Consider the following 50,718-nt stretch of genomic DNA (forward strand, 5'->3'; position numbering starts at 1 on the left):
CCGCCATCATGACCGGCAGGCAGATGAAGAATACGAACAGCGCATACACCAGCAGGAAGGCGCCTCCACCACTTTTGGTGGCGGCCACCGGGAAGGAAACTAGGTTGCCAATACCGACCGCGGAGCCGGCGGCGGCCAGGATAAAACCGAGACGGGAACCAAAATGTTCTCTAGCTGCGGACATAGATTTCTCGCTTGCCTGTTATTCTTGTCGTCTGAATGATTGCCGTGGCCCGCACGCGGCATCTGGGCCGTGCAGCCATCGGGTATCAACATGCCGGTTTCTGCGGCGCTGTAAAACGCCGATTGTTGCAGGATTTATCCGCCTTGAGTAGCGTCGCGGGCGAAAATTGCCCCGCGCCACACAGGATAGGCAAGAAATCCGCCTCTGTGGGGCAATCCCTGAGTGATGAGTAAAGTTTGATCGATGACAAAAATTGAACGCAGCGCCCTGGTCATGTACAGCGCCGAGCAGATGTTTGATCTGGTGAATGACGTGGGCAGCTATCCGCAATTTCTTCCTGGCTGCCGCGGGGCGGAAATCCTGCACCGGGACGAGGATACCCTGGAAGCCCGCCTGGACCTGTCCCGCGCGGGGATCAGTCAGAGCTTTGTCACCCGTAACCGTCTCCAGCGCCCGGAGCGCATGGAGCTGGTGCTGGTGGATGGGCCGTTTAGTGAGTTCAGGGGCTGCTGGACCTTCACCCCGCTGGCCGAGCACGCCTGCAAAGTGATGTTCACACTGGAATTTCGCGCCCAGAACCGGTTGTTGGGGGCGGCTGCGGGCAAACTGTTCAGCGGTATTGCCAATCAGATGGTGGATGCCATGTGCGAGCGGGCCAGGCAGGTTTACGGAGAGAATCCATGAGCAACAAGAAAACCATTGCGGTGGAGGTGGTGTACGCCCTGCCGCACGAACAGCGGCTGATGAGCCTGTTGGTGGAGCCAGGCACTACCGCCCTGCAGGCGCTGGAACTATCGGGGATTCCCCGCGAGTACCCGGAGGTCGACCCGGCCACTGCCAAACTGGGCATCTTTGGCCAGGCCCTGGGGACCAAGGGGCTGGCGGTGGCATCGGAGTATGTATTGCAGCCGGGAGATCGGGTGGAGGTTTACCGGCCTTTGATCGCCGACCCCAAAGAGGCGCGCAGGCAGCGTGCAGAGAAGGCGAAGCGTCAGGCGCAGGGCGGATAGCCCCGCGCGCCCTTCGTCAGAAAGTCAGCAAAGCGGGATTCAGGGCCAGCCGCTGGGCTGCCAGTCACCGCTGGTTTCAATCAGGCGGTCGCCGTTGAAATACACGGTGAAGCGCTTCTGGGTCTCTTCGCCCTTGGGGCTGCGGATGCGATTGATGTAATCCCAGCGGTTGGGGTTGAAGGTGTCTTCCAGCAGCGGGGTGCCCAGTACAAAGCGGACCTGGCGGCGGGTCATACCGGGTTTGAGCTGGTCCACCATCTCCTGGGTGATGATGTTGCCCTGCTGCACCTGGATGCGGTGCACGCCGGGAAACTTGAACAGTCTGCAGGCTGTGGCAAGGCTGCACAGCGCGGTAATCAGTAGAATTCGTACAACTGATGGCATTGAATGCTCCATCTGAATTTTTATTGGGATCCGTAGTTGGCCGCTTCCGGTGTCTTACGGGGAGGCTGCCATTTGTCTGGGCCGCCTCCGGGCCGTCTGAACTACACCATAGACGTTCCGGCAATCGACTGATAGTCGTCAATTTGCCGAGATAGTTCCCCCGGGGCCACACAAAAGTCGGCTATCTCGCCCCCGCGCGGTATTCGGGGTTGGCCCCTCCGCGGGTGAGCACCAGCGGGAGTGAGTGGTTGCTCACCATCTGCCGCGTGGCTATCAGGCCGATTGCCCGGTTGGGGTTCCTCTATCTTTGCTGGGCGTGGATAATACCCGAACTGTCCGCCTGCCGACAGGCGCGGCCAAATGAATACGAGCACACACATCCGGATAACAATTACTCATGTCGAACGAAAATCAGGAACTGCGCAAGGTAGGCCTCAAGGTCACCCTGCCGCGAGTCAAAATTCTGCAACTGCTGGAAAACGCCAGTGAACAGCATCTGAGTGCAGAGGATGTGTACAAGATGTTGCTGGAGGCCGGGGAAGATGTCGGCCTGGCCACCGTTTACCGGGTGCTGACCCAGTTCGAGAGCGCCGGCCTGGTGATCCGTCACAACTTCGATGGTGGCCACTCGGTATTCGAGCTGGACCGCGGCGACCACCACGACCATATGGTGTGCACCGATTCCGGCAAGGTGATCGAGTTCCACAACGAGAAGATCGAAGAGCTCCAGCACCAGATTGCCGAAGAACACGGTTACGAGCTGACCGGCCACAGCCTGGTGCTGTACGTGAAGAAGAAAGAAGGCTGATCGCCCGGGCGCGCGATCGCGATAATAAAGCAATAAAAAGGGGAGCCTTGAGCTCCCCTTTTTTGTGTCTGTACTTTGTACCGGTAATTTGTGTTTGTAACAGCCGCCCGCGGGGGGCTTATACCGGCGCGGTATAGTGCTCCGGGTACTTGCCGATCTTGTCCGCATAGAAGGCGCCCAGCCGCGCCAGTTCCCTGGCCAGGTTTTCCCCCATCTCCATCGCCGGGCCCAGGCCCACTTCCTTCTTGGGGAAATTGATAAACCCGCACACCACCGGCACCGCGGCGCCGCGGGCGATGTGGTAGAAGCCGGTCTTCCAGCGCTCGGCGCGCCCGCGGGTGCCTTCCGGCGGTACCGCGATGATCAGCGCATCCCGCGCCTTGTACTGGTTTACCGTGGCCTCGACCAGGTTGTTGGACTTGCTGCGGTCCACCGCAATACCGCCGAACCAGCGCATGGTGCCGCCCAGGGGAAACTTGAACAGCTTGTCCTTGCCCATCCACTGCGGCGTCACCTTGAGTTTGAGGGCGGCGAGGATAAAAAAGTAGCCGTCCCAGTTGGAGGTGTGGGGGGCGCCCAGCATGACGTACTTCTTCAGCTTCAGTGCGCGCTCGTCCGCGACCACTTTCCAGCCGTGAAGCTTCAGCAGCAATCCCGCCAGCAGGCGCAGGACCGGGGTAAGGATGGGGGTGTTGAATATGGTTGTTTGCATGACCTGACCGAAAAAACTGTCCGCACCGTGTAGTGTGGACCGACCGCCCCCCACGGGAGGCGACTCTGATGGAAAGCGCGCCAGTATAATGTGAATCTACAGCCGCTTTCGGTCAATTCCGGTCTCCGGGGTGGCTATCTGTGACCGCCCGGGCGCACCTGCCGCTTCAGGCGCGGCTGAGCATTTCCTCGGCGTGGGCCAGGGACTGTGCGGTGGCTTCGCCCCCCAGCATGCGCGCCACTTCCGCACTGCGCTCGGCATCTTTCAGCTCCCGCAGCGCCACGAAAGCGGAGGCGCCATCGCTGTGTTTTTCCACCAGGTACTGGCGGTGGGCGCGGGCGGCCACCTGTGCCAGGTGGGTGACGCAGATTACCTGGCCGCGTTCGCCGAGCTGGCGCAGCAGCTTGCCGACCACGTCGCCGGTGGCGCCACCGATGCCCACGTCCACCTCATCGAATACCAGGGTGGGGGTGCGGGAAGTCTGGGCGGTGACCACCTGAATCGCCAGGCTGACCCGGGACAGCTCGCCGCCGGAGGCAATCTTGCCCAGGGCGCGGGCGGGCTGGCCGGGGTTGGTGGATATCAGGATTTCGACCTCTTCCAGGCCGCTGGCAGCGGGCTTGTCCAGCGCAGTGAGCGCCAACTCAACCCGGGCGTGGGGCATCGCCAGATCCGCCAGCTGCGCGTTCACCGCGTCCGCCAGCTGGCTGGCGGCGGTTGCCCGCAGTGCGCTGAGTTTGGCGGCACTGTTACGGAACGCCTGCTCCAGCTGCGTGCACTCAGACTCCAGCTTGTCGAGGGTGTCGGGGGCGCCGATTTCTTCCAGCTCCTGCTGCCACTGCAGCTGCAGTTCCGGCAGTTGGTCCGGTTGCACCCGGTGTTTGCGGGCAATGGAATAGATGGCGGAGAGGCGCTCTTCCACTTCCGCCAGCCGTTCCGGGTCCATTTCAAAGCCGTCGATATGCCGCGACAGGGTGCTGGCGGCCTCGTCCACCTGGATGCGCGCGCTGTCGAGCATCTGCGCCACTTCCGCCAGCGCCGGGCTCTGTTCCGGCATCGCGCCCACCAGCTGCAGGGCGCGGTGCAGCTGTTCTGCAATATCACCCTCGCCGCCGTTCAGCAGTGCCGCCAGCTGGTAGCTGCCGCTGAGGATTTCACCGGCGTTGGCCAGCTGGCGCTGTTCACTCTCGAGCTCTTCCAGTTCATTGGGTTTCAGTCCCAGCTGCTCCAGCTCCTCCAGCTGGTACTCCAGCAGGTCGCGGCGGGCCTGGGTCTCCTCGGCGTTGTCGGCCTGCTTGCGGAAGCGGCGATACTGGTCCTGCCAGGTCTTGAAGTGAATGCGCACTTCGGCCGCGGCGCTCTCGGCGTGGGCATATTCGTCCAGCAGGCGGCGGTGGGTGTCTTTCTTCAGCAGCGACTGGTGCTCGTGCTGGCTGTGGATGTCGATCAGCTGTTCGCCCAGGGTGCGCAGTTGCAGCAGGGTGACCGGCTGGCCGTTGATATACGCCCGGGAGCGGCCGTCGGCACTGATGGTGCGGCGCAGGATTACCTCGCGGCCGGCATCCATCTCCTGCTCTTCCAGCCAGGTGCGGGCATCCTCGTGGCTGCTGATATCAAAGGTGGCGTGGATATCCGCGCGTTTGGCGCCCGCGCGCACCATCTCGGCATTGCCGCGGTCGCCGAGGGCGAGCCCCAGGGCGTCCAGGGTGATGGATTTGCCCGCGCCGGTTTCGCCGGTGAGGGTACTGGTACCGGGGCCGAACTCCAGCTCCAGCTGGTCGACCAGGGTGAATTGACTGATAGACAGGTGCAGCAACATGGAAATAGCTTCTGTGGCCATCTGAATAGTGGTTGTTTATACAGTATTTGGCGGCGGCCTTTCAATCATTGCGCGGGCTAAATGTGCCCCGATTCTGTTTCGTGGCCCGCCGCTCGCCACATTACCCTGTGCGGTTTATGTGTTGCCTGTATCTGGCCCGCGATCACTTGAACTGCCCCAGGTCGCCCCCATATAGCCCTGCATCGCCTGTTCCGGCACCGCACGGAGCCGGCGTGATTGTTCAATTTTGACCCTATTGGCCTTGGGCCGACGGACACAGACGGAGATAGCAGTGGCCAAAGAGCGCAGCGAAGAAGAACAGACCGAAACCGGCGAGCAGGCGCACGTAGAGAACCCCAGTGCGGAAGAGCAGCACGACGCGGAAGATGCGCTGGCAGAAGAACTGACCGGTGAAAGCGCGCAGGAAGCAGAGATTGCCTCCCTGCACCAGCAGCTGGCAGAGCACAAAGACATGGTGCTGCGCGCCCAGGCCGAGGTGCAGAATGCACGTCGCCGCGCCCAGCAGGATGTGGAAAAGGCACACAAGTTCGGTGTCGAGAAGCTGATCAAGGAGCTGCTGCCGGTGGTCGACAACCTGGAGCGGGCCATCTCCACCATCGACAGTGAACACGAGGCGCACAAGGCGGTGGTGGAAGGTATCGAGCTGACTCACAAGTCTTTCCTCGACACCCTGGCCAAGTCCGGAGTGGAAGTGATCAACCCGGCCGGCGAGCCCTTTGATCCCGAACTGCACCAGGCCATGACCCAGGTGCCCAACGGTGACGTGGAGCCGAATACCGTGCTCGACGTCTTCCAGAAGGGCTTCCGCCTCAACGGCCGTCTGGTGCGCCCGGCGATGGTGGTTGTCAGTAAGGCGCCGTAACGCAATCAGAGAATTCCTGCAGGTGGCGCCCCTTGAAATCGGAACGGCGGCACCAATATAAGCAGCAACCGAATACAAACGTGTGCAGCCGGGAGCGAACCCGGGGCACGGTAAAGTGAGGAATCAAACCAATGGGAAAAATCATCGGCATCGACCTGGGTACTACCAACAGCTGTGTGGCAGTGCTGGACGGCGACAAGGCCCGTGTTATTGAGAACGCCGAAGGCGACCGCACCACCCCTTCCATCGTCGCATTCACCGACGACAGCGAAGTGCTGGTAGGCCAGTCTGCCAAGCGCCAGGCGGTTACCAACCCCACCAACACCCTGTTCGCGGTGAAGCGCCTGATCGGCCGCAAGTTCAAGGACGATGTGGTGCAGAAGGACATCAAGATGGTGCCTTACTCCATCGTTGAAGCCGACAATGGCGATGCCTGGGTAGAGGTGAAGGGCGACAAGAAAGCGCCGCCGCAGATCTCTGCCGAAGTCCTGAAGAAAATGAAGAAAACCGCGGAAGACTTCCTCGGTGAGAAGGTAGACGCCGCGGTAATCACCGTACCGGCCTACTTCAACGACTCCCAGCGCCAGGCGACCAAAGACGCCGGCCGCATCGCCGGTCTCGACGTGAAGCGCATCATCAACGAGCCCACCGCGGCTGCACTGGCCTACGGCATGGACAAGGCCGGTGGCGACCGCACCATCGCGGTATACGACCTGGGCGGTGGTACCTTCGATATCTCCATCATCGAAATTGCCGACGTCGACGGCGAGAAGCAGTTTGAAGTGCTGTCCACCAACGGTGACACCTTCCTCGGTGGTGAAGACTTCGACCTGCGCCTGATCGACTACCTGGCGGAGCAGTTCAAGAAGGAACAGGGCATCGACCTGAAGGGCGACCCCCTGGCCATGCAGCGCCTGAAGGAAGCCGGTGAAAAAGCCAAGATCGAGCTGTCCTCCAGCCAGCAGACCGAAGTGAACCTGCCGTACATCACCGCAGACGCCACCGGTCCCAAGCACCTGGTGGTGAAGCTGACCCGCGCCAAGCTGGAAAGCCTGGTGGAAGACCTGGTCACCCGCTCCCTGGAGCCGGTAAAGATTGCCCTGCAGGATGCGGATATCGCTGCTTCCGGCATCGACGAAGTGATCCTGGTGGGCGGCCAGACCCGCATGCCGCTGGTACAGGCCAAGGTAACCGAGTTCTTCGGCAAAGAGCCGCGCAAGGACGTGAACCCGGACGAAGCGGTTGCCGTTGGCGCTGCCATCCAGGGTGCGGTACTGGGCGGTGACGTGAAAGACGTACTGCTGCTGGACGTAACCCCGCTGACCCTGGGTATCGAAACCATGGGCGGTGTGGCGACTCCGCTGATCGACAAGAACACCACCATCCCGACCAAGAAGTCCCAGACCTTCTCCACCGCGGATGACAACCAGACTGCCGTGACCATTCACGTGGTACAGGGTGAGCGCAAGCAGGCGGCACAGAACAAGTCCCTGGGTCGTTTCGACCTGGCCGACATCCCGCCGGCGCCGCGCGGCATGCCGCAGATCGAAGTGACCTTCGATATTGATGCCAACGGCATCCTGCACGTGCACGCCAAAGACAAGGCCACCGGCAAGGAACAGTCCATCGTGATCAAGGCCTCCTCCGGCCTGTCCGATGAAGAGATCGAAAAAATGGTGCAGGACGCCGAGGCCAACGCCGAAGCGGACAAGCAGTTCGAGGAGCTGGTCACCACCCGCAACACCCTCGACGGCCTGATCTCTGCCACCAAGAAGACCCTGGAAGAAGCCGGTGACAAGGCGACTGCGGAAGAAAAAGCCGCGATCGACGCCGCCCTGGCGGAAGCCGAGGAAGCGGTGAAGGGCAACGACAAGGCTGCCATGGAAGCCGCCACCACCAAGCTGACCGAAGCCTCCGGCCCGGTAGCGCAGAAGATGTACGCGGAGCAGGCCCAGGCCGGCGAAGCGGCCGCAGACCAGGCCGAGCAGGCCAGTTCTGGTGGTCAGAGTGGCGGTGACGACGCAGTGGACGCCGAGTTCGAAGAAGTCAAAGACGACAAGAAAGAAGACAAGTAAGTAATTACTGTCTGACCCAACCCTGCGGTTGCCGTTCGCCGGCCAGCCGCGGGGCTTCAGAAGGCGCGGGGGTTCGCACAGGGCTCTCGCGCCTTATGCAGTTTGAGAAGAACACACAGAGCTATGTCCAAACGCGATTACTACGAAGTCCTCGGTGTCAGCAAAGGCGCGGATGAAAAGGAACTGAAAAAGGCCTACCGCCGGGTAGCGATGAAATACCACCCGGACCGCAACCCTGACGACAAAGAGGCTGAGAATAAATTCAAGGAGGCCAACGAGGCCTACGAAGTCCTGTCCGACCCGCAGAAGAAGGCGGCGTACGACCAGTTCGGCCACGCCGGTGTGGACGGCCAGGCCGGCGGCGCGGGTGCCGGTGGCTTCGGCGGATTCTCTGACATCTTCGGTGATGTGTTCGGCGATATCTTTGGTGGCGGCGCCGGTGGCGGCCGCCGCGGTCCCCAGCGCGGTTCCGACCTGCGCTACGACCTGGACCTGGACCTGGAAGACGCGGTGCGCGGCACCACCGTCAAGATCAAGGTGCCGACCCTGGCCAACTGTGGCACCTGTCACGGCTCCGGCGCCAAGGCCGGTTCCAAGCCCCAGACCTGCGGCACCTGTGGCGGCGCCGGCCAGGTGCGCATGCAACAGGGCTTTTTCTCCGTGCAGCAGACCTGTCCCAACTGTCGCGGTCGCGGCACGGTGATCAGTGACCCCTGCACCAGCTGTCACGGTCGCGGCCGCGTGGAAGAGACCAAGACCCTGTCGGTGAAGGTGCCGCCCGGTGTCGATACCGGTGACCGCATCCGCCTCGCCGGCGAAGGTGAAGCCGGGCCGGATGGCGGACCCGCAGGTGACCTGTACGTGCAGGTAATGGTGCGCGAGCACGAGCTGTTCCAGCGCGACGGCAAGAACCTCTACTGCGAGGTGCCGATCAGTTTTGTGACCGCGGCGCTGGGTGGTGAAATGGAAGTGCCGACCCTGGACGGCAAGGTCAAGCTGAAGATTCCCGCGGAGAGCCAGACCGGCAAGCTGTTCCGCCTGCGCGGCAAGGGCGTGACCCCGGTGCGCGGTGGCGCCCCCGGCGACCTGCTGTGCCGGGTAGTGGTGGAAACACCGGTAAACCTGACCGGCAAACAGAAAGAGCTGCTGGAGGAATTCGCCGGCACCCTGAGCGAGAAGAAAAATTCTCCGCGGCAGACCGGTTGGTTTGAAGGGGTGAAGAACTTCTTCGGCGATATGAAGCTGTAACCTGCTGACCTGTTACTGCGCCAGTACCCAAAAGCCCGGCTCTTCAGCCGGGCTTTTGGGTTGTGGGAAAGCGAAACAGCGGGTTGAGCCCGTCAGATCTTGGGAATGCGCGCGCGGAACTCCTCGTGGTATTCCCTCTGGATTTTTTTCAGCTCCTCGAGCTGCTCGGCGTTCAGAATCGCCGCCATTTCCGCCCGTGTTTCCGCGCGTATGGCGATAAACTTGGCGTCAATCTGTTCCAGTTGCTGCTCGGTGAGCTTGGGGGTCTTCTGATCGGTAAAGCCGAACTCCTCCAGTACCTGCAATTTCCTGTCAAAATTCTTTTCCAGAATGGGCAGCGCCTTGGCCTCCTGCTCCGGCGTCAACTTGAGCCGTATGCTTGCCCAGTTGCTAACATCCGCATACTTCTCCCAGAAATCATCATTTGATGTGGCCCCGTGGCCGGTGGAGACGAAGGTGTAAAGTAGCAGGGCGCACAGGGCGGCGGAAAAAGAGGACCAGAATGGCTCGCGGGCTTCGTACTGCATGCTTGGCGCTCCAATCATTGCGATATTAAAAGCCTAGTTGAGGCCGGTGCCTGCGCAAGAAATCCCCGCCAGTCAGTTGCGCGCGGGCCGCGCTTCCACTAAATCCGTTATCAGTATTCCCGCCCGGGAAATACGGGGTAGAATCCGCGCCTTTGCGGGTCGCAGCGGCCCGCTACAGCAGTACCCCTATCGACTAGCCGTAACCAGGAGGGAAACAATGGCAATAAAAGTGGCAGTAACCGGATTTGGCGGGCGCATGGGGCGGGCCCTGGCGGAAGCACTCAAGCTGGCGCAACAGTCTGGCAAGGCGCAACTGTCCGCGGCCATCGTGCGCCCCGGCTCTTCCCTGGTGGGTGCGGATGCCGGCGAGGTGGCGGGCACCGGGCGCAACGGGCTGGCGATTGTCGACAGCCTGGAGCAGGCGGATTTCGATGTGCTGATCGATTTTACTGCCCCCCAGGTGAGCATCGATAACGCGGCGTACTGTGCCGCCAATGGCAAGGGCATTGTGATCGGCACCACCGGATTTGATCCCGAGCAGAAGGTGCAGATGCTGAGTGCGGCGGACAAGACCCCACTGTGCTTTGCCTCCAATTTCTCCACCGGGGTGAACCTGTGCTTCAACCTGCTGGAAACCGCCGCGCGGGTGTTGGGGGACGAGGTGGATATCGAGATTGTCGAGGCCCATCACCGCCACAAGGTAGACGCGCCTTCCGGCACCGCGCTCAGCATGGGCGAAGTGGTGGCGGAAACCCTGGGACGCGACCTGCAGAAGGTTGCGGTATACGGCCGCGAGGGCCAGACCGGTGCCCGCGAGCGGGAAACCATCGGCTTTGCTACCGTGCGTGGTGGCGACGTGGTGGGTGAGCACACCGTCAGTTTCTTTGCCGATGGCGAGCGGGTGGAAATCACCCACAAGGCCAGCAGCCGCCTGGCATTTGCCAATGGTGCGGTGCGCGCCGCGGCCTGGTTGAACGGTCGCGCCGCCGGACATTACGATATGCGCGATGTTCTTGCGCTTAAATAACAGAACCTAATCTGATCTGGAGCCTTAATTGGTGGAAAAACTCATTGTTGGTAGTGAAGAGTGGTGCGGCCTGCCCGGGCTGGGCGTGCCTGCAATCAAAGCGCGGGTAGACTCCGGCGCCAAGACATCTTCGCTGCACGCGTACAACATCCAGACCTTCAATCGCGGTGGCGAGGCGTGGGTCAGTTTCGAGGCGCACCCGTTGCAGAACCTGCGCCGCCCGCGGGTGCGCTGCGAGGCGCGCCTGCTGGATCGGCGCACGGTGCGCAGCTCCTCCGGCGACGCGGAAAAGCGTTTTGTCATCAAGACCAGTCTCAGTATCGGCGGCAGCGTTTGGGATATCGAACTGACCCTGACCAACCGCGACACCATGGGTTACCGCATGTTGCTGGGCCGCGAGGCCATGATGGGGCGCATGCTGGTGGATCCGTCCGAGAGCTTCTGCCTGGGGGAACTTCCCCCCAGCCAGCTGGAAGAGTTCTACCGGGACGAGCACCATATGTCCGGCACCGGCCTGCGTATCGGCGTGCTGGCGTCCAACCCGGATCTCTACAGCAACCAGCGGATCATGGAAGCGGGGGCCGAGCGCGGCCACCGCATGACCTTCCTGAATATCCGCCAGTGTTATATGAAGCTGGATTCCGCCGAGCCCGCGGTGCACTACCGCGATGGCCGCATCCTCAACAACCTGGATGCGATCATCCCGCGCATCCGCCCCAGCATGACCTTTTACGGCTGCGCCCTGACCCGGCACTTTGAGAGCATGGGGGTCTATGCGCTGAACGGCTCCGCGGCCATCAGCCAGTCTCGTGACAAGCTGTATTCGCTGCAGCTGTTGCAGGAAGGCGGGCTGAATATCCCCATTTCCGGGTTCGCCAACTCGCCCATGGATACCAACGAGCTGATCGACATGGTGGGCGGCGCACCGCTGATCGTGAAACTGCTGGAGGGTACCCAGGGCCGCGGTGTGGTGCTGGCGGAAACCCGCAAGGCGGCGGAGTCGGTGATCAATGCGATCAAGTCGCTGAAGGCCAACCTGCTGGTGCAGGAGTTTATCCGCGAGGCCCAAGGCAAGGACCTGCGCCTGTTTGTGATCGACGGCAAGGTGGTGGCGGCAATCCAGCGCGAGGCCGCGCCGGGAGAGTTCCGCGCCAATATCCACCAGGGCGGTACTGCCTCGGTGGTCAAGGTCACTCCGGAAGAGCGCAAGCTGGCGATCAAGGCCGCCAAGGTCCTGGGGCTGAAGGTCGCCGGCGTCGACATCATTCGCTCCAAGAAGGGCCCGCTGTTGCTGGAGGTCAACTCCTCGCCGGGGCTGGAGGGTATCGAAAGTGCCACCCGCAAGGATGTGGCGGGCTCGATGATCATGGCGATCGAAAAGGCCCTCAAATGGCGCCCGACGATTCCTCCCAAGGAACCGGCGGGCGACTGATGTTGTGACCCCGGTCGGGTGACCGGGGGCTCCTGGCGTGCGCCTGATTTTCTGGCGTGCGCCTGTCGGGCCGCCATTGGTGGCCGGGCGGCGGCGGTACTACCCTTTGAAGTGGCCCCGCGCTCTGTGCGGGATTACATCCCTATAACGATCGCCGCCATGCTGAAGTTGAATGTAGCGCCTTCCCCGACATCTGCTCCCGGTCGCCTGCCCGCTATCTGGATGGCGCTGCTGCTGTGTCTGGCGGCGCTGCCCGCGCCGGCTGAGGAGGCGACCCGCGGCGATGTGCGGCGCCAGGTGATGGTGGATTACATCGTGCACTTCGCCCACCACCTGCAGTGGCCCATCGAGGTGTTTAATGGCAGTGGCGCCCCTTTCCGTATCTGCGTGATGGGAGAGGATGAGCTGGTGGCTCCCCTGAATGAGCGGCTGCACCGCCACCGGATCCAGGGGCGCATGGTCGCGCTGGAGAAGGTCAACGGTGGCGAACTGATGCGCGCGCGCAGCTGCCAGATTGTGGTGATGGAGGGGATGGACCGCGCCAGCCTGGCCAAGGCGATCAGTGCGCTGGAGTTTTTCCCGGTGCTGACCGTGAGCGATACCGAGCGCTTCGTGCTGCTGGGAGGCATGGTGGAGTTTGCCGGTAGCGGTAGCAACATGGCGCTGCAGCTGAACAAGACCCGCCTCGACCGCGCGGAACTGAAAGAGGGCAGCAGCCTGTTCAGATTGAGCCGTCAGATCAATTGAGGCGCGGCGGATTTTTACCCGGTTGGCGTATATTTATACTGGCGGCCGCGGCCATTTTCCCGTAGAATCTGCGCCCGGCTTGGAAAGGTCCCACCGAAGTAAACCGCGCCGATCGAGCATGTTTCGATACCGGTCCGGCGCCGGAAGGTGGCTTTCCAACCCAGCTAGAGCCGGTGGCAAGCGCCGGCCACACACTGAGAGCCGCGCGTGAATAAATTCATAAAAAAGCGAGATGAAGCAAGCGTTTCATCTCGCTTTTTTATAGAAGTTGCCAAAGTGCCGGGAGATGTCCCGGTGCCGGAGGCGCTTCTACCTCCAGGCGCCGGTCCCTGTCGGCCCGGTGCCGCCCGCGCTCTCGCAACCCGCCCGGAAGCTGTTCTGACGACTGGAGATTGAATTGAACAACGCTGTTCCCACGCCGGAATCCCTGATGCCCAGCACTACCCCGGCTTTGCTGGTGCTCGCCGATGGCAGTGAATTTCACGGCCGCGCCATTGGTGCCGAAGGTTCAACCGTAGGCGAGGTGGTATTCAACACCTCCATGACCGGGTATCAGGAAATCCTGACCGACCCATCCTATGCCCGCCAGATCGTTACTCTCACCTATCCCCATATCGGCAACACCGGTACCAACAGCGAAGACGAAGAGTGCGCTGAGATCTGGTCCGCCGGCCTGGTGATCCGCGACCTGCCGCTGCTGGCCAGCAGCTTCCGCAACGAGCAGTCTCTGGAGGATTACCTCAAGGCGCGCAACATCGTCGGCATCGCCGATATCGACACCCGCCGCCTGACCCGCATCCTGCGGGACAAGGGTGCCCAGAGTGGTTGCATCGTCGCCGGCGAGAATATTGATAAGGACGCGGCACTGGCCAAGGCGCGGGAGTTTGCCGGGCTCAAGGGCATGGACCTGGCCAAGGTGGTGTCCACCAAACAGAAGTACGACTTCAACGAGGGCACCTGGGAACTGGGGCAGGGCCACAAGCCGGCGCCGGCGGCGCAGCCCTACAAGGTTGTGGCCTACGACTATGGCGTCAAGCGCAATATCCTGCGCATGCTGGTGGACCGCGGTTGCGATATCACCGTGGTGCCGGCGGAAACCCCGGCGTCTGAAGTGCTGGCGATGAAGCCGGACGGCGTTTTCCTGTCCAACGGCCCCGGTGACCCCGAGCCCTGTGATTACGCCATTGCCGCGATCAAGGAAATCCTCGATACCGGCCTGCCCACCTACGGCATCTGCCTGGGGCACCAGCTGCTGGGCCTGGCGGTAGGCGGCAAGACTGCCAAGATGAAATTCGGTCACCACGGTGGCAACCACCCGGTACAGGACCTGCGCAGTGGCAAGGTGATGATCACTGCCCAGAACCACGGCTTTGCGGTGGATGTCGACTCCCTGCCGGAGAATGTGGAAATTACCCACAAGTCGCTGTTCGACGGCACCCTGCAGGGGATTGCCCTGAAAGATAAGCCAGTGTTCAGCTTCCAGGGGCACCCCGAAGCGAGCCCCGGTCCCCACGATGTGGCGCCGCTGTTCGACCAGTTTATCGAGATGATGGCCGCGCGCCGCTAAAGCGCCACTCACCGGACTCTCAAGCGACACCCAACACGCACAAAGAATTTCAGCGCAACCGGTGGCCGGTTACAGCCGCCGGAGCAAGACGGAAGAAAGATGCCAAAACGCACAGACATTAAAAGTATTCTGATCATCGGTGCCGGCCCCATCGTTATCGGCCAGGCCTGTGAATTCGACTACTCCGGTGCCCAGGCCTGTAAGGCGCTGCGGGAAGAGGGGTACCGGGTGATCCTGGTGAACTCCAATCCCGCCACCATCATGACCGACCCGGCGATGGCCGATGCCACCTACATCGAGCCGGTGGAGTGGAAGACCGTTGCCAAGATCATCGAACAGGAGCGCCCGGATGCGATCCTGCCCACCATGGGCGGCCAGACCGCACTGAACTGTGCGCTGGCGCTGGACAAGCACGGGGTGCTGAAAGAATTCGGTTGTGAGCTGATCGGCGCCGACAAAGACGCGATCGAGAAAGCGGAAGACCGCGACCTGTTCGACAAGGCGATGAAAGCCATCGGCCTCGAGACTCCACGCGCCAAGATCGTCCACTCCATGGAAGAGGCGAAGAAGGTACCGGAGGAGTTCGGCTTCCCGGTGATCATCCGCCCGTCCTTCACCATGGGCGGCTCCGGTGGCGGTGTGGCCTACAACTGGCCGGAATTCGAGGAAATCTGCAAGCGCGGCCTCGATCTGTCTCCCACCAATGAACTGCTGATCGACGAATCCTTACTCGGCTGGAAAGAGTACGAGATGGAGGTGGTTCGCGACAAAAACGACAACTGCATCATCGTCTGTTCCATCGAGAACTTCGACCCGATGGGGGTGCACACTGGTGACTCAATCACCGTGGCCCCGGCGCAGACCCTGACCGACAAGGAATACCAGCTGATGCGCAACGCGTCCATCGCGGTATTGCGCGAGATCGGTGTGGAGACCGGCGGCTCCAACGTGCAGTTCGGCATGTGCCCGAAGACCGGCCGCATGGTTATCATCGAGATGAACCCGCGGGTGTCCCGCTCCTCTGCACTGGCCTCCAAGGCCACCGGCTTCCCGATTGCCAAGGTCGCGGCCAAGCTGGCGGTGGGCTACACCCTGGACGAGCTGCAGAACGACATTACCGGCGGTGCCACCCCGGCGTCCTTCGAGCCGTCCATCGACTACGTCGTGACCAAGATCCCGCGCTTCACCTTCGAGAAATTCGGTGAAGCGGACGCGCGCCTGACCACCCAGATGAAATCCGTGGGCGAAGTGATGGCGATCGGCCGCAACTTCCAGGAATCCCTGCAGAAAGCCCTGCGCGGCCTGGAGGTGGGTTCCTTCGGTTTCGAGCCGAAACTGGATCCGGCGGAAGCGGGTTCCATGGAACGCCTGCGCCGCGAACTTTCCGTGGCTGGCTCCGATCGCATCTGGTACGTGGGCGATGCCTTCCGCATGGGCATGAGCGTCGACGAGGTGTACGAGCTGTCCGGCATCGACCCCTGGTTCCTGGTACAGATCAAGGAACTCATAGACATTGAAGAGCCGCTGAAGTCCATGCCGACTTCCGCGCTGGACGCCAAGACCATGCGCTTCCTCAAGCGCAAGGGCTTCTCCGACAAGCGCCTCGCCGACCTGCTGGGCGTGAGCCAGAGAACCGTGCGCGAATTCCGCCACAAGATGGGGGTATTCCCGTCCTACAAGCGTGTGGATACCTGCGCTGCGGAATTCGCCACCAGCACCGCTTACATGTACTCCACCTACGACGAAGAGTGCGAGTCGAATCCGTCCGACAAGAAAAAGATCATGGTGCTCGGCGGCGGCCCCAACCGTATCGGCCAGGGCATCGAGTTCGACTACTGCTGTGTGCACGCGGCACTGGCCATGCGCGAAGACGGTTACGAGACCATCATGGTCAACTGTAACCCGGAGACGGTTTCCACCGACTACGACACTTCCGACCGCCTCTATTTCGAGCCGGTAACCCTGGAAGACGTGCTGGAAATCGTGCGCAAGGAAAAGCCCACCGGCGTGATTGTGCAGTTCGGCGGCCAGACCCCGCTGAACCTGGCGCGTTACCTCGCCGCGGAAGGTGTGCCGATTATCGGTACCACCCCTGAGCAGATCGACCGCGCGGAAGACCGCGAGCGCTTCCAGCAGATGATCATGCGCCTGGGCCTCAAGCAGCCGCAGAACGCCATCGTGCGCTCCGAGTACGAAGCCATCCAGCGCGCCAAGGAAGTGGGTTACCCGCTGGTGGTGCGCCCGTCGTACGTACTCGGCGGCCGCGCCATGGAGATCGTCTACAAGGAAGACGAACTCAAGACCTACATGAAGGAAGCGGTGGAAGTATCCGACGAGGCGCCGGTACTGCTGGACCGCTTCCTGCACTCCGCCATCGAGGTGGATATCGATGCGGTATCCGACGGCGAGGACGTGGTGATCGGCGCGATCATGCAGCACATCGAACAGTGCGGTGTGCACTCCGGTGACTCCGCCTGCTCGCTGCCGCCCTACAGCCTGCCGGCCGACGTGCAGGACAAGATGCGCGAAGAAGTGAAGGCGATGGCCCGCGAACTGGGCGTGGTCGGCCTGATGAACACCCAGCTGGCGTACCAGGACGGCGAGATCTACGTGATCGAGGTGAACCCGCGCGCCTCCCGTACCGTGCCTTTTGTGTCCAAGTGTATCGGTACCTCGCTGGCGAAGATCGCCGCGCGCTGCCAGGCGGGCATCAGCCTGCAGGAGCAGGGCTTTACCTCGGAAATCGTGCCGGATTACTTCTCCGTGAAGGAGTCGGTATTCCCGTTCAACAAGTTCCCGAAGGTGGACCCGATCCTCGGCCCGGAAATGAAATCCACCGGCGAGGTAATGGGTGTGGGCGAGACCTTCGCCGAAGCCTTCGACAAGGGCCTGCTGGGCGCCGGCGACAACCTGCCGGAATCCGGCAAGGTGTTCATCTCGGTGAAGGATGTGGACAAGTCCGGGGCGGTGGAAGTGGCCCGTGAGCTGCTGGGACTCGGATTCGAGCTGGTAGCCACCCGCGGTACCGCCAGGGTCTTGCAAGATGCCGGTATTACCGTTACAACGGTGAACAAGATGAGCGAAGGTCGTCCGCATATCGTGGATATGATCAAGAACGACGAAATTGCCCTGGTGGTCAACACCACCGAGGGGCGTCAGGCCATTCGCGACTCTTCGGATATCCGCCGCAGCGCGGAGAATCATCAGGTGTGCTACACGACCACCCTGGCGGCGGCCCGCGCCATGGCCATGGCCATGCAGATTGCCGAGCCGCTCAAGGTGCGCCGCCTGCAGGACCTGCACCAACGTGTGGTGCACCTGCGGGGCTGATTGCCACCTTTAACCCCGCGCTATCGGCGCGGGGATATTTAACGCTTATTCAGAAGCAATACCCGAAAAGCTTCGCCGCCAGGCGAAGCTTTTTCGTTGTGAAACAGACACCCGGAGGTTCCATTGAACCGAGTACCCATGACCGTTGAGGGCGCAGAAGCCCTGCGCACCGAACTGGAAGACCTGAAAAAAGTACAGCGTCCCGCCGTTGTACAGGCAATCGCCGAAGCCCGCGAGCACGGTGACCTGAAAGAGAACGCCGAATACCACGCAGCCCGCGAAAAGCAGGGTTTTATCGAGGGCCGGATTCAGGAAATTGAAGCCAAGCTGTCCATGGCCCAGGTGATCGATGTCAAAGCCATCGAGCCGATGGATAAGGTGATTTTCGGTACCACCGTCACCATCATCCACCTGGAAGACGATTCAGAAGTTACCTACAAGATCGTGGGCGACGATGAAGCGGACGTGAAGCAGAAGAAAATTTCCGTGAACTCACCGATTGCCCGCGCCCTGATTGGCAAGGAAGTCGGGGAGGTGGTTGTGGTGCAGACGCCATCCGGTTCCATCGAATACGAGATCGATGCGGTAGAGCACCTGTGAGTGGATACCGGTAAAAACAAAAAGGGCGGCCATCTGGCCGCCCTTTTTGTTTGTGCCGATCGGGTCAGTTACTGGTGGACTACCGCGCTGTGACCGTTACCGTTCTGGGTTATCAGGATAGATTGGCCCATGCCGGTCTGGCTCAAATAGGCGTGATTGTACGAGCCGATCTGGCTCACGCCGGCAAAATTCCCGGTACCGGACTGGACGATGTCGGCGCAGTTTTTCCCGCCATCGCTCTGCACGATATTCGCGATATGGTCATCACCGCTCTGCTTAATCCCCGCATCGTTACCGAAGCCGTCTTGCTCAATCACGGCTTCAGATCCCGAACTGTATACCTGGACCACCTTGGCGTCGTTGCCTAAGCCAGCCTGGGTGATCATTGCCAGGTTGTCAAAAGCGACAATCTGGTACACATCGGCGTCATTATGCACGCCGGACTGGTTAATGTCGGCAATGTTGCGCTCTCCAAAGAATTGCGAAACATGGGCATCATTGAAATAGTCGGATTGGTTTATCTGGGCATCACTTTCCTGCTCTCCGACCTGTAGCGATGTCGCGTCGTTTTTGTAGCCGCTTTGGATGATCATGCTCGTATTCAAGCGGCCACCGTACTGGAAGGAACCGGCATCATTGTGACCGCCGCTTTGCTGCTGCTCGATATGGCTAAATTCAGTCCCGGACTGCACGGCAATTGCATTGTTGTAGGTGCCGCTCTGACTTTGGAGGACATCGTTGTCGTGAGTGCCTGGTCCAGTCTGGTCCACGAAGGCGGAGTGGCCATCACCAGTTTGGAAGAGAGTGGCTTCGTTGTTATCGGCGAACACACTGCCGCTGACGGCAAACAGCAGCGCGGCGGCGATCGGGGTTAACGTCTTCATGAGTGTCTCCATTACTGCATTGAGGATCGGACGTTGATGAACTATCGGCTGATTCCAACCGATATGAGATGGCGCTTAAAGCAGTGCCAAAGGGCTTGCGCAAATAACCGGCGAATCATTGAGGCGCCAGCTTTCCGCAAATTCAGGTGGGAGTGTTACTCTGGGATTCGGGTACCGGGGGCGGGGCGTTCCACAGGACGCCGCGTCGGCATGGGGCAGGAAGGTTCGGATCATGCGATAACTTTCCCTGTTACTGCTTGGGGTAGTAAATATGCTCCGTTGTATTTTGAGTCTTGTCGTAAATTTGCGTAGCCGCTATAGGAGAGAAGTAGTAAACGTCTAGGAAGAAAGTTCTGAGCGGAAATAAAGAAGCCCCGTTGTTGCGGGGCTTCTTAAGTTGCGGGATTGCTGCGCGCTAAAGCCGGCAATCGTCAGCGCAAATACATAAGCACATCAATGATGGTTTGCATGTCACAACCGGTTCCCGGGGCAACACTGATTGGCGTTACACCATCACCCAGATAGTGCTTGTTGCACTCCCGGATCAGCCAGTCTCCCTCGTAGGAGAACAGCACCGATGCCGGTGCTGCCGGTCTGGGGCGGTAATTGCCACCAAAGGACATGAGTGGCGGCAGGAATTCCCGCCTCTCGAAAATCCGGGGCGGCTCCGAGGTGTGGTAGTCATCCAGTGTTTTCAGGTAGGCAACCAGATCGCCCTCCTGCTCTGGTGTCAGTCCGAGGTTGCCAATCAGGGTACCCCGGGTCAGGAAAGGCGCAACCCCTTCCGCGTTGGGGAATTCTGGCGCGGGCCAACAGTTGTTCTCCAGTGCAATTTCTTCGGTGATGATCAGCGGTGTCCCGAGGACGGCTGCACAGTCCAGCTTGTTGTGGTGCCGGGTGATTGTCTGGTCGATCTCCGCGGTGTTGTAGAAATGCACCACGCTCTCAACGCTCTTGAAAAAGCCATTGTGCATATACGAGCGGGTAAAAGTATCCGAAGCCCCTTTAAACAGGTTTCTCAGTGACGGGCTGCGGAAGCCACCTGGAGGAACGCCCGGCTTGTGGGTTTTGGCCAGGCCGGAGTCCACGCCGTCCGCAACGGGTATCTCCGCATTATACGGAACCCCGATATTGTGATACGCGTGGTCGGCATAGGTCTGCAATTGTTCGGCACCGTCGTCGCCAAAGTCGAAAATAAGCCCTGCAGGCGGTGGCCCGGCGAACGCTGGCTCAGTTGGCGAGTTGCTGTGGCAGAAGGCACAGGCAGCTGCGGGTACACTGGGGTCGGGATTGCTCGTTACCAGCGCGGACGCGAAATGCGGCACATTGTAAAACATGTCGTGACCGAAATTTTCCGAATCCGACAGCATCAATAATGGGAACTTGCCGGCCTGTGTTTTTTCCGGGTTGTAGAGGATTTCCTGGGTCAACTGTTGGCAGAATTCCTGGTCATAGAACTCCGCATGCCCCTCTTCGATACAGGCCAGTTCGGAGCGCAGGGCAAAATCCCGTTTCGAGGTGAATGAATTCAGGTCCCAGCTGTGCTGGTAGGCGCCCACTGCCAGCATCAGTCGTCTGAAGGCGATGTCATAGTGGGTAAAGCCGGGGTACTCGGACGGGCTCGCGTAGGAATAACTGCAGTTGATCTCCTTGCCAAAGGCTACTTTGTACAGGTTCCGGTATTCGGATGCAGCGACCCGCTTGCACACATCGATTTCGGCAATGTTCTGCTCCACAGCACTTGGCATCGGGTTCAGGGCCTGGTCGGACGTGGGGCCGAAGTACTGGCTGTAGGCTTTGATATACGGGCTTTCGATATCGTGGAAAACCTCTTCATCCAGGTGGGGCGCGGGTACGGTACCGTCTGTCAGATCCTGGACCTTTCCTTCCGATCTGCCGTCCCAAAAGTTACCGCCACAAAAACTGCCGGCGATCAGGGTGTTGGGCTTGCAGCCGGGCCCGAAAGGCGGCACAAAGCTCGCGTATATATTGGTGATGGCCTTGCGGTTGCCGACACCGCCATTCGCACCTGGAACAACCACGGTGGTTTTGTTGATGTCTGAGAATCCACTGGTGCCACCGGCAAAAGGTTCGTGGCAGGAAACACAGGCCTGGTTTCCCTTGGGGTTTGACAGCTCGGTATCATAAAACACGTGCTTGCCCAGTATCTTCAGCGCCAGATCCCGCACATGCTCCTCCTGCTGTGCAAAAGCGCCAGCGCTGACGAGTAGTGGCGCCAGTGATAGGGCTGAGATAAATAACAACTTCCGGCCGCTGAGTCCCGGACGTTCCATGATGTCCTCCTTGCTAAAACACGGCAGTACCCTGGGTACCGATATCCATCCCCCGGGAGAAATGAAGTGATCTCTCAGATTGGTAAAATATTGGAATCTAATTACTGGGAAACAGCAGCCTGGTTTCCGATGCCGGACTGAGTGACGATGGCCGTTTGCGATATTCCCGACTGTGTCACCACTGCGGAGTTCATCGCCCCGAACTGATTGACGATGGCGGAATGTCCTCCCGCGCCGTATTGCAGAATGTCGGCCCGGTTCAGGTCTCCATGCTGGTTGATGGCGGCGTAGTTTTGCCAGGAGTGTTGCGAAATATAGGCTTGGTTGGTATAGCCATCCTGGTAGATCCAGGTTTCGTTGTGGGAGTCGGCTTGCTCGATCAGGGCGGTATTTCCATCTCCATCCTGGCTGATGTCGGCCATCTGTCCAAAGCCGCTCTGCAGTATTCTGGCGTCATTGTAATTGCCGCCCTGGCGGATATAGGCTTCGGAATCTGTGCTGGCATATTGCCCTATGTGCGCGTTGAGTACCGATCCATACTGCTGGATGATCGCAATATTTCCGTACCCGCCGATCTGATAAACCGCGGCTTTATTGGACAAACCCTGCTGTCGAATACTCGCCTCGCTGTACTGGGCCTGCAACTGGAATGTATCCGCCCTGTTTGCACTGCCCGACTGGTAAATGCTGCCCTGATTGTATTGCCCGCCAGACTGCTTGGAGTAGCCGTCGTTCATCACTCCCTGTTGCACCTGGTAGATCTGGCTGTGGGATTCCGACGATTGCAACGCGAATGTGTGGTTGATATCCCCGTCCTGGGACTGGTAGATATGGCTGGCATAAGTACCGTAAGTTGTCTGGTCCGATGCGCCGACATTGCCGGTACCGGACTGGTAGATGGTGGAAGAGTTCTGTTCAGCAATAGCCTGGCTGCTTATCGCCATCAAGGATACTGCCAGGGCAATGATGGGTTTCACGGGACTGACCTCTGCTGCGAAATGCGGGGATGCCAGTAATCATGCGCGGGGCCACTGGCTTCCCAATAGAGAATGGGTGACACAAGGCGCCACCCATCTTCCAGCGTTTATTGCATTACATGTGCTGTGTTGAACAGTCCGCCTTGAACCTGCATGGAGGAATCCAAGACCCCTACCTGGTGCGAATCAGCGTTGTTGCCGATTCCAAGCTGGATTTTGCTTGCGCTCAGGCCAATACCGTACTGGGTTGTCGATGCGGTATTGCAGGCACCGATCTGCAGGGTTGTCTGAGTGTTGTACAGGCCGAACTGGGAAACGTGTGCATAGTTGTCGAATCCGAACTGGGTAACATTGGACATGCTTTTCTCGCCGCCCTGGGCCACATTCGCCCTGTTCATCACGCCAATCTGCAGGATTGTGGATTCCAGGTGGTCGCCGTATTGCTCGGTATTGGACTCGTTGCCATAGCCGTACTGGTCCGTATCCGCGATCGAGTTGTAGCTGTATATCTGTGTGGTGTGCTGGTAATTGCCTTTCCCGTACTGCGAGGAATAGGCGCGATTACTTTCGCCTCCATGCTGGTCAACATACGAGTAGTTATGCTCGCCGTCCTGATTGGTAAACGAATGGCTTTCCTCTTCGTATAACTGGATAGTGCTGGATACGTTGTAATACCCGATCTGTTTGGTGCGGCTGACGTTGTCAAAGCCACCGTGCTGTTCGTCATAAACGCCGTTCAACTTCCCTTCTTGAATCTGGTAAATCTTGCTCTTTGCCTCATTGCTCTGGGAGGCAAGGGCGTGGTTCAGCGCGCCGTATTGTTCCTGATCAATTTTGTTGGTCCAGGTATCGGGGCCAGTCTGGTAAGCGTGCGCTTCATTGCCAAAGCCATACTGGTCCTGATAGGTCACGTTTTCTCCGGCCAGCGCGCTGCCACTGATGGCGACAAGCACTGCTGTGGCGATGGGGGTAAACGTCTTCATAAGTTGCTCCTTTAACTTCCCGACGTTAAATGGTCAGCGTTCATCTGCTGATTCTGGATGGTACTGACGCCAGTACCGCAGCCGTTGACTGGCAGGCATAACGCTAAACTCCCTGCGTACCTGCACAACCAACTCTGTGTGCGCGAGCGCTCCGGCATTGATGTGGATAAAAATTGCTCCAAGTGATCAATATGCGATCGCTGCGGGGGTAATTTTTGTAGTGAATCGAGGGAAGCGCTATAGGAGGTAAGTCACTAATGCCTAGGAAAAAAGTACAATTTTTAACCAGGGGTTTTTTCGGCTATCGATCATTCAATATCCAAACCGAAAAGGTTCGACGGAAACATGCGTTGCCTTGAGTGATTTGTCGGAAATGACTTGCCGGGAATGAGAAGGATTACGGGGGAAGAGCTAATTCAAAAAGTCTGTGGAAATCTATGCGCTTTGTGGAATTCGTTTCGCAAATTTGGAGTGAAACCGGCGTCGGCCTATTGAATGATTCTCACCGCAACCACGGCGCTTACTGGGTCAGGGAAACGCTATTGCCGTGGCCATACTGGGTAACGATTGCGCTGGAGGATATGCCGATCTGGGAAATAGAGATAAGGTTGAAGCCGCCCACTTGATGGATCATGAGCTGGTGACCGCCACCGAGTCCATCTGCGCCGCCCTGGTGAATCGACGTGCGATTGAAATAGCCGTCTTGATTTAAATCAATTGCATTGTACGCGTCTTCCTGGACAATCTGGTTCCGGTTGCTGAAGCCGTCCTGAAGAATATTGTTTTCGTTTACATACCCGTTCTGAATATTTGTCGAGCGATTAAACGATCCCGATTGGACCGTGAGTGCCAGATTTCCGTGACCACTCTGCTGCGTATCTGCTTCGTTGTCGCTTCCCGTCTGCTGGATGAACGCTTTAGCGTAATTGCTGTTGTACTGGCTAACGGATGCCGAGTTCAGCACGCCTTTTTGCGACAGCTCCGCCAGGTTTCCCGCCCCCAGTTCCTGCACGGCCACCGCATTGTTGTAAAAACCACGCTGTCGGGTAGTCATCACCCCGGAGAGGGATGCCGCCTGAATACCGGTGGATTCATTGAATGCGCCAACCTGATAGATTGCAATCGCGTTGTTGGCGCCGTATTGCTGCTGTGAGCTGGCCGAATTCAGGTCCCCTTGCTGAACCTGGGTAACGCTGCTGTTGGATTCGCTTTGCTGGGTCGCCTGTGCCTGGTTGAACTCGCCATCCTGCGTCAACTGGATGGATTTGTCTGTGGAGTTTGCCTGCTCCTGGTCGAGTATGTACAGGATACCGGAAGGTGCTTGCGCAGCGCCGCGGGATACTTCCTGGGCACTGATGGCACCACTGGTGGTCACGGTGCTCACTGCCATCGACAGGGACACACAATACAGCGGGTTGTAGTTTCGGGTTTTCATTTTTTCTAATGCTCAATCGTACTGCTTGACCACGGTGGTCAGGGCCGCACCCTTTTGTGTCACTTCTGTGTGAAGACCGTTGCCGTTCTGGTAGATGCTGACCTCGTTGAATGCGCCCACCTGTTTGACCGTTGCCGAGTTTTGCATACCGAATTGAGAAATGTTTGCGTTATGCCCATAGCCGGTCTGTTCCAGCAGAATCAGGTTTTCGTAACCGATTTGCAGCAGCGCGGCGATATTGACCTCACCATGCTGTGAAGTGATTACGGTATTTTTACCGCCAGACTGCGTCACCAGCAGCAGGTTTTGTCGCCCCTCCTGGGAAAGGGCGAGGTAGTTGACTACGCCAAATTGCGCGGCCTGTACATGATTCAGGCTGCCTTGCTGGTAGATATTGGCGATGTTGGCCGCGGAGGCGCCGCCGTACCGTTCCAGCTCGCCGGCCATGGCAAGTTCGGATTCTGCGTCGAATTCCTGGGCGACGGCCCGCAGGCCGAATGCCGCCAGGCACGATGCCGTCAGTAGCGCCGACCACCTGGTTAGGGGAATAGCACGCATTGTTTGGCTCCGGGGCGGGGGTTACATGAAGGTTGTGGGTTCGTTCAGGTAATACTGAATAACCGGGTTATTGATTTCTTCCGGGTTCTGTAACGCCCAGGAGTTATTGATGATTCCTTCACTGATGAGGTGGATGACAGCGGATTCCATCGCCGACAGCGTGGCGAGCTGGGCCGGTTCATTGGTGGTGGTGCCGACCTCAACTTCCAGAAGCCGCTTGAATTTCACGTAGCGAAACACATCTGCGCTGATCGCCTTCGAGTACACGGTCTTGGAGGTCAGTACTGTGTGTAATACCCGGCCGGAGCGAATGTCGACTGCGCGCAAATTCACCGTGACCTGATCGACGCGGTACTGCTCGTCTGCACCGATGCCAAAGTAGCGCGCGCCGGCGCCACCGGTGCGGATGTTGCTGTCGTAGGCGACTATGCCACCTTCCAGCAGGATATTGGCCGCCACCAGGGACGGCAGCATGACATTGTTTTCCGGAGCGTCGGGCTTGGCCAGCGCCGCGCGAATGATTTTGCGCTCGGTCAGCAGGTTTTGCAGGCCTTCCCGCTCCAGTGGAATGAACCAGCCGGAGTCACTCAAAACATCCATCAACATGGATGCGGCACCCTGGGTAACCGCGGTGGAAAAGCTGCTGGCGGGGGATGGCTTGTACTGGCCGGTTTGGTCCCTGAAACTGTAGACCGCGGCGAGAATCTTGCCCTTGGGTTGAGGGAGGTTCTGCAGGTCCCGGTAGGTGTTGTTCCGCGGGGTCAGAATGGCGTCCTGTTTACCGGTTCCGAATAGGGCATCGCCTGTGCTTTTGACCATGGTGCAGCCGCTTAACGCGATCGATAGCGCCAGGGCGATGGTCGCAATACTGTGACGTTTAAATTGCATCACGTGTGCCTCCAGTATTATTCGAGATTATTCAGGGCTCTGGGGTTCGCCTGATAATTGTTATATGGCCGATATACGTAGAAATAGCTGGCTAGTTGGTGGGGTTTAGTCCGCTGACAATCACCTCCGCTGTATCCCCGGTTTCCCGGTCTGTAATCAATACACTGAGCACGCCATCGGTATCGACGATCTGCACGATGAAGTCGTCTGTGATCAGTTCACCGCTGTTGCCGTTGCCGACATCGGTCAGCAACTGGTTGAGTAGCCTGGTTTCCAGTGAGTCGGTAAAGCGGTCGAGCGCGCTGGGTTGTTCGTACAGGTCTGACAGGCTGTCCGGGTCCTTGTTGTCGTCCTGGGACTGGGCATTGGATAAGAGGTAGGTGCCGTTGAGCGGGTTACCACCAAAATTCGGGTTTACCGGCTCGTAAATCAGCTCGCTACCGAAGGCAGTGGTGCCGTACAGTGCACACAGCGATAACGCTGAGATCAGTGGCACGGAAGGCAGGGTTATTCGCTTCATTAAAATTCATCCTTTCCTAGATCAAAGTGATCGGTCAGTGCCTGGCGCACTTTTTCCTGAAGTACCATTTCATGGATCATGGTTGCGGCTTGTTCCGCCAGTGCCTTGATGTTGTTGGTGCTGGGACTGATAAAACGCCGAAATACCGTTTCGTTGTTGTAGGTTATCCAGATCAGGTTGCCCCAGCGCGCGGAGGGGCGCTCCCTGATGGTGAGGTTGTAGTCGCTGTCCGGATAGTTCAGGTTGCGGTATTCGCTCATATAGCGCGCGAAGTCGTGCCCGGTTCTGGTGATGGTCTGGTCCACGTTGAAGCCGCTGATTTCATCTTCGATGCGGCCGCTGTTGTAATCCTCCCGGGGGGCTTCCAGGGCCTCACCTTCGGCTTCCACTGTCTGCGCGCCGGCAGTACTGGCGGCACACAGGCCCAGCAGGACACATCGCAGGAGACAGAGCAGGCGCGTCATACCCCTATATCCTTTCCGCCTGCAGGTGGAGTTTGGCCCAGTTGCTGGCCTGCAGGCGGTTCTTTACCCCGATCTTGCGAAAGATGTTATACATATGGTTTTTGACGGTGTGCTCGCTCAGGTGCAAACGGGCAGCAATGACACTGTTAGCCTCGCCATTGGTCAGTTCTGCCAGTATTTCCTGCTCCCGCTTGGTGAGCATTGGCCGCCCGCCGGCAGCCGTACCGCCGGCGGCGCTGGCATTCTGGATGGCCAGCCCGAGCCTGGTAAGCAGCTCTTTCTGGTTGCTGCGATTATCGGAAAGAAACAGGAACTTTCGATCGTTCAGTGGCTGCCGGATATGGTGAGGCAGGTCCGGCGGGAAGTTGATCAGGAAAATCCTGGGGTGATCCATGGACTTCAGGTGGTTGAATACCGCGCTCTGGGTATTCTTGGGTGTCAGGGGGAAGCCATCCACCACAATGGCCTCATAGTTCTTCAGACAGTGCTGCTGTTTGCCTATTTCAGATTTTTCCCAATTGAAGGGGAGCGACTCGGATACGAGTGAATACAACAGCTCCCCATGCAGGCCGGAATCGCTCAGAAAGAGAATCGGCATAGATGACCCCATTTTTGTTACTGATGTCTCAAGTGAGGTTTTCGATTTGGTACAGCCTGGATTTTCTGGTGCACCAGGATTTTTATGATCTCGACAAAAATCACCTTGTGGTGAGGGAATAAGTTTTCTTTGTGGGCGTTGCGCCAGTCTGATTAAGTCGAAAATCTCATTCTTTGAGAAATTTGTATGGAGTGTAGACGTGATTAATACTGGTGCAGGTAAATTAAGTGACAGAGATTCATGATTTTTTGAAGTTAAGGGATCTATTTTTAAGAAGATGTTTTCCAGAAAAATATGGTTTTAGAATTTTTTGGGATATTCGATCCGGAGACATTTTTGTCTCGTAAGTGCCGCTTCCGCGCGGTTGTGGCTGCTCTGGTTGGCGTATTCCTCATGCTCGGTGGATGTGAGGCGCGCCGCGATACGGCACTGGGCACCCTGGAGTGGGACCGGTTGGCAATACCGGCACCGGCGGCGGAAAAAATTGTCCGCATCCAGGTCCGCGAGGGACAGCAGGTGACAGCCGGGGAGGTATTGCTGGAGCTGGACCCCGCCCGAACCCGTGCACAACTTGAGGCCGCGGAAGCGGCGGTAGCACGCCAGCAGGCGCAACTGGACGAATTGCAGGCCGGGCCGCGCATCGAGGAAATTGAACGCGCCAGGGCGAACCTTGCCGCGGCCAGGGCGGAGGCGGTGGACCGCCAGGCGGATTACCGGCGCCTGCAGGATCTCGGCAGCAAAGACTTTGTGTCAAAGTCAGATATCGACGGCGCCCGGGCGGCGGCGGAAAGTGCCCAGGCCCGGGTGCGCGCTGCACAGGAACAGTTGAAGGAACTGCAGCGGGGCTTTCGCTCGGAAGATATCGACCAGGGCCGGGCCGCGCTGGCGCAGGCGATCTCGGAAGCCGCGGCGCAAAGGGTATTGCTGGATAAACTGACATTGCGCGCCCCGCGCTCGGGACTGGTGGACAGTATTCCCTTCAAGCTCGGAGACCAGGCGCCGGTCGGCGCATCGCTGGTGGTGATGCTGGCGGGGGATACACCCTACGCTCGGGTCTACGTGCCGCAGCCAATGCGCGCACAGGTGCGGCGCAACCAGCGGGCGGATGTTTACCTCGATGGTAGCGAGACTGCCTATCGCGGTCGGGTGCGCCTGGTGCGTGACACGCCGAGCTTCACTCCCTATTACGCATTGACCGGAGACGACGTGGCGCGACTCAGCTATGTGGCGGAAATCCAGCTGCAGGAAAATGCCTCAGGCCTGCCCGCGGGCCTTCCGTTGCGGGCAGAATTTCTTGCCGGCGGTGCCACTGCCAGCACCAGCAACGAGAGCACGGCACTGCCCGGTTACGAGCCGGAAAATCCCCCGCAGGTGCCCGCAACCGCCGACGACACTATTGATGTGCCGGGCGAGCCCGCTGCGGAAGAAAGCATCAAATGAACACGGCGGAAAAGCAGGCCGCGGAGATCGCAATCCGCGCCCGGGGCCTGACAAAAACCTTCGGCAGCCTGACCGCGGTGGATAATTTGGACCTTATCGTGAGACGCCGACAGATCTACGGTTTTCTCGGTCCCAATGGCTCCGGAAAGTCCACCAGCATCCGGATGCTGTGCGGGCTGTTGACGCCCACATCCGGGGAAATTGAAGTGCTTGGCCTGTCCATTCCCGCAGAGGCGGAGGCACTGCGCCAGCATATCGGTTATATGACCCAGCAATTCTCCCTGTTTGCCGATCTCACCGTGCGGGAAAACCTGGAGTTTCTCGCCGCGGTACAGAATATTCCCCGGCAGCAGGCGAAAACCCGGATCGGGGAATTGCTGGAAGAGTACCATTTCACTGATCGCTCAGAGCAGCTCGCCGGCACCATGAGCGGCGGCCAGAAGCAGCGCCTGGCGCTGGCGGGTGCGGTGATCCACAAACCGGAATTACTGTTCCTGGATGAGCCCACCAGTGCGGTCGACCCGGAGTCGCGGCGGGATTTCTGGGAGAAACTGTTTGAACTCACCGACGCCGGCACCACCATCCTGGTTTCCTCCCACTATATGGATGAGGCGGAGCGCTGCCACCGGCTGGCGATTCTCGACCGCGGCCGGCTGGTGGCCGATGGCTCCCCGGCGGAGCTGATGGCGGACCTGGAAGGGCGCACATTACTGGTGGAAACCGACCACCAGCGCCAGGCCAAGCAGGCCATTCTGTCGGTGCCGGGGGTAATCAGTGCGGCACAGATTGGCAACAGCCTGCGGATACTGGGTGAGCGGGGTCAGGGCAGCGCCGATAGTGTGCGTGCTGCCCTCAAATCCGCGGGCATAGCGGGCCGGGTCAGCGAAACCGAGCCCAGCCTGGAAGACGTGTTTGTGGCGGTCACCAACCAGCAGCCCGAGCGCGCGGATGCCGGGACCGGTACGTGAAATTCCGCCGCCTCTACGCCGTGCTGATCAAGGAGTTTCGCCAGATGCGGCGGGACCGGATGACGCTGGCGATGATTATCGGCATCCCGATCATGCAGCTGATCCTGTTCGGCTACGCCATCAACCTGAATCTGCGCCATCTGCCGGCGGCCATTGCCGACGAGGCCGGTACCAGTGCCTCGCGCCAGCTGATAATGGATATGCTCGCCACCGGCGTCATCGAGCCGGTGGCAGATGCGCGCACCCCGGAGCAGTTGATGGAACTGCTGCGCCGGGGGGAGATCAGCGTGGGGGTCGCGATCCCCTACGACTACGAGCGCCGCCTGGCCACTGGTGATGAGGCGGTACAGATTATGGTGGATGGCAGCGACACCGTGGTGCAAAGCGCGGCGGCACAGCTGGCGCAGATGCCGGTGGTGGCGCCGCCGCCGGAAAACAACACCAGCCTCCCCGACCGCCAGGATTCCATTCCGTTGCCCCGGCGCAGCATCAGTATCGTCAGCTTCTACAACCCGCAGCGGGTATCGGCGATCAATATCGTGCCCGGTCTGATCGGTATCATTCTCACCATGACCATGGTGATGTTTACCGCGGTGGCGATTGTGCGCGAGCGCGAGCGGGGCAATATGGAGCTGTTGATTGCCACCCCCGTGAGCAGTGCGGAGTTGATGGTGGGCAAGGTGTTGCCCTACGGGCTGGTGGGGCTGGTCCAGACCAGCCTGATTCTGTTGCTGGGGACCTGGCTGTTCTCGGTGCCGATTCGCGGCAGCCTGGTGGATGTGTATATCGCCGCGCTGTTGCTGATTGTCGCCAACCTGGCCATGGGGCTGCTGATTTCCACCCGCGCCCAGTCCCAGTTCCAGGCCATGCAGATGACCTTCTTTGTGTTTCTGCCGTCCATTCTGTTGTCGGGGTTTATGTTTCCGTTCGACGGTATGCCGAAGGCTGCCCAGTGGCTGGCGGAGATACTGCCGCTCACCCACTTCCTGCGGCTTATTCGCGGGGTAATGTTGCGCGGTGCGGGGATCTTCGAGCTCTGGCTCGAGCTGGTGGCGCTGCTGGTGTTTATCGTGGTGATGATGACCCTGGCGATACTGCGCTTCCGCAAGCGCCTGGACTGACTGGCGCAAAAATCACCTGCAGGTGAACTTTCCTGCCAAATGGCCCTCCATTCACCTGCTACCTGGTACTTTTGCCCGCATAACTGTGACGGTCAGCGGGAAACCGGTGCCAACTGTTGGTAGCATGCGGGAGTCTCTCTCTAATTCTTACCCGGTGGCGGGGGGCGCCACCCATTCCATTGGCTCCAACTGGACTGATGTCGGGTCTGTACAAAAAATAACTGTTGCTGCAAGACAGCAGGGAGGAAGTTGTACCATGGCCGAGTTATTCCACAGCATGCCGCCGTGGTTGTGGTTTGTTGTAGCGCTGGTTGCGCTGTTCCTGGCGCGCAAGCCCGTTCACCAGGGAATCTATTCCCTCGCGCGCTTCTTTCACCATTCACTGCGCCTCGGCGCCAATGCCGTGGCCGCCGCGGAGTCGCGCCTGCAATTGCGCAACCGCGAGGTACTGCTCGCCGCCGGGCGGGAAGCGACCGAGCGGCATATCGAGCGCGAGTTCGACCGCATCGAACACGCGATGAAAAAGGAGCTGGCGCAGTACCCGGCGCTGCACCGCAAGCTGTGCGAGCAGCTGACCGCCATCGACGAAGACTATGTGCGCAGTTCCGAGGTGCCGCCGGAGCCCACCAACTGGGCCAAGGCGATCAAGGCGGTGGCGGAGATCCCCGCCAAGCAGGATCCGGTGGTCAGCGATGTGCTGGAGACCATTCACGGTTCCATGCGCAAGGCCGAGGCCAAGGCGCTGGAGGCCTACCGGGAATCCGCCCGTGAGCGGCACCAGTTACTGAAGCGGATGATGCCGGCCTGGCGTTCCATCCTGAAAAGCCTGGGCAAGGTCAACAAGACGGTGACCGCGGTACAGCAGCGCTCTACGGTAGTGGACGGCCATATGGACCGCTACGAGGAAATCCTGCAGAGCAGTGACCGCGCCCAGCGTATGCTGTCCTCGTCCTCTCTCAGCCAATTTTTTATCTCGGCCTTTGTGCTGGCCATCGCCGTGGGTGGAGCCCTGATCAACTTTCACCTGATCGCGCGGCCGATGACGGAGATGGTGGGCGGCACCAGTTACATCGGCAGCTTCAAGGTGGCCGATATTTCCGCGCTGGTGATTATCCTGGTGGAGATCACCATGGGCCTGTTTGTGATGGAGTGCCTGCGGATCACCCGGCTGTTCCCGGTGATCAGTGCCCTGAGCGACAAGCTGCGCACGCGCATGATGTGGGCCGCATTCACCCTGCTGCTGTTCCTCGCCACGGTGGAGGCGGGCCTCGCCTTTATGCGGGAAGTCCTGATGCAGGAAGACCTGGCGGTTAGTGCCCAGCTGCGCGGCGAAGCCGTGGCCGCTGCGGGTGGCGATGTCTACTGGATCACCACGGCGGCGCAGATGGGCATGGGCTTTATCCTGCCGTTTGCGCTGACCTTTGTGGCGATTCCTCTGGAGAACTTTATCGCGTCTTCGCGCACGGTGATTGGCATCCTCGGCGCCTTCCTGCTGCGCCTGGTTTCCGTGGTGTTGCGTCTGGCCGGCACCGGGCTGCTGCGCGCCGGCGCGATGCTGGTGCGAGTTTACGATATCGTGATCTTCTTCCCGCTGTGGCTGGAAACGGGCTTCCTGCGCTGGCGGCAAAAGGTGGCGCAGCAGAATGCGGTGAATACGGAGAAGGCGCTGCAGGAGGCGAAAAAGTCGTGATGAAAAAGCTGATCACCCTGTCAATTTTCCTGTTGCTGTCCGCCTGTGGTGAGCCGGTGGCGCGCAATCAGGGGATATACATGCTGATTGATACCTCCGGCACCTATACCGAGGAGCTGGACAAGGCGCAGCAGGTTATCAATTACACCCTGGCGAAGATGAACCCGGGTGATACTTTCGCGGTGGCGAGTATCAATACCGGCAGTTTTAGTGAGAAAAATATCCGGGCCAAGGTTACGTTTGACGACCGGCCCAGCATCACCAACAAGCAGAAACAGGCGTTCCAGCAGTCCATCCAGCAGTTTGTGGACGAGGCGACGCCGGCTTCCTATACGGATATTACCGGCGGCCTGCTACAGGCGGTGGAATTCCTGAACGAGAAGCAGCCGGGCTCGAAAACCATTCTGATTTTTTCCGACCTGAAGGAGGAGATCAAGGAGGGCTATAACCGGGATGTGCCGCTGCAGCTGGATGGCTTCAATCTGGTCGCCCTCAACGTCACCAAGCTGCGTACGGACAATTTGGACCCCAATCAGTATCTCGGGCGCCTCGAGGAGTGGAAGCTTAAGGTCGAGCAGAGTGGTGGTCGCTGGCAGGTGGTGAATGACCTGGAACGGTTGGAAAAAATCTTTTGATCAAGTGGTCTTTTAATCTGTATTAACTTGCAGCGAAGGCGCCGATGCCGGGTGCAGTCTTGCGAGACCTTCGAAAACAGGGACGTTTTCGAAGAGCCCCCAGGGATGGGTTTACGGCGTGTCTCGCAAGACTGTACCCGGTAGCGGTGCCGCCACTGGAGTCGTTCGTAGCACCTGCTCCGGACTCTGACCTTGCGATAAGGCCTAATTGTTACCGGGAGCGTTTTTTTACCCGTGATGCATTCAAATGAGTGGTTGGTGACGAACAAAAGGCGTCCGCTGGTAATTTCTCACGGTGATGAGTCTGGATACGGTCTGTATCCCGGCAATACCATGCTCTACCTGCGCAAGATGGTGGAGCTGGGAGTGGACGCGCTGGAGATGGACCTGAATCTTACCGCGGACGGGCACCTGGTGCTGATGCACGATGGCCAGCTGGAGCGCACCACCGACGGCCGTGGCGCGGTTGTGGATAAAACTCTCGCGGAATTGCGCAGGCTCAACGCCGCGTATAACTGGTCCCGCGACGGTCACACATTTCCCTATCGCGACGACCCGCAGTGCCCGGTTACCATCGACGAGGTGTTCGCCGAGTTCCCCGAAACGCCGATGATCATCGAGCTGAAAAACAACGACCCGCGCGCGGCGCGGTCTCTCGCCCAGTCCGTTGCGAGGGCCGGGCGGGCGTCGCGGGTGGTGGTGTCTTCGTTTCACCTCAACGTGATCCGTGAATTCCGCAGGCTGGTCCCGGAAGCTGCTACCGGGGCGACGCTGCCGGAAGCGCTGCTGTTTTACCTCGCCCAGTGCCTGCACCTGGAGCGGTTGCTGAAGCCCGCTTACACCACCATGCAACTGCCCGAGCGCTATTACGGTTTGCGGGTTTACACGCGCCGTTTTGTCGCCGCTGCGCGTCACCTGGGGCTGCATATTTCCGTGTGGACTGTCGACGATGTGGAAAACATGGAAAACTATATCGACCTCGGCCTGGACGGGGTTGTGACCAACAGGCCGGACAGGCTGCTTTCACTACTGGGTGCCTGAATGCTCAAGAAACTGTTGTTCTTTCTGCTGTGCGCGTTGCTGATATTTATCGGCTGGCGCTGGCTCGTTGCGCGGCCGCCGGTAGATACCGGGTTGCAGTATCCGCAATACCCGCTGGGCGGTTATCGCCGGCCGCTGGTGATTGCCCATGCGGATGACTCCGGGCAGGGGCTGTATCCCGGCAATACCCCGGTGTTCCTGCAGCAAATGGCGGAGCGCAAGGTGGATGTGCTGGAGATGGATGTGCACGCCACTGCGGACGGTGCGCTGGTGCTGATGCACGATGCCACCGTTGACCGCACCACCGAGGGGGAGGGGGCAATCCGGGAGTTGTCCCTGGCGGAGCTGAAAAAACTCAATGTGGCCTACAACTGGTCGCGGGATGGCGAGACCTATCCCTACCGCGACAACCCGCAGCGCATTCTCACCATTGATGAAGTCTTCCAGACCTATCCCAAGTACCCGATGGTGATCGAGCTGAAAACGCCGCAAACCGAAGCCGCGCTGGCGCTGTGTGACAGGCTGCAGGCATTCAACAAGAGCAATCAGGTCATCGTCTCCTCATTTCACCAGCAGGCCATCGATGCCTTCCGCGAGGCCTGTCCCCACGTGGCCACCGGAGCCGGGTCCGACGAGGTGAAACTCTACGCCCTGGCCTCCAAGCTGGGCGCCTTCCGCCTGCTCAGTCCGCGCTACCAGGCGCTGCATATTCCCGTGGAGTACGACAGCATTACCCTGATTACGCCGGAGGCGGTGAAAAGTGTTCAGGATCACGGAGTGCGGATCGATGTGTGGACCGTGAATGACGAGGCGGAAATGCGCCGGCTGATTGAAATGGGTGTCGACGGCATCATGACCGACAGGCCGGATCGGCTGTTCAGGGTAATCGAAGAAGTGCACGAATATCAGGAGATGAATCAATGAAACGGAAACGTCTGTTACGGATCGCGGGTTGCGGATTGCTCGCGCTGGCCGCCTCCGCCAGCTGGGCACAGCGGGATTTTTCCAAGGTGGAAATCCAGTCGCAACAGGTAGCCGACAACCTGTATATGCTCACCGGCGCCGGCGGCAATATTGCCTTGTTTGCCGGTGACGACGGCGCGTTTATGGTGGACGATCAGTTCGCACCCCTGAGCGACAAGATTCTCGCCGCGGTCAAAAATATTACCGACCAGCCCCTGCGCTTCGTGGTCAACACCCACTGGCACGGCGACCACACCGGCGGCAACGAAAATATGGGCAACACCGGCGCATTGATCGTCGCCCATGAAAACGTGCGCAAGCGCATGAGCACGGAACAGTTCACCAAACTCTGGAACCGCACCACCCCCCCGGCACCGGCAGGCGCGCTCCCGGTCATCACCTTCACCGACGCCACCACCTTTCACTGGAACGGCGATGATGTGCGGGTACAGCACGTGGACCCGGCGCACACCGACGGCGATTCCATCATCATTTTCAAGAAAGCCAACGTGATTCACATGGGGGATACCTTCTTTAACGGCAGCTACCCCTATGTGGACCTGTCTGCGGGCGGTTCCATCGATGGCGTGATTGACAATGCCAGCCGCGTACTGAAACTGGCAGATGACAAAACCCGGATCATCCCCGGCCACGGCCCGCTGTCAGACAAAAAAGGCCTGCAGCAGTACCACGACCTTATGGTTCGATTGCGCAACAAGATCAAGACACTGGTAGACGCCGGCAATACCAGGGAACAGGTCATTGCGGCCAGGCCCACCCGGGAGTTCGATGAGCACTACGGGCAGGGTTTTATGAAGCCGGATATCTGGACGGGGATTGTTTACGACTCCCTGAGCCAGTAATAGCTGGCCCGGTTAAGGCGCTCTGAGTCGGACCCGGTGGCGGTAGCGCTGCCGGGTGCAGACTTGCGAGACACGCCGTGAACCCATCCCTGGGGGCTCTTCGAAAACGTCCCTGTTTTCGAAGGTCTCGCAAGTCTGCACCCGGCATCACTACCTTCGCGGCAAGTTCAGAGCACTAAATCAGCCACCGGGCTTGTTCAGGGCTCCGTTCCGAGGGCCTCAGCTAAGAGCGCTAGCACTCGATGGGATTTTTTCCTCCAAATTACCAGCCTCTGTTTCTCTGACCCGATACCAGGCCGCATACAGCGCCGGCAGGAACAGCAAGGTCAGTGCGGTGGCCACAATCAGCCCGCCCATAATCGCCACCGCCATGGGCCCGAAGAAATCACTGCGTGAGAGCGGGATCATCGCCAGCACCGCGGTCAGTCCAGTGAGCACAATCGGGCGGAAGCGCCGCACCGTGGATTCCACAATCGCATCCCACGGCTTCAACCCCTGCCGGATATCCTGCTCGATCTGATCCACCAGAATCACCGAATTGCGCATGATCATCCCCGCAAGGGCAATGGTGCCGAGCATCGCCACAAACCCGAACGGCTGGTTGAACAGCAGAAGGAACAGGGTGACGCCGATAATGCCCAGCGGCGCAGTGAGAAACACCATTGTCGACAGCGAGAAACTGCGCAGCTGCAACATCAGCAGGGTAAGTACCACCAGAACAAACAGCGGCATACCCGCGTTTACCGACGCCTGGCCGCGGGCGGACTCCTCCACACTGCCGCCGATCTCCAGCAGGTAACCCGGCGGCAGGGACTGCTTGATGTCCGCCAGCTGCGGCCAGATTTCGCCGACCACGGTGGCGGGTTGCTGCTTGCCATAGATATCCGCGCGCACGGTGACCGTGGGCAGGCGGTCGCGGTGCCAGATGATGCCTTCCTCGAAACCGTAATCGAGCGTCGCTACCTGATTCAGTGGCAGGTTGCGTCCGGATTCGGTCTGCACCGCCAGGTTGCCGAGCTGGGCCAGCGCAATGCGCTCGCCGGGTTCGCCCCGTACCTGCACCGCAATCAGCTCGTTGTCTTCCCGGTACTGGCCGACCGAGGTTCCGGACAGGGAGCCCTGCAGCGCGCGGGAAAGCTCGCTGCTGTTCACTCCCAGTGCGCGTGCGCGTTCCTGGTCCACATCCAGCCGCACCACCTTGCTGGGTTCCTCCCAGTCCAGGTGCACATTGGTGACCGCAGGATTCTGCTGTACCTTCGCCGCCACCTCGCGGGCGATCTCGCGCACATCCCGAATGTGTTCACCGGAGACCCGGAACTGCACCGGATAGCCCACCGGCGGACCGTTTTCCAGGCGCGATACCCGGGTGCGCACCGCGGGGAACTGTTCGTGCAGGGTGCTGATCAGCCAGCTGCGCACGGCTTCCCGCTCGTCAACGGAACGGGTCATGATCACGAATTGGGCAAAGCTGGCGGCGGGGAGCTGCTGGTCCAGCGGCAGGTAAAAGCGCGGCGAGCCGGTGCCCACATAGGCCACATAGTTTTCCACCTGCGGGTTCTGTGCCAGCAGGGTTTCCAGTCTTGCCGCCTGCTGTTCCGTCGCCGTCAGCGAGGCGCCCTCACTCAGCTTCAGGTCCACCATCAGTTCCAGGCGACCGGAGGAGGGGAAGAACTGCTGCGGCACGAAGCGGAACAGTGCCAGCGAGCCGACAAAAACCAGCACCGTGAGTGCAATCACGGTTTTGCGGTAACGCAGGCACCACTGCACCAGCGCGCGAAAACGCTGGTAAAAAGGTTTACTGTAGGGATCGTGCACGGCGCCACTGCTGTCGTGGCGGGCCAGGTTGGGCAGCAGTTTGTCACCCAGGTAGGGCACAAACAGCACCGCCGCAACCCAGGACGCCAGTAGCGACAGGGTGACCACCTGGAAAATCGAGCGGGTGTATTCCCCGGTGCCGGACTCGGCCGTGGCAATGGGCAGAAAACCCGCGGCGGTGATCAGGGTGCCGGTGAGCATGGGAAACGCGGTGCTGGTCCAGGCGAAGCCGGCGGCCTTGATCCGGCTCAGTCCCTGTTCCATTTTGATCGCCATCATTTCCACCGCGATGATGGCGTCGTCCACCATCAGCCCCAGCGCCAGTACCAGCGCGCCGAGGGAAATCTTGTGCAGGCCGATGCCGAAGTAATTCATCAGCGCGAAGGTCATCGCCAGCACCAGCGGAATCGACAGCGCGACGACGAGACCGGTGCGCAGGCCCAGGGAGAAAAAACTCACCAGCATGACGATGGCCAGCGCTTCTGCGAGGACCTTGAGGAACTCGCCCACCCCGCGTTTGACCGCTGCGGGCTGGTCGGAAACCTTGCGCAGCTCCAGTCCCACCGGCAGATCTTGCTGCAGTTCGGCGAAGGTGGCATCGAGGTTTTTGCCCAGCTGCAGGATATCCCCGCCCTGTTTCATGGAGACCGCGAGGCCGATGGCATCCTCGCCCATAAAGCGCATGCGCGGTTGCGGCGGATCGCTGAAGCCACGGTAAATGTCGGCGATGTCGCCGAGATGCAGGGTCTGGCCCGCGGCGCGGATGGGGAATTTGCGGATCTCCTCCACCGAGCGGAACTGGCCACTGACGCGCAGGCGCACGCGGTCGCTGCTGGCTTCGACAAAGCCGGCGTCGGCGAGGCTGTTCTGTTGCTGCAGCGCCCCCTGCACCGCCGCCAGGGAGATACCCAGGGAGGCGAGTTTGGTGTTGGAAATTTCCACCCAGATGCGCTCGTCCTGCAGCCCCAGCAGTTCCACCTTGCCCACGTCCGCAACCCGCTGCAGTGCCAGCTGCAGGCGCTCGGCGTAATCCTTCATCAGCGCGTAGTCGAAATCCTTGCCGGTGAGCGCGTAAATATTGCCGAAGGTTGTGCCGAATTCGTCATTGAAGAACGGGCCCTGGATATCCGGTGGCAGGGTGTGGCGGATATCGCCGACTTTTTTCCGCACCTGGTACCACAGGTCCGGGATTTCACTGGAGCGCATGCTGTCGCGGGCCACGAACATCACCTGGGATTGCCCGGGGCGGGAGAAGGAGGTGATGCGCTGGTACTCGCCGGTTTCCAGCAGTTTCTTTTCGATGCGCTCGGTCACCTGGCGGGAAACTTCCTCGGCGGAGGCGCCGGGCCAGACGGTATTCACCACCATCACCTTGAAGGTAAATGGCGGGTCTTCACTTTGTCCCAGTTGGGTATAGGAAACGGCGCCCAGTACGCTGAGCAGGATCATGGCGTAGAGCACCAGGGGGCGGTTGTGTAACGCCCACTCGGAAAGATTGAATCGCATGGTCTTGGTTCCGGCTGAAACTGCGCTTGAAGGAAATGGCGAAGGGGACTGGCTGGCCGGGACTATCAGAGTCCCAGGGCCAGGTCCGTGCCAAATTCGATGGGGCGGTTGTTGCGGTCCACCGGCCTTACCCGCTGGCCTTCCCGCACCAGCTGGGTGCCGGCGGCGAGGATCCAGTCGTCCGCACGCATATCGCCGCGCACCAGTGCGGTTTCTGCGCCGTAACTGCTGACCGCCACCGGAACCCGGTGCAGGGTGGAGGTCTCGCGGTCCAGTTTCCAGATATGCGCACTGCCGTTATCCGCGGTCACTGCCGCCATCGGTACCGACAGGGTGCGTTGCTGCTCACCGGCGTGAGCATCGCTGTCGCCGCCACCCTGGATATACACCCGGGCGCTCTGGCCCAGCTCGGCGCCGGCATCGCTGTGGTTGAACGCGACGCGGGCCTCAAAGGTGCGCAGGGTGCTGTCTGCGGCGGGGGAGATTTCGCGGATCTGGCCGGGAAACGGTGCGCCGGGCCTGGACCACAGTTCCAGGGTGACATCCTGGCCCACCCGGAACTGGTCGATCTGCTGTTCCGGCAGGTGAATGTGCACTTCCCGTTCGCCGTCCACCGCCAGGTGAAATACCGCCTGCCCGGGGGAAACCACCTGGCCGACCTCGATCATGCGCTGTGTAACAACGCCATCGCGGGGGGCCCTGAGGGTCGCGTAGTCCACCTGGTTACTGGCGACTTCGAGTTGTGAGCGGGCGCGGGTCAGCTGCGCCGCGCTGGCGTCGAGGCGGGTTTGCGCCGCGTCGAACTGGGATTCTCCCACCAGCTTGCGTTCAAATAACGTGCGGAAACGGTCGGCTTCGCTGCGGGCGTTGCGGTGCTCTGCCTGCGCTGCTGCCAGCTGCGCCCGGGCGCTGTCCCGCTGCAGCGCCAGATCCTCTGCGTCCAGCGTTGCCAGCGCCTGGCCCTTTTTTACCCGGTCACCTTCCTGCACCAGCCGCTGGGTGACTTCGCCGCCGACGCGAAATGCCAGCGCCGGTTCGTGGCGGGCGCGCACCTCACCGGGATACACCGCGGTCTGGCTGCCGGAGGCCTTGGGCTGTACCACAATGGCGGGTTTGGGTGGGGTCTCGCGGCTGGACTCTGCCGGCGAGCAGGCCGCGAGCGCGAGTATTGCCGGCACCGCCGCAAGCAGTGCGAAGGCGCGCCGGGAGCGGGTCACTACGGGTTTCATGGACACCTCTTTCCTTGTGTTTTCGGTGGCTGCGGTGAAATTGACGCCATGGTTCTGGCTCCGGCGTCGAACTGGTACAGTGGTACGGCTGGTTCCCCCGTGTGGTTCTTTGCGCCGGGGGAAGCCATAAATGCTATACTGGCGAGTATAGTAATTATATTAAACTCGCGAGTCCACTAATTCGGTGGATGTTATACCGTGCGCCACATCTGCGCGGGCAACGCGGGAGCAACACGAGCACACCATGTCCGAACAAACCCTGCCCGGTGCAACCCGCGGGCGCCCCAAGGATCCCGCCAAGCGGCAGGCCATTCTCGAAGCGGCCAAAGAACTGTTCCTCACCCGTGGCTTTGCCGGCACCAATATGGATGCCGTCGCCAGTGCCGCCGGGGTATCCAAGCTGACGGTGTACAACCACTTCTCCGACAAGGAGACCCTGTATATCACCGCCATTGAGGCCAAGTGCGAAAACCTGATGCCGCTGCCGATGTTCACCCTGGAACCGGGCGGATCGGTGGCGGAGACGCTGCAAAGCATCGGCGAAGCGTTTCTGGAGATGATTTACAGCGAGGACTCACTGCGGCTGATGCGCCTGATCAATGCCATCGGTGCGGAGGACCCGCAGATGGCGCAGCTGTTCTACGAGGCGGGGCCGCAGCGCACCCAGAATGCCCTGGCGAACTTCCTCGACCGCGCCAATGCGCTGGGGATGCTAAGGGTTCCGGATACACTGCATGCGGCGGAACTGTACTTCGGCATGTTGCAGGGCGGTTGCCGACATATCCAGATTATGCTGGGTTGCTGTCCCACCCCGGGCAGAGAGGACAATCGCGAGCATGTTGCGGAGGCGGTGCGGGTTTTTACGCACGCCTATGGGAAGTGAAATTTATCCTGGCCAATAGCGAGTCACCAGGCTGAGAAGGTGGCGGTATCAAGGGGCGCTTTGCGGGACCGTCTGCGGCCTGGATGGCCGCAGCCGAGCCCCCATGGATGGGTTTACGGCGTGTCCTGGAAAGCGCCCCTTGATAGCGGCACCGCCACTATGACTTCTAGTTCCTCAGGTCCGGATCTTGTAACCGCTGCGGAAAATCCACCACACGCTGAGCATGCACAGCAACAGAAACAGCAGGGTCATGCCCAGGCTGATACCCACATGCACATCGGCGACCCCGTAAAAGGCCCAGCGGAACCCACTGATCAGGTAGACCACCGGATTGAACAGCGTCACCTTCTGCCAGAATTCCGGCAGCATATTGATGGAATAGAAAGCGCCGCCGAGAAAGGTCAGCGGCGTGATCACCATCAGCGGAATGATCTGCAGCTTCTGGAAGTCGTCCGCCCACACACCGATGATGAACCCGAACATACTGAAGGTTACCGCGGTCAGCACCAGGAAGCTGAACATCCAGATCGGGTGCACAATTTCATAGTCCACAAAGAAGCGCGCGGTAATCAGAATCAGAAGGCCGATAATCACCGACTTTGTTGCCGCCGCGCCCACGTAACCGGCCACAATCTCGAATGCCGATACCGGCGCGGAGAGCACCTCGTAGATGGTGCCGCTGAATTTGGGAAAGAAAATCCCGAAGGAGGCATTGGAAATACTCTCCGACAACAGTGACAGCATGATCAGGCCGGGAATAATAAACGCCCCGTAACTCACCCCCTCGATATCTCCCAGGCGGCTGCCGATGGCGGTGCCGAATACGATAAAGTACAGGCAGGTGGAAATCACCGGCCAGGCGATGCTCTGCATCAGGGTGCGCGCGGTGCGGGCCATTTCGAATTTGTAGATGGCGCGGATGCCGTAAATATTCATTTTTCCCCCGATATTACTCTGACTGCAGGCGTTCGCTCTGGCTCTGTTTCACCAGGTTGACGAAAATTTCTTCCAGCGAACTCTCGCTGGAGTGCAGGTCCTTGAACTCGATACCCTGCTGGTTGAGGTTGCGCAGCAGTTCGGCAATACCGGTACTTTCGTGCTGGGTATCGAAGGTGTAGGTCAGTTGATAGCCCTCGTCGGTAATTTCCAGTGCGTACTCTGTCAGCGCTGCAGGCAGCTCGTGCAGCGGGTTTTGCAGCTGGATCGCCAGCTGCTTTTTGCCCAGCTTGCGCATCAGGGTATTTTTTTCTTCCACCAGTACCAGCTGACCGTGATTGATCACGCCGATACGATCGGCCATTTCCTCGGCCTCCTCGATATAGTGGGTGGTGAGAATAATGGTCACTCCGGATTCCCGCAGTTCACGCACCATTTCCCACATATCCCGGCGCAATTCCACATCGACGCCGGCTGTGGGTTCGTCGAGAAACAGGATTTTGGGTTCGTGGGACAGTGCCTTGGCAATCATCACCCGGCGTTTCATGCCGCCGGACAGCGCCATGATCTTGCTGTCTTTCTTTTCCCACAGGGAGAGCTGACGCAGGATTTTTTCGATATAGGCGGGATTCGGGGCCTTGCCGAACAGGCCGCGGCTGAAAGAGACGGTGGCCCAGACATTTTCAAACGCGTCGGTGGAAAGTTCCTGGGGAACCAGTCCGATCTTGCTGCGCGCGGCACGAAACTCCCGTTGGATATCGTGACCGTCGGCGAGTACGGTGCCGTTGCTGGCATTGACGATACCGCAGATGATGCTGATCAGCGTGGTTTTGCCCGCGCCATTGGGGCCGAGCAGGGCGAAGATTTCCCCGCGCTGGATTTCGAGGTCGACGGATTTGAGTGCGGTAAAACCACCGGCATAGGTTTTACCGACACCCTGTACGGATATGATCGGTTGCACGCTTTCCCCCCTGGAACGTTTTTGCGGTAGCCATTTTGCACTGAAGCCTGTGGCTTGCGCTACCGCTGTGCGCCGGGAGGAAGCGGCGGTTGGTTTAGATGTGGAAAATTTTGTTATAGAACGCCACTGCGCCTTCGTAGGCGTCGTTGGCTGCTTCTTCGTTGTAGGCGAGGGGAATGCCGAACTTTTCCCCACGGCCGGTGGCAGCGGGGTTGGTGAAGCCGTGTTTGGCACCGGGGTAGCTGATGAGGTCAAAGCGCGCGCCGGCGGTCTGCATTTCGATAACAAAATTGGCGACATCTTGCGCGGGGATCATGTCGTCATCTCCGCCGGTGTAGACCTGCAATTGCGCCTTGATATCGCCGGGCTGTACTTTTACGTCGGTTTGCAGTGCACCATGGAAACTGACGACGCCCTTGAGGGGCAGGCCGAGGCGGGCCATGGTGAGGGAGACGGCGCCGCCGAAGCAGTAGCCCTGGGCGGCGACTTCGCCGGTTTCTACGGTTTCGTGCTGGTTGACGAGGTCGAGGGCGGCCTGGAAACGTTTGAGCGGGGCGCCTTCGGTTTGCAGGGTTTTGTTCATGAGGGCGGCGGCGTCGGTGGGGTTGTCTGCGCCGATGTTGGTGCCGTACATGTCGAGGGCGAAGGCGGTGAATCCTTCGGCGGCGAGGCGTTCGGCTTCTTCGCGGGTGAAGTCATTCATGCCCCACCATTCGTGCACGAGGATAATTGCGGGGCGTTTGCCTTCGATGCTGTCGTCGTAGGCGAGGTAGCCGGTGAAGGATTCGCCATCGATGGTGTATTCGATTTCTTCGGTGTGCACTGTGTCCTCCTGGGTGCAAGAGTGTTCGAATTAGGTGTGCACAGATTAGATTGGGAGGGTGGGCAAAGCAACGCTGTAGGGTGAGGTGGTTGTCTGAACGTTCGGTGGCGCGGTGGCGGCAGGGAAGTCTGGTGGCGGCACAGCTACCGGGTACACCTTTGCGAGACACGCCGTGCACCCATCCCTGGGGGCTCTTCGAAAACATCCCTGTTTTCGAAGGTCTCGCAAAGGTGTACCCGTTATCTGTGCCTTCAAGTTGACCTTTTGTGGCTACTGGTCAGGTTGCCGGTACTTGGCATCTTTCGGTGGGATGATGTCGCCGTCCTCATCCAGTTCCGGAAATGCCAGTCCGTGCTTTTCGCAGTACTTGACCATTTTCGGGTGCATCCAGCGGAACAGGATTTCTTTGATCGCCGGGTCGTCTTCGTCCAGGGTTTTATCGTCGTACATGCCGGCGTTCTGCCGTTGGTGCATGGCTTCCTGGAGGATGATGGCGGCGGCGACGCTGACGTTGTAGCTCTCCACCATGCCGATGATGGGAATGGTGACGTGGTCGTCTGCATGTTCGGCGGCGTAGTCGCTGAGGCCGTGTTTTTCGGCCCCCATGATGAGGGCGAAGGGTTTGGTGTAGTCGGCCTGGCGGAAGTCGATGGCGCGGTCGGACCAGTGGGCGGCGTAGAGGTGCATGCCGCGGTTTTTGAGTTCGGCGATGCCAGTTTCTATGTCGGGGTAGACGGCGTTGCCGGTGAAGCGGCCGCTGCCGCCGGCGGTGTTGTGGTAGAGCAGGTGGCCGTAGCTGGGTTGGACCATGTGGATTTCGGGGATGCCGACGGCGTCGGCGGTGCGCAGCATGGCGGAGATGTTCTGGGCTTTGTGTACCTGGTCGGTGAGCAGGGTCATGTCGTGCTGGCGCTGGCGGAGCACCTGCTTGAATTTCTCGTAGCGGCTGCGGCTCATGGTACTTCTATCTGGCTCGGTCTTTGTTGGCCGCGGATTATAGCATTGCAGGCTGGCGCGGTTCGGCGAGCTCGCAGTGCTCCACTTCGGGAATCAATTTACCGTTGCTGCACTTCCTTTTTGTCGGGCGAAAATAATCGCAACGGCGGCGAGTGCCAGGGGGGTGAAGGATACGGCGAGTACGGTGTTCCAGCCGTAAGCGCCGAGGATGCCGCCGGAGGCGAAGGAGCCGATGGCCATGAGTCCGAAGACGATGAAGTCGTTGAAGGACTGCACGCGGGTTTTCTCTTCCGGGCGGTGGCTTTCCAGTACCAGGGTGGAGGCGCCGAGGAAGCCGAAGTTCCAGCCGATGCCCAGCAGGATCAGCATGCTCCAGAAGTGCACCACGCCGACGCCTTCGAGGCCGATGACGGCGGATATTCCGGTGAGTAACAGTCCCAAAGTGGTGATGGCGCCGGCGCCGAAGCGGGTGATGAGTTTGCCGGTGAAGAAGCTGGGGGCGTACATGGCGATGACGTGCCACTGGATGCCGAGGTTGGCGGTTTCCTGTGAGTGCCCGTGCATGTGCATCGCCAGCGGGGCGGCGGTCATCAGGAAGTTCATCAGGGTATAGGAGACGGCGCCGCAGGTGGCGGCGGCGATAAAGCGCGGTTGCAGTGCGATGGTGGCGAGCGGGCTGCCGCCGGCCTGTTCCGCGGCGGTGGGTTTGGGCAGGCGCACCCCGAGCAGGATGACACCACAGGCGGCGGCGACCAGGGCCTGGATCAGGAAGGTGGCGACGAACAGTTGCTGCGGCCACAGGTGCATGGTCCAGGTGACCAGCTGTGGGCCGATTACCCCCGCCGCCACGCCCCCGGCCATTACCAGTGACAGTGCCTGGGCCTTGCGTTCCGGCGCGGCGGCGTCGGCGGCGGCGAAGCGGAATGACAGCACCACTGCGGCGTAGGCGCCGCCGCAGAAGGCGGCCAGGCAGAACAGCCAGAAGGACGCGACGATCATCGCGTACATGGACAGGAGTCCACACAGTACGCCGGCAGCGGTGCCGGCGAGGAATGCGGCGCGGCGGCCGTAGCGCCCGGCGATGGCGCCCGCCGGCAGGATGCACGCGGCCATGCCGACGACAAAAATGGACAGGGGCAGGGTGGCCAGCAGTGGCGAGGGTGCGAGGGTGTTGCCGACGATGGCGCCGGTGGCATAGACCACCACGGAATTTGCCCCGGCCAGGGCCTGGGCAATGGTGAGCCGCCAGATATTGCTTCGCTGCACGCGTTCGCTGGGATCGGCTGGGGATTCGCTCGTCAGAGCGCTGCTGTCATCGCTGTTCATGTGTATTGATTCGTCAAAAAGTTACTTCAGCGGCGCTTGAAACGGTTCCACCGTCACCCAGTCGCCGGTCTCACAATTTCCGCCTTCCCGCGGCAGCACCACAAAACAATTGGCCTCGGCGAAGCCGGAGAGAATATGGCTACCCTGAATACCGCGGGTTCCCACTACCTGAATCCCGTCACTGTCGCGGTAGGTAAAACCCCGCTGATAATCCGTGCGCCCGGGGTTCTTGCGAATGGCATTCAACAGCCGCGCGCGCAGCTGCACGGGCGGTTGCCGGTATTGCCCGGCGGTGCCACACAACTTCTCCAGTGCCGGAAGCACGAGTTGGTACAGGGTGACAATGGCGGAAACCGGATTGCCGGGCAGGCCGAAAAACAGGGCTTCTCCATCGGCTTTCGGCAGCCTGCCGAAGGCAAACGGTTTGCCGGGCTTGATCGCCAGTTTCCAGAAGCCGATTTCCCCCAGCTGCTGCAACACCGTCTTGGTGTAGTCCGCCTCGCCCACGGATACACCGCCGCTGGTAATCACGAAGTCGGCATTGTCCCGGGCCTGCATAAATGCCTCGCGAATTTTCTCAGGCTGGTCGGGCCAGCACCCGAGATCGAGAACCTCCACGTCCAGCTGTTCCAGTGCCGCTTTCAATGCGATGCGGTTGCTGTCGTAGATGTCGCCGTCGCCCAGTTCTGATACCGGTGTGCCAATGGGCTTCAGTTCATCGCCGATGGAGAGCAGGGCGGCCTTGATTTTACGCAGAACGGTGACTTCCGCTACGCCGGCGGCGGCAAGCAGGGCGATATGGGGAACCTTGATCTTGCTGCCCACGGGAATGAGGCTCTGCCCGGTGTGCACGTCCTCGCCGCGCCGGCGGATGTTCTCGCCGGGTCTTGCCGGACGGCTCATGCTGAGCTGGTCGCCGTCCAGGGTGCAGTTTTCCTGCATCTGCACCCGGTCGGCCCCCGGGGGCACAGCGGCGCCGGTGGTGATACGGGCGGCCTGGGCGGGTTCCAGGGTACCGTTGAAGGGGTGCCCGGCGAGGCTTTTGCCGATCACCGTGTAGCTTGCAGATTCCCCACACAGGGCATAGCCGTCCATGGCGGAGTTGTCACACGGCGGGAGGTCGAGTGCGGCGATGACCGGTTCGGCGAGCACCCGACCGGAGGCCCGGCCCAGGGGAATGGTTTCGCAGCCGGTAATTGGCGAAATGCTGTCGATGAGTTCCTGTTTTGCGGCCTCTACGGAGCGCAATCCATTTTCTGCACAGGTGTCGGCCATTTCTCATGCCCTATTTTTAACTATCTGGTTGGGAAGATAGCTGTCTCGGCTAGGTCTTGCCAAGTGCTGCTATTGCTTCAGTAGTTAGGGCGAAAGTCTTAACCGACTGCTACTGCGAGATTGGTATTCAGTAGTGCGGAGATCTCCGGTTTGCAGGAACCGCAGTTGGTACCGCAGCCCAGTAGTTCTCCCAGTTCATCTACCGTTGCCGCACCGTCGGCAATGGCCGCTTCGATTTCCTTGCGCGAGACCTGCAGGCAGGTGCATACCATCTGGGCGCCGGCGGGGACGTTCTGCAGTAGCTGGGCCGGTACTTCCGGCAGGGGCTTTTGCAGTGCGTCCTCTAGGGTTTTGCGGTCCGGGAGGGTCTGCCAGTCGGCGCTGGTGAATACCAGTAACTCCATCTGCTCGCTGTGCAGCAGCCAGCGTTCACCGCTGGGTAATTGCAGGCGCTGGCGATGGAGTTGCTGGCCGTTCAAGGCGAACAGCTTGTCGGCAATGGCCTGCCAGTCCGGTTTGCGGGTCAGTGCCAGCTCGAACCGGTAGCCACCCTCTACCGGTACCCGGTACCAGTGCAGTATGGTTTCCTGCAGCAACCTGTCGCCGGCCTGCAAGCGGCTGTGGAGTTCTGCTGCGGTTTTGCTGCGCAGCAGCAGGCAGGCGTAGCTGTGGGCGTTCAGGGGCTCGATCGTGACTGCCATCTGCTTCAGCTCCGGCTGCCCGGAGAAAGGGTCGGTAACGGACATCGCCAGGGCGCTGACGGTGGCGTTGTGGGCGAGGCTGTCGCTCCAGTGGATGGGGGCGAACAGCTGGCCGGGCTTCTGGCTGGCGGTAACCCTGGCGCGGCCGAAGAATTGGCCTTTCTCGCTTTCAATACGTACCAGCTGCGCGTCTTCGATCGCGAACCTTTGCGCTTCCTGCGGGTGTACGTGCACCTCCGGCGCCTCGCTGTGATCCAGCAGTTTGCGCGCGCGCCCGGTGCGGGTCATGGTGTGCCACTGGTCCCTTAAGCGGCCACTGTTCAGTACCAGGGGGTATTGTTCGCGGATCTCCTGTTTCGGGCACTGGGGACTGACGGCGACAAAACGGGCGCGGCCACTGGGGGTGTAGAAGTTCCCGTCGGCGAACAGGCGCGCGGTACCGGCGGGGCTTTGCCGGGTGACCGGCCACTGCACTGGGGTAAAGTTGTCGTACTCCGCATCGCTGATATTCGCGAGCGCGGAAATATCGAAGGCGCGCCCGGCCTGGTCGCGGTTGTTCTCGAAACCGGACAGCGCCGCGTGTTCGCGGAAAATATCCGCAGGACCCCGATAACTGAAGGCATCGATATAGCCGAGGCGGCGGGCCACCTCGCAGATGATTTCCCAGTCGTGGCGGGCTTCGCCGGGTTTTGCAAGGAAACCTTTCTGCCGGGAGATGCGGCGCTCGGAATTGGTCACGGTACCGGTCTTCTCTGCCCAGGTAGTTGCGGGCAGCAGCAGGTCGGCGCAGCGCGCGGTATCGGTGTCCGCCACACAGTCGGAGACAATCACCGTGGGGCACTTTTTCAGCGCTGCGGCCACCTTGCGTGCATCCGGCATACTCACCGCCGGATTGGTGGCCATGATCCACACGGCTTTTACCTTGCCGCTGTCGATCGCATCGAACAGATCCACCGCCTTCAGGCCCGGGCCCTTCGCCATATTTTCGGCATTCCAGAAACGACCGACGCGGTCGATATTGTCTCCGGTGAAATCCATATGCGCGGCGAGCATGTTCGCCAGCCCGCCCACCTCGCGCCCGCCCATGGCATTGGGCTGGCCGGTGATGGAAAACGGGCCGCAGCCGGGCTTGCCGACTCTGCCGGTCGCCAGGTGGCAGTTGATAATGGTGTTGTTCTTGTCAGTTCCGCTGCTGGACTGGTTGACGCCCTGGGAATAGAAACTCACGGTTTTTTCCGTGGTGCGGAACAGCTCGTAGAAATCGAGCAATTGTGCGAGATCGACGCTGCAGTAGTCCGCCACCTTTTCCGGCGTCCACTCCGCGGCAGCGTAGAGTGCATCGCTAAAGTTTTCGGTGTGCTTGTCGATAAACCCGTGATCCAGCGCACAGGATTCGCTGAGGTAATGCAGCAGGCCATTGAACAGCGCCGCATCACTGCCCGGCGTGATCGCCAGGTGCATGTCCGCCATCTCACTGGTGGCGCTGCCGCGCGGGTCCACCACCACCAGCCTGGCCTCACCGGCCTGCATGCGCTGGAACAGAATGGGATGGGTCCAGGCCGCGTTGGAACCGATCAACACTACCAGCTCCGCCTCGTCCAGGTCCTCGTAATTACACGGCACCGTATCCG

Annotated in this window: 44 protein-coding genes and 3 pseudogenes; 22 read left to right on the plus strand and 25 right to left on the minus strand. The window is 60.1% G+C overall.

Features of this window, described 5'->3' with window-relative positions; genetic code table 11:
• Window positions 1–184, minus strand: a pseudogene (locus tag QZ511_RS04025) (sodium-dependent transporter); the annotation flags it as partial.
• Window positions 185–427: 243 nt separating this feature from the next.
• Here QZ511_RS04025 and QZ511_RS04030 point away from each other — a divergent pair.
• Window positions 428–868, plus strand: a complete 441-nt coding sequence (locus tag QZ511_RS04030; RefSeq protein ID WP_295799335.1) for a type II toxin-antitoxin system RatA family toxin — start codon at window positions 428–430, stop codon at window positions 866–868.
• Window positions 865–1,194, plus strand: coding sequence for an RnfH family protein (locus QZ511_RS04035; RefSeq protein WP_295799337.1), 330 nt, complete (start codon window positions 865–867; stop codon window positions 1,192–1,194). Before QZ511_RS04030 ends, QZ511_RS04035 begins: the two co-directional genes overlap by 4 nt.
• Window positions 1,195–1,233: 39 nt before the next feature.
• On the opposite strand, the gene QZ511_RS04040 is transcribed toward QZ511_RS04035, so the two are convergent.
• Window positions 1,234–1,578, minus strand: a complete 345-nt coding sequence (locus tag QZ511_RS04040) for an outer membrane protein assembly factor BamE (RefSeq protein WP_295799338.1) — start codon at window positions 1,576–1,578, stop codon at window positions 1,234–1,236.
• 397 nt (window positions 1,579–1,975) lie between these two features.
• Here QZ511_RS04040 and fur point away from each other — a divergent pair, with 397 nt between their 5' ends.
• On the plus strand, window positions 1,976–2,386 hold the full coding sequence (gene fur / locus QZ511_RS04045) for a ferric iron uptake transcriptional regulator (protein WP_295799339.1): 411 nt from the start codon (window positions 1,976–1,978) through the stop codon (window positions 2,384–2,386).
• A gap of 118 nt (window positions 2,387–2,504) precedes the next feature.
• Here the strand turns inward: fur and QZ511_RS04050 are convergent, their stop codons facing one another.
• Complete coding sequence (locus QZ511_RS04050; protein WP_295799340.1) at window positions 2,505–3,098, minus strand: 1-acyl-sn-glycerol-3-phosphate acyltransferase; 594 nt, start codon at window positions 3,096–3,098, stop codon at window positions 2,505–2,507.
• Between the two features lie 166 nt (window positions 3,099–3,264).
• A complete protein-coding gene (gene recN / locus QZ511_RS04055; RefSeq protein WP_295799427.1) occupies window positions 3,265–4,917 on the minus strand; it encodes a DNA repair protein RecN in 1,653 nt (550 codons plus the stop codon).
• A 292-nt stretch (window positions 4,918–5,209) separates the two neighbouring features.
• Here recN and grpE point away from each other — a divergent pair, with 292 nt between their 5' ends.
• From grpE to dnaJ, 3 genes are all read left to right on the plus strand, one after another.
• Window positions 5,210–5,800, plus strand: a complete 591-nt coding sequence (gene grpE / locus QZ511_RS04060; RefSeq protein ID WP_295799342.1) for a nucleotide exchange factor GrpE — start codon at window positions 5,210–5,212, stop codon at window positions 5,798–5,800.
• 131 nt (window positions 5,801–5,931) lie between these two features.
• On the plus strand, window positions 5,932–7,875 hold the full coding sequence (gene dnaK, locus QZ511_RS04065) for a molecular chaperone DnaK (protein WP_295799343.1): 1,944 nt from the start codon (window positions 5,932–5,934) through the stop codon (window positions 7,873–7,875).
• 123 nt (window positions 7,876–7,998) lie between these two features.
• The gene (dnaJ, locus tag QZ511_RS04070) at window positions 7,999–9,123 is read left to right on the plus strand and encodes a molecular chaperone DnaJ (RefSeq protein WP_295799345.1); all 1,125 of its coding nucleotides are present in this window, start codon (window positions 7,999–8,001) and stop codon (window positions 9,121–9,123) included.
• A 92-nt stretch (window positions 9,124–9,215) separates the two neighbouring features.
• Here the strand turns inward: dnaJ and QZ511_RS04075 are convergent, their stop codons facing one another.
• Window positions 9,216–9,650, minus strand: a complete 435-nt coding sequence (locus tag QZ511_RS04075) for a hypothetical protein (protein ID WP_295799346.1) — start codon at window positions 9,648–9,650, stop codon at window positions 9,216–9,218.
• Between the two features lie 217 nt (window positions 9,651–9,867).
• On the opposite strand from QZ511_RS04075, the gene dapB reads away from it, so the two are divergent.
• The 7 genes and pseudogenes from dapB (at window position 9,868) to greA (ending at window position 18,353) form a co-directional block, all read left to right on the plus strand.
• The gene (gene dapB / locus QZ511_RS04080; RefSeq protein WP_295799347.1) at window positions 9,868–10,677 is read left to right on the plus strand and encodes a 4-hydroxy-tetrahydrodipicolinate reductase; all 810 of its coding nucleotides are present in this window, start codon (window positions 9,868–9,870) and stop codon (window positions 10,675–10,677) included.
• Between the two features lie 31 nt (window positions 10,678–10,708).
• A pseudogene (locus tag QZ511_RS04085) lies at window positions 10,709–11,107 on the plus strand (RimK/LysX family protein); the annotation flags it as partial.
• An 84-nt stretch (window positions 11,108–11,191) separates the two neighbouring features.
• On the plus strand, window positions 11,192–12,109 hold the full coding sequence (gene rimK, locus QZ511_RS04090) for a 30S ribosomal protein S6--L-glutamate ligase (RefSeq protein ID WP_295799430.1): 918 nt from the start codon (window positions 11,192–11,194) through the stop codon (window positions 12,107–12,109).
• Between the two features lie 159 nt (window positions 12,110–12,268).
• Window positions 12,269–12,856, plus strand: a complete 588-nt coding sequence (locus QZ511_RS04095; RefSeq protein ID WP_295799349.1) for a YfiR family protein — start codon at window positions 12,269–12,271, stop codon at window positions 12,854–12,856.
• Between the two features lie 430 nt (window positions 12,857–13,286).
• The gene (gene carA / locus QZ511_RS04100; RefSeq protein ID WP_295799433.1) at window positions 13,287–14,423 is read left to right on the plus strand and encodes a glutamine-hydrolyzing carbamoyl-phosphate synthase small subunit; all 1,137 of its coding nucleotides are present in this window, start codon (window positions 13,287–13,289) and stop codon (window positions 14,421–14,423) included.
• A gap of 99 nt (window positions 14,424–14,522) precedes the next feature.
• On the plus strand, window positions 14,523–17,753 hold the full coding sequence (gene carB / locus QZ511_RS04105; RefSeq protein WP_295799350.1) for a carbamoyl-phosphate synthase large subunit: 3,231 nt from the start codon (window positions 14,523–14,525) through the stop codon (window positions 17,751–17,753).
• A 123-nt stretch (window positions 17,754–17,876) separates the two neighbouring features.
• Window positions 17,877–18,353, plus strand: a complete 477-nt coding sequence (gene greA / locus QZ511_RS04110; protein WP_295799352.1) for a transcription elongation factor GreA — start codon at window positions 17,877–17,879, stop codon at window positions 18,351–18,353.
• Between the two features lie 68 nt (window positions 18,354–18,421).
• On the opposite strand, the gene QZ511_RS04115 is transcribed toward greA, so the two are convergent.
• From QZ511_RS04115 to QZ511_RS04160, 10 genes are all read right to left on the minus strand, one after another.
• On the minus strand, window positions 18,422–19,237 hold the full coding sequence (locus QZ511_RS04115; RefSeq protein ID WP_295799354.1) for a hypothetical protein: 816 nt from the start codon (window positions 19,235–19,237) through the stop codon (window positions 18,422–18,424).
• Window positions 19,238–19,668: 431 nt separating this feature from the next.
• Window positions 19,669–21,531, minus strand: coding sequence for a cytochrome-c peroxidase (locus tag QZ511_RS04120; protein ID WP_295799355.1), 1,863 nt, complete (start codon window positions 21,529–21,531; stop codon window positions 19,669–19,671).
• 101 nt (window positions 21,532–21,632) lie between these two features.
• Window positions 21,633–22,475 (minus strand): hypothetical protein, encoded by an 843-nt coding sequence (locus QZ511_RS04125; RefSeq protein WP_295799356.1) that lies wholly within the window; start codon window positions 22,473–22,475, stop codon window positions 21,633–21,635.
• 140 nt (window positions 22,476–22,615) lie between these two features.
• Window positions 22,616–23,491, minus strand: a complete 876-nt coding sequence (locus QZ511_RS04130; RefSeq protein ID WP_295799358.1) for a hypothetical protein — start codon at window positions 23,489–23,491, stop codon at window positions 22,616–22,618.
• 520 nt (window positions 23,492–24,011) lie between these two features.
• Window positions 24,012–24,926 carry a hypothetical protein gene (locus QZ511_RS04135; RefSeq protein ID WP_295799360.1) on the minus strand — a complete coding sequence of 305 codons (915 nt, stop codon included), beginning with the start codon at window positions 24,924–24,926 and terminating at the stop codon, window positions 24,012–24,014.
• A 12-nt stretch (window positions 24,927–24,938) separates the two neighbouring features.
• On the minus strand, window positions 24,939–25,484 hold the full coding sequence (locus tag QZ511_RS04140) for a hypothetical protein (RefSeq protein WP_295799362.1): 546 nt from the start codon (window positions 25,482–25,484) through the stop codon (window positions 24,939–24,941).
• 21 nt (window positions 25,485–25,505) lie between these two features.
• Window positions 25,506–26,372, minus strand: a complete 867-nt coding sequence (locus QZ511_RS04145) for a CsgG/HfaB family protein (RefSeq protein ID WP_295799364.1) — start codon at window positions 26,370–26,372, stop codon at window positions 25,506–25,508.
• A gap of 91 nt (window positions 26,373–26,463) precedes the next feature.
• The gene (locus QZ511_RS04150; protein WP_295799367.1) at window positions 26,464–26,892 is read right to left on the minus strand and encodes a curli assembly protein CsgF; all 429 of its coding nucleotides are present in this window, start codon (window positions 26,890–26,892) and stop codon (window positions 26,464–26,466) included.
• Window positions 26,892–27,356, minus strand: coding sequence for a curli production assembly/transport protein CsgE (locus QZ511_RS04155; protein WP_295799370.1), 465 nt, complete (start codon window positions 27,354–27,356; stop codon window positions 26,892–26,894). Before QZ511_RS04155 ends, QZ511_RS04150 begins: the two co-directional genes overlap by 1 nt.
• 4 nt (window positions 27,357–27,360) lie before the next feature.
• A complete protein-coding gene (locus QZ511_RS04160) occupies window positions 27,361–27,954 on the minus strand; it encodes a helix-turn-helix transcriptional regulator (RefSeq protein WP_295799372.1) in 594 nt (197 codons plus the stop codon).
• A 336-nt stretch (window positions 27,955–28,290) separates the two neighbouring features.
• Between QZ511_RS04160 and QZ511_RS04165 the strand changes: the two genes are divergently transcribed.
• The 8 genes from QZ511_RS04165 to QZ511_RS04200 all read left to right on the plus strand — a co-directional run bounded on the left by QZ511_RS04165 (window position 28,291) and on the right by QZ511_RS04200 (window position 36,675).
• Entirely contained in the window at window positions 28,291–29,394 is a 1,104-nt protein-coding gene (locus QZ511_RS04165; protein WP_295799375.1) for an HlyD family efflux transporter periplasmic adaptor subunit, read from the plus strand.
• Window positions 29,391–30,362: an ABC transporter ATP-binding protein gene (locus QZ511_RS04170; protein WP_295799379.1), complete on the plus strand. Its 972-nt coding sequence runs from the start codon at window positions 29,391–29,393 to the stop codon at window positions 30,360–30,362. Before QZ511_RS04165 ends, QZ511_RS04170 begins: the two co-directional genes overlap by 4 nt.
• Window positions 30,359–31,483 (plus strand): ABC transporter permease, encoded by a 1,125-nt coding sequence (locus tag QZ511_RS04175; RefSeq protein ID WP_295799381.1) that lies wholly within the window; start codon window positions 30,359–30,361, stop codon window positions 31,481–31,483. Before QZ511_RS04170 ends, QZ511_RS04175 begins: the two co-directional genes overlap by 4 nt.
• A 256-nt stretch (window positions 31,484–31,739) precedes the next feature.
• Complete coding sequence (locus QZ511_RS04180) at window positions 31,740–33,173, plus strand: hypothetical protein (RefSeq protein ID WP_295799384.1); 1,434 nt, start codon at window positions 31,740–31,742, stop codon at window positions 33,171–33,173.
• Window positions 33,173–33,808 (plus strand): VWA domain-containing protein, encoded by a 636-nt coding sequence (locus QZ511_RS04185; protein WP_295799387.1) that lies wholly within the window; start codon window positions 33,173–33,175, stop codon window positions 33,806–33,808. The genes QZ511_RS04180 and QZ511_RS04185 overlap by 1 nt, the downstream gene beginning before the upstream one ends.
• 258 nt (window positions 33,809–34,066) lie before the next feature.
• Window positions 34,067–34,849, plus strand: coding sequence for a glycerophosphodiester phosphodiesterase (locus tag QZ511_RS04190; protein ID WP_295799390.1), 783 nt, complete (start codon window positions 34,067–34,069; stop codon window positions 34,847–34,849).
• Window positions 34,850–35,773, plus strand: a complete 924-nt coding sequence (locus tag QZ511_RS04195; protein WP_295799394.1) for a glycerophosphodiester phosphodiesterase — start codon at window positions 34,850–34,852, stop codon at window positions 35,771–35,773. It abuts the gene before it with no gap.
• Window positions 35,770–36,675, plus strand: coding sequence for an MBL fold metallo-hydrolase (locus QZ511_RS04200; protein WP_295799397.1), 906 nt, complete (start codon window positions 35,770–35,772; stop codon window positions 36,673–36,675). Before QZ511_RS04195 ends, QZ511_RS04200 begins: the two co-directional genes overlap by 4 nt.
• A gap of 219 nt (window positions 36,676–36,894) precedes the next feature.
• On the opposite strand, the gene QZ511_RS04205 is transcribed toward QZ511_RS04200, so the two are convergent.
• A complete protein-coding gene (locus QZ511_RS04205) occupies window positions 36,895–39,996 on the minus strand; it encodes an efflux RND transporter permease subunit (RefSeq protein WP_295799400.1) in 3,102 nt (1,033 codons plus the stop codon).
• 65 nt (window positions 39,997–40,061) lie between these two features.
• A complete protein-coding gene (locus tag QZ511_RS04210) occupies window positions 40,062–41,225 on the minus strand; it encodes an efflux RND transporter periplasmic adaptor subunit (RefSeq protein ID WP_295799403.1) in 1,164 nt (387 codons plus the stop codon).
• 244 nt (window positions 41,226–41,469) lie between these two features.
• Here QZ511_RS04210 and QZ511_RS04215 point away from each other — a divergent pair, with 244 nt between their 5' ends.
• Window positions 41,470–42,108: a TetR/AcrR family transcriptional regulator gene (locus QZ511_RS04215; protein WP_295799406.1), complete on the plus strand. Its 639-nt coding sequence runs from the start codon at window positions 41,470–41,472 to the stop codon at window positions 42,106–42,108.
• Window positions 42,109–42,282: 174 nt separating this feature from the next.
• On the opposite strand, the gene QZ511_RS04220 is transcribed toward QZ511_RS04215, so the two are convergent.
• From QZ511_RS04220 to QZ511_RS04250, 8 genes and pseudogenes are all read right to left on the minus strand, one after another.
• On the minus strand, window positions 42,283–43,044 hold the full coding sequence (locus tag QZ511_RS04220; RefSeq protein WP_295799410.1) for an ABC transporter permease: 762 nt from the start codon (window positions 43,042–43,044) through the stop codon (window positions 42,283–42,285).
• 13 nt (window positions 43,045–43,057) lie between these two features.
• Window positions 43,058–44,005 carry an ABC transporter ATP-binding protein gene (locus QZ511_RS04225; protein ID WP_295799412.1) on the minus strand — a complete coding sequence of 316 codons (948 nt, stop codon included), beginning with the start codon at window positions 44,003–44,005 and terminating at the stop codon, window positions 43,058–43,060.
• Between the two features lie 94 nt (window positions 44,006–44,099).
• Window positions 44,100–44,828 (minus strand): dienelactone hydrolase family protein, encoded by a 729-nt coding sequence (locus QZ511_RS04230; RefSeq protein WP_295799414.1) that lies wholly within the window; start codon window positions 44,826–44,828, stop codon window positions 44,100–44,102.
• 270 nt (window positions 44,829–45,098) lie between these two features.
• Complete coding sequence (gene trmH, locus QZ511_RS04235; protein ID WP_295799417.1) at window positions 45,099–45,785, minus strand: tRNA (guanosine(18)-2'-O)-methyltransferase TrmH; 687 nt, start codon at window positions 45,783–45,785, stop codon at window positions 45,099–45,101.
• A 93-nt stretch (window positions 45,786–45,878) separates the two neighbouring features.
• Window positions 45,879–47,111: an MFS transporter gene (locus tag QZ511_RS04240; protein WP_295799419.1), complete on the minus strand. Its 1,233-nt coding sequence runs from the start codon at window positions 47,109–47,111 to the stop codon at window positions 45,879–45,881.
• A gap of 21 nt (window positions 47,112–47,132) precedes the next feature.
• The gene (gene glp, locus QZ511_RS04245; protein ID WP_295799422.1) at window positions 47,133–48,386 is read right to left on the minus strand and encodes a gephyrin-like molybdotransferase Glp; all 1,254 of its coding nucleotides are present in this window, start codon (window positions 48,384–48,386) and stop codon (window positions 47,133–47,135) included.
• Between the two features lie 98 nt (window positions 48,387–48,484).
• Complete coding sequence (locus tag QZ511_RS16670) at window positions 48,485–48,622, minus strand: (2Fe-2S)-binding protein (RefSeq protein WP_366935618.1); 138 nt, start codon at window positions 48,620–48,622, stop codon at window positions 48,485–48,487.
• A gap of 522 nt (window positions 48,623–49,144) precedes the next feature.
• A pseudogene (locus tag QZ511_RS04250) lies at window positions 49,145–50,710 on the minus strand (molybdopterin-dependent oxidoreductase); the annotation flags it as partial.
• Window positions 50,711–50,718: the final 8 nt, after the last annotated feature.

The organism is uncultured Microbulbifer sp., from assembly GCF_913055755.1.
GTDB lineage: Bacteria > Pseudomonadota > Gammaproteobacteria > Pseudomonadales > Cellvibrionaceae > Microbulbifer.

Excerpts from the sequence above, each read along its gene's own strand:
- QZ511_RS04030 (WP_295799335.1), top strand. The coding sequence starts at position 428 with ATGACAAAAATTGAACGCAGCGCCCTGGTCATGTACAGCGCCGAGCAG.
- QZ511_RS04035 (WP_295799337.1), top strand. The coding sequence starts at position 865 with ATGAGCAACAAGAAAACCATTGCGGTGGAGGTGGTGTACGCCCTGCCG.
- QZ511_RS04040 (WP_295799338.1), bottom strand. The coding sequence starts at position 1,578 with ATGCCATCAGTTGTACGAATTCTACTGATTACCGCGCTGTGCAGCCTT.
- fur (WP_295799339.1), top strand. The coding sequence starts at position 1,976 with ATGTCGAACGAAAATCAGGAACTGCGCAAGGTAGGCCTCAAGGTCACC.
- QZ511_RS04050 (WP_295799340.1), bottom strand. The coding sequence starts at position 3,098 with ATGCAAACAACCATATTCAACACCCCCATCCTTACCCCGGTCCTGCGC.
- recN (WP_295799427.1), bottom strand. The coding sequence starts at position 4,917 with ATGTTGCTGCACCTGTCTATCAGTCAATTCACCCTGGTCGACCAGCTG.
- dnaK (WP_295799343.1), top strand. The coding sequence starts at position 5,932 with ATGGGAAAAATCATCGGCATCGACCTGGGTACTACCAACAGCTGTGTG.
- dnaJ (WP_295799345.1), top strand. The coding sequence starts at position 7,999 with ATGTCCAAACGCGATTACTACGAAGTCCTCGGTGTCAGCAAAGGCGCG.
- QZ511_RS04075 (WP_295799346.1), bottom strand. The coding sequence starts at position 9,650 with ATGCAGTACGAAGCCCGCGAGCCATTCTGGTCCTCTTTTTCCGCCGCC.
- dapB (WP_295799347.1), top strand. The coding sequence starts at position 9,868 with ATGGCAATAAAAGTGGCAGTAACCGGATTTGGCGGGCGCATGGGGCGG.
- QZ511_RS04095 (WP_295799349.1), top strand. The coding sequence starts at position 12,269 with ATGCTGAAGTTGAATGTAGCGCCTTCCCCGACATCTGCTCCCGGTCGC.
- carA (WP_295799433.1), top strand. The coding sequence starts at position 13,287 with ATGCCCAGCACTACCCCGGCTTTGCTGGTGCTCGCCGATGGCAGTGAA.
- carB (WP_295799350.1), top strand. The coding sequence starts at position 14,523 with ATGCCAAAACGCACAGACATTAAAAGTATTCTGATCATCGGTGCCGGC.
- QZ511_RS04115 (WP_295799354.1), bottom strand. The coding sequence starts at position 19,237 with ATGAAGACGTTAACCCCGATCGCCGCCGCGCTGCTGTTTGCCGTCAGC.
- QZ511_RS04120 (WP_295799355.1), bottom strand. The coding sequence starts at position 21,531 with ATGGAACGTCCGGGACTCAGCGGCCGGAAGTTGTTATTTATCTCAGCC.
- QZ511_RS04125 (WP_295799356.1), bottom strand. The coding sequence starts at position 22,475 with ATGGCGATAAGCAGCCAGGCTATTGCTGAACAGAACTCTTCCACCATC.
- QZ511_RS04130 (WP_295799358.1), bottom strand. The coding sequence starts at position 23,491 with ATGAAGACGTTTACCCCCATCGCCACAGCAGTGCTTGTCGCCATCAGT.
- QZ511_RS04135 (WP_295799360.1), bottom strand. The coding sequence starts at position 24,926 with ATGAAAACCCGAAACTACAACCCGCTGTATTGTGTGTCCCTGTCGATG.
- QZ511_RS04140 (WP_295799362.1), bottom strand. The coding sequence starts at position 25,484 with ATGCGTGCTATTCCCCTAACCAGGTGGTCGGCGCTACTGACGGCATCG.
- QZ511_RS04145 (WP_295799364.1), bottom strand. The coding sequence starts at position 26,372 with ATGCAATTTAAACGTCACAGTATTGCGACCATCGCCCTGGCGCTATCG.
- QZ511_RS04150 (WP_295799367.1), bottom strand. The coding sequence starts at position 26,892 with ATGAAGCGAATAACCCTGCCTTCCGTGCCACTGATCTCAGCGTTATCG.
- QZ511_RS04155 (WP_295799370.1), bottom strand. The coding sequence starts at position 27,356 with ATGACGCGCCTGCTCTGTCTCCTGCGATGTGTCCTGCTGGGCCTGTGT.
- QZ511_RS04160 (WP_295799372.1), bottom strand. The coding sequence starts at position 27,954 with ATGCCGATTCTCTTTCTGAGCGATTCCGGCCTGCATGGGGAGCTGTTG.
- QZ511_RS04170 (WP_295799379.1), top strand. The coding sequence starts at position 29,391 with ATGAACACGGCGGAAAAGCAGGCCGCGGAGATCGCAATCCGCGCCCGG.
- QZ511_RS04180 (WP_295799384.1), top strand. The coding sequence starts at position 31,740 with ATGGCCGAGTTATTCCACAGCATGCCGCCGTGGTTGTGGTTTGTTGTA.
- QZ511_RS04185 (WP_295799387.1), top strand. The coding sequence starts at position 33,173 with ATGAAAAAGCTGATCACCCTGTCAATTTTCCTGTTGCTGTCCGCCTGT.
- QZ511_RS04195 (WP_295799394.1), top strand. The coding sequence starts at position 34,850 with ATGCTCAAGAAACTGTTGTTCTTTCTGCTGTGCGCGTTGCTGATATTT.
- QZ511_RS04200 (WP_295799397.1), top strand. The coding sequence starts at position 35,770 with ATGAAACGGAAACGTCTGTTACGGATCGCGGGTTGCGGATTGCTCGCG.
- QZ511_RS04205 (WP_295799400.1), bottom strand. The coding sequence starts at position 39,996 with ATGCGATTCAATCTTTCCGAGTGGGCGTTACACAACCGCCCCCTGGTG.
- QZ511_RS04210 (WP_295799403.1), bottom strand. The coding sequence starts at position 41,225 with ATGAAACCCGTAGTGACCCGCTCCCGGCGCGCCTTCGCACTGCTTGCG.
- QZ511_RS04215 (WP_295799406.1), top strand. The coding sequence starts at position 41,470 with ATGTCCGAACAAACCCTGCCCGGTGCAACCCGCGGGCGCCCCAAGGAT.
- QZ511_RS04220 (WP_295799410.1), bottom strand. The coding sequence starts at position 43,044 with ATGAATATTTACGGCATCCGCGCCATCTACAAATTCGAAATGGCCCGC.
- trmH (WP_295799417.1), bottom strand. The coding sequence starts at position 45,785 with ATGAGCCGCAGCCGCTACGAGAAATTCAAGCAGGTGCTCCGCCAGCGC.
- QZ511_RS04240 (WP_295799419.1), bottom strand. The coding sequence starts at position 47,111 with ATGAACAGCGATGACAGCAGCGCTCTGACGAGCGAATCCCCAGCCGAT.
- glp (WP_295799422.1), bottom strand. The coding sequence starts at position 48,386 with ATGGCCGACACCTGTGCAGAAAATGGATTGCGCTCCGTAGAGGCCGCA.